The following is a 57,671-nucleotide window of genomic DNA, read 5'->3' on the forward strand; positions in this document are numbered from 1 at the left end:
TTTGTATTTACGCAGCGTCTGGCGTACCAGAATACGAAGTCGCGCACGCACGCTTTCACGAACCTGCCAGTCAACGGTGGTGGATTTCCGTAACTGTCGAGTGACCTCAATAGCCAGCTTTCTGAGCGTTTCATCACCCAGTTCACGCACCGCACTTTCGTTTTCTGCCAAGGCATCGTAGAAGGCGATTTCATCCGGGTTTAAGCCCAGCGCATCATCGCGCGCCATCGCTTCCTGGAACGCTTTCGCCATCTGAATCAGCTCTTCAATCACCTGCGCGGTTTCAATCGCCCGGTTATTGTATTTCAGCAGCACGGCTTTCAGGCGGTCAGAATATTTCTTCTGCTGCACGACGTTGTTTCCGGAGCGAGCATGGATACCGTCATTCAACAGTTTTTCCAGCAGTTCCACCGCCAGGTTGCGCTGCGGCATCTCCCGCACTTCTTCCAGGAATTCATCCGACAGTAGCCCGATATTGGGTTTATCCAACCCGGCCAGGGCAAAAACATCCTCAACCCCTGTAGCGACAACCGCGTTATCGAGAATCTTGCTCAAGAGAGAGTTTTTCTCAGACTGGCTAAATTTTGCCTTCGGATCAAGTTTGATAAGCCCCACTCTGACCGCCGAAAGAAACGCGAACTCTTCCTGCAGGGGTTTTGCTTCGTCCAGGGTGTTACAGAGTGACCAGGCTTTACTCATCGCCAGTGAAACGTCGAGGTAGCGTTTTTTACCGTCATCCAGACCCAAAATGTAGTTCACGGCATCACGTAAAAACGCTAATGGATCGCGAGAAAAGCCTTCGTAGCTAAAGCCGGGTTTTCCTGCTGACGGCGCGAACATCCCGTGAATGACGTCGATTTTTTCTAACAGAATGGCAAAGGCTTCCCGCGCATCCACCGTGGTCTGCCCTTTCCCTTTCGAATCCGTGTAAGTTTTTAGCGCCTGCTTCAGCTCGTTGGCGATACCGATGTAATCCACCACCAGCCCACCGGGCTTATCGCGGAACACGCGGTTAACACGTGCGATGGCCTGCATCAGGTTATGACCACGCATCGGTTTGTCGATATACATGGTATGGCAGCACGGCGCATCAAACCCGGTCAGCCACATATCACGGACGATCACCAGCTTCAGTGGGTCGTTCAAATCTTTAAAGCGAGCTTCAAGGCGCTTTTTAGTCTGCTTGTTGTAGATGTGGGGCTGGAGATCTTTATCGTCAGACGCAGAACCGGTCATGATGACTTTGATAGCACCTTGCTCGACATCCGTGCTGTGCCAGTCCGGACGGATCTCTACGATGGCGTTGTAGAGCTTCACGCAAATATCACGGCTCATAGCGACAATCATCGCTTTGCCGTTCATGGCCGCATTGCGCGTTTCAAAATGCTGAACCAGATCCGCGGCGACCTGTTTGATGCGAGGCTCTGAACCCACCAGCTTTTCCAGACGGCTCCAGTCACCTTTAGTTTTCTCCTGCTGACCTGTCTCTTCGTCTTCCACCAGCTCATCCACCTGATCGGAGAGCGTTTCCAGCTCCTCATGATTCAAGTCGAGTTTTGCCAGTCGGGATTCGTAGTAAATCGGCACCGTCGCGCCGTCATCCACCGCATCCTGAATGTCGTAGATAGAGACATAATCACCGAACACGGCACGGGTATCTTTATCTTCAGACGCAATCGGCGTTCCGGTAAAGCCCATAAACGACGCATTCGGCAGCGCATCGCGCATGTGTTTGGCGTAACCGTATTTATAGACCCCGGTTTCGCGGTCCAGCGTGGCGCTCAAGCCATACTGGCTGCGGTGGGCTTCATCGGAAATCACCACGATGTTGCTGCGTGAGTTAAGTGCCGGGTGGCTCTGTTCATTGTCCAGCGGCGCAAACTTTTGCACAGTGGTAAAGATAATACCACCGGATTCGCGGGCATTGAGCAGTTCACGCAACTCGTCGCGGTCGTTGGCCTGCAACGGCGTTTGCTTCAGTAAATCCTGCGCCTGGCAGAAGGTCGCGTAGAGCTGCCCGTCGAGATCGTTGCGGTCGGTCACCACCACGATGGTTGGATTGTTCATCTCCGCCTGTTGCAGCAGTTTCCCGGCATAACAGCACATGGAGATACTTTTGCCGGAACCCTGGGTATGCCATACCACGCCCGCTTTTTTACTGCCGGGGGTAATGTTGCTGCGAAGCGGCAAATGTTTGCCGGTAGACGCCACAATCGTTGCCGTGACGGCTTCACGCACGGCGTGGAACTGGTGATAGGCGGCAATCTTCTTGATCAGCCGTTTACCGTCGCTCTCAAACAGCACAAAGAAACGAATGTAATCAAGCAGAAGCGCACGGTTAAAGAAGCCCTGTACCACGGTTTTAAGCTGCCAGTCGAACTGCGGTTTATCGTCTTCGTTAGATACAGTTTTCCACGGCAGAAAACGCTCTTCGTCAGCGGTCAGTGAGCCAATACGGGCATTTTGCCCGTCGCTCACCACCAGCGCTTCGTTGCAGATAAACAGGTCGCTGAGTTCGTTTTTATAGGTCTGCAGCTGGTTAAACGCAGCCCAGATATCGGCATTGGCATCAATCGGGCTTTTCAGCTCAATCACCGCCACCGGCAGGCCGTTGATATAGCCAATGATATCGGGACGACGAACCTGTTTTATCCCCTGAATAGCTACCTGATTCACGACCATAAAGCGGTTATTGCCAGGATGGTTAAAATCCATCAGCAGCGCTTTATCGTGAACCGTTTTGTCTTCACGCTTGTACTCAACGGGTACGCCGTCGAGCAACAAGTGATGGAAGGCTTTATTGCTGACGACCAGATCCGGGCTTTCGGGGTGGGTAATACGCAGTACCACCTCTTCCAGCACAGAAACAGGGAGATGGGGATTGATGGTTTGCAACTGCTCCAGCATTACCGGGCGCAGAAACACATCATGGAATGAGGCTCGCAGCGGGTTGTCGCCATCCGGCGCGATATCTGGCCCATGCAGCACTTCCCAGTCCTGTTCAGCAAACCATTTCAGGCACTGCTGTTCTAAATCGTCTTCGCTCAGCATCAGGCTTCCTCTGTCTCAGGTTCTTCCGTTTCTTCCGGCGCGTTAGAAATATCTTTGAGCGCCATATTCAATGGGGCGATAAAGGGATCGAGCGCCTTTTCAAACGCCGTCAGGTTGATCAGCAGCCAGTCGATCATCGCAGGCCAGTTGCTCTCATCCAGGCTGGTTGCCGGTGTGGCGAAAGAGATTCGGCACGATTTTTTGCCTGGCAACGGCTCCCACTTCAGCGCATGGCCAAAGGTATTTTCAATCGCCTCTTTATGCTCATAGAGCCAGTTAAATGCAAAGGTATTGCTCTCCGCCGAGGATTTGGCAATCCAAAGCTCAACGCGGCTCTCTTTTTTGCTGAAAATCAGGTTCCATGAAACGGCGCTGATACCGGAACCCGCACTGATCCAATGGTCGGTAGAAGGACTGATATTGTTGTACAACGAGCAGGAACTGGCTTTAAGACGCTCAAGGGTTTTTGTCCAGAAAGCTTTGCGGATCATCAGAATAGCTTTAACTCCGCCGCTGGTAGATTGCTCTTCTGCTTCCTTCTGCGCCATGCCGATCATGAAGGATTCGGCTTCCGGCGTCGGGATCACCTGGCGAATATCAACGAACACATCGTCGTTGAATTTATACGGCTTAACCTTAAAACACTGCACCCGCAGGCCAAACTGCATCAGCCATAGCGCGGTGTTAGTCACTTCTTTGCGAAAGCTAGCCGCCACCATCATCACTCGCTGCGTGCGGCTCAGGTTGATTTGCACTTCATCCAGACTTTCGCACTCCAGAAACTCCGCCATCACTTCCGCCGCTGGACGGGTTTCTCCCGGCTCGTATTTATCAAGATAGAGCTGGAAGATATCGAGGATCTGATCTTTGCGCAGGTTGGCGCAATAACCGGCATATTTCAGCGCCTGCCACACCACATCGCGCCCGGAGTCATCGAGCTTGTTTTCGATGATCACCAGGTTGCGCTGTTTATCGATCGCCAGCAGGTCGAGGCGCTCTTTGGTGTCGTCAAAACCGGCGAACTCTTTCTGGATAATCAGCAGTTCGTCGTCATTATCGCGGGTCAGCGCCTGAGGGTTCTTCGCCAGCCACTCCTGCAGGTGATAGCGCTCGGTATAACCGAGGCTGCTGAACGACACCTCTTGCAGAGAATGCAGGCTGTTGGTTGGCGTATCGACTTTATACATTTTCCGCCTCGCTTACCGCCTGCTCGGCTTCCGGCAGGGTGATTTCGCCAGAGAGGAGTTTGGGGAGAAGGGTGTCGCGGAGTTGGGTTAACAACATGATACTTTTGGTAATTGATAACTTTTGTTCCCATATCGGGGTAATAACATTATTAAAAGCTATCAATACACAGTCCGAAGGAAGGACAACCTCAAGCTCGCCTAAGGCTGTCAAACTAAGATTAGCCTGAACACCTTGGACAACTTTTGATTCAACTTCTTGTTGGATTCTCGGTGACTGCAAATTAAGCCTAACCAAATTAAGATGTGACGCACAATTCTTTAACCTGATAAATGCAATCGCTTGGTTGCAATTGCAAGCTAGCATATCACTTGCAACCACAGCCACTCGGCCAATAGTACCTGCTATTGAGAAAAGAATATCATTAGATTGAAGCACCGAGCGTTTTAAAACCATCTCATGGACGCGTTTCGATATTTTATCCAGATTAGAAAAATTGATTCGGCCATCATCACCAATATCTTTGACCTTTAAAAAATTAATATTTTGATTTTCTTCTGAGCTTAAATCCTTCTTGGCTGGAGTAGTTCCTTTCGACAGAGCAACAGACATTGATTTAATGTTTTTAATATCCCAACCTTCTGGAATCTCCCCTAACTCACTCTCCTGCATCGCAGACGGAAACAGCTCTGCCGTGGCTTTTAACTCGGCATATTGCTCAGGGTGTTCACGCTCAAAAACCGCCAGCGCATCAGCATCTTTCCCGGAAATCACGGTCATGGCAGCAAGCGTTGCGTCTTCCTGCGAACCGCCCGCTTCCAGCACCGCCATTTTAGCTTTCACCGGTTCAAAATCGACAAACCAACTTTTGAACAGGGCTTGCGCCATTTGTTCCAGGGTTTGGTTGATGCGATTATTACTATCAATTTTTTTACTTAACGTAAAAATTAGTTTTGTACATCTTTTTTGATATTTTAAAGAAGGAAGCTTGATTTTGTAGCTCAGCATTGCCCCTTTGTCACCTCGGGGCATTTTTGCGCCCTTGGATGTAAGATGGCTATAATTAATAAAGTCATCACTACTTAAAATCAAATGTAAATATTCATTTGTGAGTTTTTCATGCGTAGCCCTAAATACTAGCACATCAGGAGAAACACCGCCGTAAAATGTGGCGAACCATACTTTTTTAAAGTACGTTCGAATATTAGAAAATAAAGTATCACCTATTTCAAAAGAATTAAATTTGTTGACGTCAGGGATACCTGATGAAATAGTTATACCCTGGCGGTCAGGCAACATATTTTCCGTGGAAATATAATTAGTAACATCTATAATAGATGCATCACATTTTTTTGTGACTATCTCTACAAAGTTACCTAACTCAGTTTCGATGAACTCAAAACTCATAACCAAGCCCCCCCAGATTCGCCTTAATCTGCGCTTCCAGCTTCGCGCTCTCTTCAAGCTGATCTTTCAACTGCGCCGTCAGTCGCGCCATCTTCTCGACAAAGGGTTCATCGTCTTCTTCCTGCTCGGCTGCACCGACATAGCGCCCTGGGGTCAACACAAAGTCGTTTTTCTGGATATCTTCCAGCGTTGCAGAGAAGCAGAACCCGGCTTCGTCTTCGTAGTTTTTATCCGCCTGCCAGTTATGGAAGGTGTCGGCAATTTTGGCGATATCCTCACGGCTGAAATCACGCAGCACGCGGTCTTTCATATAGCCAATTTGACGGGCGTCGATAAACAGCACCTGCCCTTTGCGATGGACTTTACCGTTGCCGCCGGATTTGTCTTTGGTGAGGAACCAGATGCAGGCCGGGATTTGGGTGTTGGTAAAAAGTTGTCCTGGCAGCGCGACCATGCACTCCACCAGATCGGCATCGATCAGGTTGCGGCGGATCTCGCCTTCGTTGTTGGTGTTAGAACTCATCGAGCCGTTAGCCAGCAACAGCGCCATCGAGCCTTTCGGCGCCAGGTGGTGGATCATGTGCTGCATCCACGCGAAGTTGGCGTTGCCCTGCGGTGGCGTGCCGTATTTCCAGCGCACATCGTTTTCCAGCTTCGCGTTCCACCACTCCTTCATGTTGAAAGGCGGGTTTGCCATCACGAAGTCGGCACGCAGATCCGGGTGCTGGTCGTCCAGCAGGGTATCTGCGTTTTTGCTGCCGAAGTTAAAGTCGATGCCACGGATTGCCATGTTCATCGCCGCCAGTTTCCATGTGGTCGGGTTGGATTCCTGGCCGTAGACGGAGATTTTATGTTTCTGCTCAGCGGCGTTGTACTGCTTCTCGCCCGCGTGCTCTTCAATAAAACGGTCGCTGGAGACAAAGAACCCGCCGGAGCCCATCGCCGGGTCATAGACGCGGCCGTTGTAGGGCTGTAAGCACTCGACAATCAGAGTTACGATGCTTTTTGGCGTGTAGTACTGGCCGCCCTGTTTGCCTTCCGCCAGCGCGAACTGCCCAAGGAAATATTCATACACGTGACCGAGAATATCTTTGCTCTTTAAGCTGAGTTTCTCGCCGTTATATTCCGGATTGCTGAAGTTGGCATCAGAGAAGGTATTAATCAGCCCGGTTAATACCTCGTTGCCCAGCTGATACTGGCTGATACGGTTCAAAATGCCTTTCAGCTTCGGGTTGGTTTTTTCGATTTCATCCAGCGCGTTATCCACCAGCCAGGAAACAGAACGCAGTTTGACGTCTTGTCCGGTTGTTTCATCTACCCACAGTACGGTGCCGGTCGGCAGCATGGCTTTGTTTTTCAGCGTTTCCCAGCGTGCGGCTTTCGGTACCCAGAAGATATTCTTTTCTGCGTAGTAATCTTCCACTTCCAGTTCATTGATAATTGCTTGCGCATACTCTTCATCAGAGTCGTAATCATCGCGCGACATAGCGTAGATGTTGTCGGGATTACCGACATCACGGAACAGGGTGATGAGTTCCTGCTGACGGGCCTCAAAGGCATCGGACACATATTTGAGGAAGATAAGCCCCAGTACCACATGCTTGTAATTGGCGGCATCCATATTGGATCGCAGCTTGTCGGCGGCCTTCCAGAATTTGTTATCCAGCTCATTCAGAAACTGTTGTTCGGCGTTGTTCATGAAAATCCTCGAGGTAGATCGCAGCGAAAGTGCAAAAATGCCTTATCGCAAATTCATTTTGGAATGCAGTTCGCAAAATGATACCCGGAACGTTAATGATTACAAACGAAACAACGTAAAGAAATTTGCTTTTGATCGCTAAATAATAGGAAACTAAACCGCCATTCCATTAAATCTCCTTGCTTGCACCGCTCATCCCCTGAACGGTCGGAGTTGTTTGCGGATCACGGCGCGGCGATGACTATCACAACACATGAATTTTGATTAAAGGTAATCAAAATGTTGTCGATGGTAATTTGAATGCTGATTAATATATTCAACGGGTAAAAATATGTCCTGGCTTAATTCCTTTTTAGTGACGCTTACATCTGTGGAGCCCCATAATGTGCCCTTCACTGTAATCAGCATCGTGGGCCTGGCCGTTGCCTGCTTTATTTTCTTTTATTTATTTCGGGCCATAAAAATTGTTAACAGCCTGAAAAAATATACACAGTCAATTAATAGCATTGAAAAGAATGAACCAGAGGCGCAACTTCAGCATTTGCAAAACCTGTTCAGACAGCCAGAACTCAAACACGCCTGGAGCGAGTTTGAGGAGTCGTTGCACCTGCAACGTGAGCTCGTGGGGAGCGAAGAAAAAATCGCGCAGATCCGCGCAACGGCACCCAGTGCCAGCTACTTCTCAGAGCAACAGCTGGTCGATATTCCGCTTAACACCGAATTCTTCAAACATCTGCCCGGCATTCTGACAGGGGTGGGGATCATCGGGACGTTTTATGGCCTGATGATCGGCCTGAACCACTTCGACCCCAGCACTCCAGAGCAGGTCACCAGCAGCGTCAATAATTTGCTGCACGATGTGTTGTACGCATTCCTTGGTTCTGCCGTGGCTATTTTCGCTTCCATTTTTGTCACCTGGCTTGAAAAACTGTCCATCGCCAAGTGCTATAAATATCTCGAAAAGTTTACCGCTGCTATCGACAAACTCTACGTTAGCGGCGTAGGTGAGGAGTATCTCGCCTCACTGGTTAAATCCAGCAATGAAAGTGCCACTCAGGCACGCCACCTGAAAGAGAGCCTGGTCACCGATCTTCGTGACATGCTGCTGCATCTCGCCGAAAGTCAGAAAGTTGAAAATGAACGCCTCGCGAATACATTAAGCAACACCTACCGCGAATCAGGCGCACAGTTCGCTGACCAGGTCAGCGGCGCAATCGAAAACAGCCTGAAGTCACCGCTGGATAAAATTGCGGGTGCGGTTCAGACCGCCAGCGGCGATCAGAGCGGCATGGTACAGAACATGCTGCAGGATGTGCTGACCGCATTTATGGCAAAACTCGATACTACCTTTGGCCAGCAATTTACCAACCTCAACGAAATGATGGGACAAACCGTCGGGGCTATCCAGACGATGCAAAGCGGGTTCTCCGCTCTGCTACAGGATATGCGTCAGGTCAGCGATGATTCCCGCCAGGGTAGTGCGCAGTTAATTGAACAACTGCTCTCTGAAATGAAATCGGGCCAACAGGCCATGCAGGCTGGCATGAATGACATGCTCACCAGCTTACAGTCCTCAGTCGCCAAAATTGGTGCTGAAGGCGAAGGTGCTGGGGAGCGTATGGCGCAACAGCTGGAGAAAATGTTTGCCGACAGCGAGGCGCGTGAAAAAGCTCAGGCAGAGCACATGTCTGCCTTTATTGAAGCTATACAGAATTCAGTGCAGCAGGGACAGAGCGCCACGATGGAAAAAATGGCCACCTCTGTTGAAGCGCTTGGTGAACAGTTGGGTAGCCTGTTTGGCCAGATCGATAAAGGCCAACAGCAGATCTCCTCAAACCAGCAGGCAAATCAGCAATCGCTGCATGAGCAGACGCAGCGCGTGATGAGTGAAGTGGACGATCAGATTAAACAGCTGATTGAAACCGTTGCAAACCAGCATCAGGGGACAACGGAAATACTGAACAAACTCGCAGAACAAACCAACCGACAGATTCAGGATATGCAAAACGGCGCGGACAAAATGCGCGTGGCGGCCGAACGCTTTGAACACGCAGGCGATCGGGTGTCGGAAGCCAATAACCTCACGGCTGATGTCCTGAACAAAGCACAATCGGCTGGATCATCCCTCTCACTTGCCACCAGCGAACTCACTTCTGTGGTGGCGGATTATCGTAATAATCGGGAAGCCGTTAGCAAATCCATCGCCATGCTGGAGTTGCTTGCTGCCAATACGCAGTCTGAACAAACTACGCGCAGCCAATTCATCACTGACCTTAAACAGCATGCCGAACGCCTGCAAAGTTATAACCGTGAAGCACAGACCTTTATGGAAAACGTCAGCGACGTGCTCGGCAAAGGGTTTGAAGACTTCTCTGAGGGCGTATCGCGCAGTCTGGATAAAACACTGGGCAAACTGGATGTCGAAATGGCAAAAGCCTCTACGCTGCTTGCTGGCTCCGTTGAACAAATCGGCGAAAGCGTCAGCGAGCTTGATGATGTTCTGTCACGAGTTCGTGCCTGAGGGGTGACCGCTGATGTTTGGTAATGCATTTGGCGTTAAAAAACGTCGCAGTGACGAGGCCGAAAAGCCTTTCTGGATCTCCTATGCCGACCTGATGACAGCCATGATGGTGTTATTTTTGGTCGTCATGGTGGCGTCATTAAGCTCCGTGACCCAGCGTATTCAGCGTGCAGAGCAAGGTGAAAAAACGAGGGGACAGGATATCTCCAGATTATGTGAACGTCTGGAGCTGCATGCCCGCAGTGTGAACAAAACCATCGTGGTTGATTGCCACGATAACCGCATCAGCTTTGGTGAAGCGGGCCGTTTCGACCACAACCGTTTTTTCCTGAATGCTGAAGGACAAAAAGCATTGCAGGATGTCGTTCCGCTGGTGCTCGAAGCATCCGACAGCGAAGAAGGTAAAAAGTGGTTCAAGCAAATCGTTATTGAAGGGTTCACCGATACTGACGGCTCTTACCTCTACAATTTACACCTCTCGCTGCAACGTTCCGAATGGGTGATGTGCAGTTTGCTCGATAGCCGTAGCCCTTTGCAAAAAAGCATTTCGGCAGAACAGCAGATCCAAATTCGAAAGCTATTCCTCGCAGGTGGAGTTTCGTTTAATAACGCGAAGGAAAGTAAAGAGGCCAGCCGCCGCGTCGAGTTGCGTATGCAGTTCTTCGGGCTGAAAGATAAGCACGATGCCGCAGACGAGGTGGATTTCCCGCCTGTTGTGAATAAAGAAGTTTGCCAGTTGGTGATGCCGCAATGACACCAGCCCTAAGCTCTCTTGCACAACGCATTGCCGCGAAGCTGTCATCAAGCCAGCAGAATGACAATTTCCTGCGTCATGATTTTCATGCTCTGGCCTCTGCGGGTCTCGACATGGAAAAGCGGTTTGATAAAGCAGAGAAAATTCCCCCTCCTCCTCATGAAATGCGGCTGGAGGCGCTGCGTCGTTTTCGTCTAGCAGAAGAATTGACCGAACGTGAGTGGCGAATGGTGTTTTATGGCCTTGTCGATAATGACCCTCTGCACCCCGACCAGCCAATATTGCTGGAAGATGAGCAACTTTTCCCCAAGGTGAACAGTGCGATCAAAAAGCGGATCGAAACCAAAACGCTGAAACGCCGGGATTGGGCTGCACTCTGTGCCAGCTATTTTGCTTACAGGAACGAGACCCCGGAATCAAATCCGCACTGGTGCGTGCTGCGTGGTCACATCGCTCAGGGCTACCTGGTGGTGAAGTCCGCTATCCGCAGAGAAAAATCGTGGATGAAAACTATTGAGTTTTACCACGATATCTTTACACCTCAGGCTGGCGGCGTGATCTCCCAACAGTTACTCGCCGGCGAAAGCAATTCACTCTCTTCATTAGAAAAGATCGCGCAAATCCCCGATAGTAGCTGGTTGTGGAAACATATTTTCACAGTATTGCTGGCGCAGCTTGATACTCTGGATGATCCTCATTATCTGGATAAAATCAGTTGGCTATTAAGCCTGGCTGCGCAGTGGGTACGTTTTCGCGATGACATCATGACGGCGACGCTAACCCGTTACTATCATTCAACCTACCGCGATCAGGCGCATTCAGCCCTGAAACAGGCCGCACTGGAATACTGGGATAACCCGCAGCTCAAGAGTCAGCAGAATAAGTGGCATCAGTATGTTTCTGAACCTGTCGCGGCGATGGTGCGTGGCTGGTTGGCAAAACAAGATCTGATGCACTTCTTTGAACTGCTTCGCGGCAATGGCGATGTCGATCAGGCCAGGCTGCACTATTGGCTGCGTTTTGCGAATCAGATGGGGTTTACCCGTATCGTGATGGGGCCGGATGCCTGGCACGATCGCGGTGGCGACTTCGTAAAATTCCGCGAGGAGAATCGCGGACGCCTGAGCCATCTGCGCGGTGGGCGTAGTTTCGATAACGCCATGATCATGCAGATTAACGATTACATTTTTGTTGAGTTTTCCGGAACGGGGAACGCGATGTATGCCTACCGAGTGGGTCAAGCTCCATTTAATCCAGAATCACACTCATTGGATATCAATATCCAATTAAAAGACAAATACCGTAATGTTCTTCGTCTTCCACATACTCCACGAGCAGAAGGGTATAACAAGACCCAGATCACCGGCTGGATGCTGAAATACGACGATGAACTGCGTCAGTTGGGTATCCGCTGGATGGCTGAGGAGCCCGTCAAATTTATTGATAAAAAAGCGCCCTCACCCACCCCGGTATCTGATATCAAAATCATCAATCCATTGCGGGATACAGCAATACAGCGCCTGGTTGAAAACACCGCATGTATCGTCAGCGATAACCGACAAAAAGGTGGCGTGCTGTCTGTACAGCTCAAAACACCGGATGACACAACGGAAAGAGAGTTACTCCGACTCGGCTTCGCTCCCATAACTAAAGAACCGCATCGCTACTGGATTAAATAATGCTGAAACGTCTGTTAAGTAAGCTGACGGGTGACCGTCAGCAGATAGAACGCCACCTGAAGAATCAGTACCTGGCTGAAGAAAACGGGCTCAGTTTTCCACAATCGTTGGTTGATGACCCGGGGCTTTGGGCGCTGGCATCCTGGCTGGAACAGTTAGCGGAAGAGGACTATCTGATATCGCTAACAGACCGCTGGCTGCTGAGCTGGGAGTCGCTGTATCGCCTGCTGGAAGATGAAGAACATGCCAGCAGTCTACCTTTGATTGGTGTGCCTGAGATTTTGCCCCTACGTGCAAGTTTGAGTTCGCAAGGAGCCCTAAGCGATAATGATTTCCGCGTCTGGATTGCAGAATGGGCCACGCTTCCCGCGCGTCAAACTATCCGTTTCAGCCGTACCGGGGCAATTTTTACTCATGAAAATCAGCAGTATCTGTTATCACGAGAAAACTGGGCTCTCTTGCAGGCAACCGAGCAGCTCAGCATGCTTCAAACTCAGACTCCCGGCGAAACCACTAACCAACTGGGATGGGCCAAAATTCGCAAATGCGCGAAACAGGCCGCTGCTAAATTTGATGATTATTTAGAAAAAACGCACGTCATCAAACCCACTTCATTGTCGTTACGCCTGCGTAAGACTACGGTTGCTGATACTGCCGTTATCGAGATTGAACCCCAATTCGAGGATCAGCCCGCAAACTGGCTGGGCAGTTTTGACAAGAACTCACAGGTCCACGATAGCTATCGTATTCCCGGAGAGAACGGCGAACTCAGCCACGTCATCATCCCACCTGAAGTAAAAGAAGTCCTGAATTCAATACACTCAATTCCCGGCCGCCGGGTGGCCGGAAGTGAAGCTCTCTCCTTTGTTCGCAATCCCTATACTTTCCTGGGCGAAGATGCCGCCAGTGTTATTGCTCCCGAGGAACACGAACAAGCACTATTTGATGCCCATATTTTCTTTCATCACTTTAGGCTTCAACCCCAAATCAATGATGAGAATAAGATAGAGAGCATTACGCTAGTGCTGGAGCCTGTCTCACCGGTGCCGCAACCTGAGGTATCATTCCTCTTTTCTGCTCCATGGGAGTTAGATAAATTTGTTCAGGCCGTAGGGATAAGTGTTGCCGCACAAATGCCAGCAGGTTCCTGGCAGGGTTACGAACTGGAGCTGAGCCAGTTCACTGAACAGCAATGGCATGATTGCCAGTCGCTGTTGTTACGTTGGCAACAGGAAGTTGAGGGTAAAGAATTTAGCGATGTTCTGGATCTTGGTAAATATGGCGATCGCGTCATTGGCATCGGTGAATTCGAAAAAATATCCTCACCCTGGCTGACCAAGGCACAAAGCGAAAACTGGCTCCCTGATGACATCGATTTCTCCGCATTTTCGGTCGAAACATTGACTGGCTGGCAACCTGATAACCAGCAACATTTCGATGAACTGCAGGAGAGAATCACCCAGGCAGAAGCAACTGGCGAAACGCATATCATCGCCCCCTGGAATGAGACTGAACTGCCACTGGATGCAGCGAAAACATTCAGTAAGAACTGGGAAAAACAGCAAAATTCAGCACACGAATCAGAGGGCAATGTTGTTGAAAAAGCAGCCCGGGCAGTGCTCAAAATTGAACAGAACATTGAAGAAGCTGCCTATATCAAACAACGCCGAGATTCACTCCTTAATGCACGCCATGCTGAACCTGAAATTCCACTGAGTCTGAAAGAGCATATCCGGCTCAAAGACCATCAGCGTGAAGGAGTGGCCTGGCTTCAGCAGCTTTTTCTTCGTTCACCTCAGGAAACCGCAGGTTGCCTGCTAGCAGATGATATGGGACTGGGGAAAACGCTGCAAATCCTGAGCTTCCTGGTCTGGTTCAATGAAAAATTCCCTGGCGAGCCACCCAGCCTCATTGTTGCCCCCGTTTCTCTTTTGGATAACTGGGAACGTGAACTGGATAATTTCTTCTATACCGCCGGGATTTCAGTGTTGAAATTATATGGCGATACCATCAAAGCGGTGAAATACCCGAAACAGGCTATTCCTGTTCATCTGCAGTCTCAGGGGATCAAAAATCTGCTTAAACCCGGCTGGCAGGGTGAGGCGAAAATCATTCTGACAACCTACGAAACGCTTCGCGATCAGGAGTTCTCACTGGCGCGCCAGCCATGGTCCATCATGGTCTGCGACGAGGCACAAAAAATAAAAAACCCGGCAGCATTAATCACTCATGCAGCCAATGCAATTCAAGCAAGATTCAAAGTAGCATGCACCGGTACGCCAGTCGAAAACACGCTTGTAGACCTGTGGAGCCTCTTTGATTTCGCTCAGCCGGGCCTGTTAGGCGCACTCAATGAATTTGGCAAACACTATGTTCGCCCGATAGAGAACGAAGCGGGCCGGGATACAGTGCAGCTTGAAAGTTTACGAGCGTTGATTGAACCACAAACATTACGCCGGACTAAAGAAGAGGTTGCGCGCGATTTGCCGCAAAAAATCGAAGTTGTCAGTTGTAAGCAACTGCCACTTTCTGGCCCTCAAAAGCAACTGTATCTTTCTTCGATAGCGAACTGGCAACAACAGCAGGCCCTTAGTGAAGGAATGCAGCAAGCAGGCTCGGGGATGTTGGGGTTGTTACATCGTCTTAAACTCATTTGCGCACACCCGGCAGTCGTTAACCCCGAGCCTCGTTATCGGGAAGGGTCACCCAAGCTTAATTGGATGTTGAAAACGCTGGATGAAATTAAGCACACCAGCAAAGACAAAGTAATCATCTTTACTGAACTGCGCGATCTCCAGCGCGAGATACAGCATGCTATTCAACAGCGATTCGGTTTCCGTCCGGTGATCATCAATGGCGACACCAGCACTAAAAGTCATAGCCAGAATAGCCGCCAGCGATTGATTGATGATTTCCAGTCCCAACCCGGTTTTGGCGTGATTATTCTCTCCACCGTCGCGGTTGGATTTGGAGTTAACGTGCAGAAAGCCAACCACGTTATTCATTTCACCCGCTGTTGGAATCCGGCAAAAGAAGATCAGGCAACTGACCGCGCTTACCGTATCGGCCAGACAAAGGATGTATATGTGTATTATCCGACGGTAATGGACTCTGAAATCACGACGTTTGAAGAAACGCTAGACGAACTCCTTCAGCGTCGCCGGGCATTGGCCAGAGATATGTTGTGCTCAACACCTGATCTAAGCAGCTCTGATTTTGAGAACATTTTAAAAGGGACGTAAGCACTCATTTTATGCACTAAAAAAGATGATTAGCTCCATTTCAAAACCAATACCTACTGCTAACCACTTTAATAAGAGGTGGTGTTAATCCAGGGATAAAAAACCCGCCGCAGCGGGTTTGAGATTCACCAGTAATATTCCAGGGGGCGATTATTCGGCAACCAAAGCAGACTATCAGGATCTGCGCCTGTCACTACAGCATGCGCCAGGGCGCGATCATCAGCTCGGCGTCGGCGAGTCGTATACAAGTTGTTCCAGTAACCTGGATTCTTGCTGTAGTTCAATCGGGGCGCATTGTCGCCATAACGGTCGGCATAGTGAATATGCTTTACACGACAGCGAGTGGCGTACTGCACGCGCCAATGTGGCAATGGTTTACCGTGGCGATCACGGTCTTTACGGGTATTAAATGTAGACATAAGTAAGCTCCAATTAAGGTACTTACAAATGTTCTCCGGTGGTGTCATGGTGCATTTCTCCTCCTGCTAATCGGTATATCGCAAGCGGTCGTTAATCTCCTGCCATCTCATACCGTGGTGCTCACGCTGATTTCCACAGATAGGGCAAGAGCAAGATGTTGGGGTGCGTGCAATGATTCCAACCATACGTGGCGACATGATGGCGAAAATTAATCATAATTGTTCTTCTCTCTTGGCAAACGTGCCACCAGCCTTCGCAATTGACTCAACCAGCGTAGCAATTGACGATTCATAGGCCATTCCGCCGCTTGGATGTGTGATTCCGCACCATACTACTGGGTATTCTGGCGGAAGATTTGGCACCTTATCCCATAGGCGGCTACCTAGCACCAGGATGACATCAGGTTTGAGCTCCTGGACAACGTCAAGAAACGGCGCTTGTGCAGCATTCCACGCTTCTGGGGTTGGCGCTATTCGCGAGCCTTCGCCAACAATCTCCTGCACGAAATTGTAAAAAGCGACATGCTGCCAGGTTTCAAACCGTTCTTCGTCCGTTGGATATGAGGTATCACCACGCAAAACGGCTGTGAGCTTAGAGAAAAACGGAATGCCAGCACAGTAAGCGTGCGTTTCAACAACGTGCTGCGTGTAATCGTTAGCGACATCGGACTCATCAGCATAATGCGACTCCCCCAATACCAGCACCCGAACGCCATAACGGCTATTGGCGTATTTTGAGCCAACGAATGGGCGGAAATTGATACTGCTTTGGCATTGCTGCTCCATATTTTCCCTCAATCAATTCTTCTATGTGTGCTGGCGGGAATAACTATCAATTCCCCGCAGCGGAGGACGTTTTTTCATACTGCTGAGAAGTTTTCACCCGCCAGCGCACATTCTCAAGCGACGTTCAGGCGCTGGAATGTCTCCCAACGGCCTACAAGGCACTGCGTGTTAATCGGCTGGCGCATGTCGGCAATACGCAGACCATGAAATGCAGCCAGATCCGCATCGGTTGACAAGGCATCACCCCGGATGCGAATTCCTAAACGTAATGCTGCAATCGGCGTGCTCAATGGGCTGAAAGAAAACGAGAGGTTATAGAATGCTAAACAAGTACGCGAGAAGAAAATCAGAGAGTTTTACTGAAGAGACTGGATTATAACTGCTTGATTGAATGGTGCGATAATAGGAGTCGAACCTACGACCTTCGCATTACGAATGCGATGTTATTATATTTTCACCCCTTTAAAAACCTACTATTAAAACAAGCAATTCATTATAAAACATTGTGTTATGAAAAACACCTGTTGATAAAAATTGACACGCGTTGATGTTTATTCCCCCATTTTACTTACACTAGCCGTTACATTATGGTGATGTAACATTTCTCATCTGGAGCCCCAAAATGGCACTTCCAAGACAAAAACTCACCTTCGAGCGCATTCGAAAATTTGCTTTATCTGAAGGAAAAACCCAGGCATTTCTTTGGGATGCGGACGTAACTTCCCTGGCATGTAGGGCAACTCGCGGAACAAAAGCTTTTGTGTTCCAAAGCGTATATGCGGGAAAAACCCTTCGCATGACCATTGGCAACATTAACGATTGGAGAATTGATGATGCCAGGGCCGAAGCCAGGCGGCTGCAAACATTAATCGATACAGGGATAGATCCGCGTATAGCTAAGGCAGAAAAAATTGCTGAAGCGGAATCACAGCAGGCTGAATCTCGTAAAACGAAGGTAACCTTCACAAGCGCTTGGGAAGATTACCTTGAAGAATTGAGAGCCGGAATCAGCGCAAAAACTAAACGCCCATATTCTACTCGATACATTGCCGATCACATTAACTTGTCCAGCCGTGGAGGCGAAAGTAAAAAAAGAGGCCGGGGCCCAACCTCGGCTGGACCATTGGCTAGCTTACTCGACCTACCGTTATCGGAACTAACACCAGAGAACATTGCCGCATGGCTAAGTACAGAGAGACAAAATCGGCCTACCGTCACTGCTCATGCCTACCGTCTGTTGCGTGCATTTATCAAATGGGCTAATTACCAGAAAAAATATCAGGGAATAATCCATGGCGATATTGCACAAGATCATAACGTGAGAAAAGTGGTTCCAGTATCAGCGAGTAAAGCGGGAGATTGCTTACAAAAAGAACAGTTAAAAATCTGGTTCAGTGCCGTACGTAGCCTCAATAATCCCATTGCATCGGCCTATCTCCAGGTACTTTTGCTCACCGGTGCACGGCGTGAAGAAATTGCGTCACTTCGGTGGTCTGACGTAGATTTCAAATGGTCAAGCATGAGGATTAAAGACAAGATCGAAGGCGAACGTATCATCCCTCTCACTCCTTATGTTTCTGAGCTGTTAAGTGCGCTAGCGCAATTCCCAAATTCTGACGTAAATAAGGAGGGTTGGGTTTTCAGAAGTAACAGTAAAAGTGGCAAAATTATTGAACCGCGTTCAGCACACAACAGAGCGTTAGCTCGAGCTGAGTTACCACATATCAGCCTTCACGGCTTACGCCGTAGTTTTGGCACTCTTGCTGAATGGGTTGAAGTGCCAACAGGTATTGTTGCTCAAATTATGGGACACAAACCAAGTGCACTGGCGGAAAAACACTACCGCCGTCGTCCGTTAGATCTGTTGCGCAAATGGCATGAAAAAATTGAGAGGTGGATCTTACAGCAAGCAAATATTGTAAAAAAATAACCGTTGATATGCGTTGATTTCATTTAATATCAATAGATTACAGAACAACATCCATCGTTGACATAAGTGTATTTTAAGGTTTAAATTCCATCGTCCACTTTTAAATCAGGAGATAAAGCATTATGTCTAATTCTTTGATGAGTTCTGCGCAAACCAGCTCAAAGGCTCGAATAGTACGGGTCGTGGGTAAGATCAAAGTTGTTCGTTCTAGTAAGCAGCGACAAACCTGTGCTGAGTCCATATTTCAGGAAAGACAGGTGAACATCAGGATTCGAGCTGCTCTTGGACACCTCAGTGAAAAAAACTCTTTATACAATAAAAACAATCGACATAAAACTTTGGGCGTTTTTTTTGCACGTATCATCTCGCACAAAAATCAGGCCGAAAACTCGCAAGGTAATGCGTCTAAATCAACTAAAAGTACCTCATCCGGCTCAAGCGAAGGTAGTGATCCTGACCCTGAAGCTTATTCAAGCTTGGCTTTTTTGTTTTCTTTTTGGTCCTTTCTTTCCCTTCTAATTTCATTACTTTTTGTATATGCCTGCATCTCAATCATTGAGGTGGTAGCATGAGCATATATGAGCAATCCAGAACATCTCTATCTGAACTTGTTTCCACAAGTGAGTTAGCACATCTATTAAACCTTAAAGCCCAAACAATTCGAAAATGGCTTTGCCAAGACAAGCTGCCTAATGGTTTACCACGCCCAAAGAAAATTAACAGCCGACATTATTGGTTACGCAAAGACATTGATAGGTTCCTATTAACCTTCTCAGTATATTGTAATTAACAGCAGCATCAAAATCATAACTCCCCAGCTATTCTAAAGAATAGCTGGGTTAATTAACAGAAACAATCCGTCGATAAAAGATACTAAATCACACCGTTTATCACATTTTACATTAACGAAAGTCAAGGATACATATGAAAAAACGCATCACTTTCAGCGCAAACAAAAAATCAACTATTGATGCAATTGACGACTATAGCAATGCAAAAGGATATTCTAGGTCAGAGGTGATATCATTTTTGTTAAACGCCACAGCCCCAGCATTGAATAAAATAACATCGCAATATCATATAGCTCAAACTTTGGAGTCAACATTAGGCTGTATTTTTGAAGAGAAGGCCCCCTCAATCGCACGGGGTGAGCCAAAATTAACTTACGAAGAGTTTTTTTATTCCGTCTGGAACACTCACATTCGACACCGGAACGAGGTTGTCGATCAAGATTTTTATGCGCACAAAATACCTCATGATAAGATGGGTAAGAGCGAAAAAAAATTAATTCATGAAAAGCTCTCATACATTATAAAAAGTTTCAATGTAAAAAAAGCAATTTTTATTTACACAGATCGGCGCGTGAACCACAAACATCTCATTGCAGGAGGGTTATCTAATATCATACTGATAAAGGAAACAGTCTACGATGGTTGTTTTTTTGATTTGAGCAGCATTGTGATTATGCCAATCTTTGAACTTATTACATTTGGAGTTGAAGCAGTATTGAAAAGAAATAAAACTCCCCCTAAACAATCATGCTATTGCTGGATACCAATTTATTACACAAATGATCTAGCGGTAATGGTCCCTGTGATTGCCGAAGGCGATACACCTCAAAAGGCGATGAAAGGAGGAGATGCCATCATTATTAACCCCTTTAACGGTGAAGTAAGCCATACTTTCTGATACCAATGTTAAGCATAACCACTTAGTTGTATACATCTCGACAGTATGGAGTTAGTACCTAATAGCTTGATGAGGGTAAAAGATGCCTACTAACAAAGCAAAATCAAAGAAAATTCTAGGAAGGCCTGAAGGAAGTAAATATTCCCATTTAATTCAGAGTGAGAAGGCTAAGCATTACTCTCAATCCAAGGTGGCAAAGATCTTAGGAATAAGTATTTCCACGGTAAAAAGACACTGGGATAACGGCATCTTTGGGTGATTATAATTGCAGAGTTGCTTTTTAATTATTTTACTGCATGGGTAATGGGTTGATAACAAGTTTTATTGTTGGAAAGGTATTATATAACAGTCATTACTATTAACAGTTAATTAATATAACTAACCACAGACATTCAGCTATGTCTGATCATATTACTATATACGGCTATCCAAAGCCGTAGGGCTAACGACAGGATCGAAACATGGAATTATATCATGGTTCCCATGGTGAGCATGTGCTCGCCTATAAAAAACATATTGAACGAGTCGTCAATGATGCTATCAGTGAATTCCCCAGAACAATGGCGTTACGTGTTGATGTTCATTATCCACCCATTTTAGACAGAGGTGACACTGTTTGCTGTTTTCCTAATCTAGAGCCTGGTGCCATATCCCGTTTCCGTAATGCATTAAATGCCATGTTGGAGGCCAATGAGAGAACCAGAGCAGCTAACGGCAAAAGAATATATCCAAACCGTGTTCGTCATGTTTGGGCACGGGAGTTTTCCGAAGAAGGAAAATGTCACTTTCACCTTGGTCTTTTTTTTAATAAAGATGCTTATTACCATTTAGGTGATTATGAGGCTGAAAGAAATTTAAGGATGATGATTGTAAGAGCATGGTATAGCGCACTGGGATTGGAACTGGATGATTATCCGGGATTGGTTCACTACCCTGAAAATTGTCGTTATATTTTAGACGTCAATGATTTTAACTTTGAAGGAGAATACAATAAATTACTGAATCGCTTCGACTACCTAGCTAAACTCGATACAAAAGCATATGGAGATGGCGACCGTAGCTTCGGCTGCAGTCGCGGGTAATTTATTTTTTACAGCAATGGCCTTTCTTATGGATGGAAAGGCCAGACCTTATATATCAAGAAGATGGTGAGCGATAAAGTATTGTTTTCAAGTAATCATCTGTTGCAGTAAACTCAGGGAGTTGGCCACTCATGGCCTGTGTTAGTGGAATAATCTTTGTCCTGACTCCCATCCCCCTGAAATCAACGTAACCATAATCACGTAAGACTTCCATAATAATCGTATTGCGTGGTGATCGCTGACCTGTAACCATCTTTTCAATCGACATCGAATTATTCAGCGCCCCTGGGCTAATAACTTCAAATCGATTGCTATACAAGCCAATCTCTATCTCAACAAAGCGTGTCCAGTCACGATGAGCCAGTGCATTTACAACAGTTTCGCGAATAGCTTCCAGTGGATAATACCAGGTTGTTTCCCGACGTAGATGCGTATCGGGTAGAGGGGCCTCTGAAGTGATAAAGGGCATGATAGTTGACATCAAACGCTCAATCAATCCACCATCGATCAAAGCCTTTCCGGCTTCCTCAGTATCAAAACGCCCAACCATTGGACCATCCAGAATATCATCGAGTAACGGTTGGTACTCCTTATCCTCGCTGGCAAACGCAAAGACTCGGATATCTGGTCGATGCGAGAGTTCAACCATTTTGATTTTGAACTCAACGGGATAATTAGGGCTTTTTTTACGCACTGTGGTTAATGATTTCATGGATAGTGTCCACCATATTTGGTGTCCACTATCCTCTCAGGAATTTCAGGATCTGCCAGACGGTGCTGAGACGACGCTTACGAATGTTATACCCCCTGCTGCAGTGGAAAGACGTGGTGACAGATACCCCTTCCCCACATTCAGGCAGCAACTCTTTCATCAGTAGCAGGCGGGAATCAATATGAGCAGGATCGGTGTGGTTAAAACGATGAAGGAGCGATTTTGTCCGCAAAGAATCCGCTTTTATGGCGGGTTCAGCAGGGAAAAAGTAATTGTAGATTCAATCTGTCAATGCAACACCCCTTTCAATTATCTCTTTCGGTGTTTTGAACTTCAGTGTCTTTCTCGGTCTGTTGTTTAGCTGAGCAGCAACCAGATCTAGTTCATGTTGAGTATATTGGGCAAGACATGTCTTTTTAGGAAAGTACTGCCGAATTAGCCCATTTGTGTTCTCATTTGTTCCCCGCTGCCAAGGACTCTGAGGATCGCAGAAGTAAACTTTAACGCCGGTGCTGACAGTAAATTCTAGATGTCTGGCCAGTTCCATTCCTCTGTCCCATGTCAGTGATTTTCTGAGTTCTGACGGTAAACTCAGGAATTTGTCGGTAAGAGCCTGATTTACTGAGACAGAATCTTTGCCCCTGAGTCTAAGGATGATCGTATAACGTGATTTTCGGTCTACAAGTGTGGCTATATGAGAGTTTTTTGTACCTGAGACTAAATCGCCCTCCCAATGCCCCAGAGAGCGTCTGTTATCGATATTTCGGGAACGTTCGTGAATTGGTGTTCCGTTCACTATGTTAATCGTACCTCTTTCGCCTTTGCGGGTATGACGCCTGCCATGGCGAAGGCTATGCGACCGTCGCAGATGCTGTATATTCAGGTGGTGTAGCGCTTCACGGCTACGAAAGTACAGCGTTTTATAAATTGTCTCAGGTGATATTCGCAGCGTTTTTTGACGTGGTTTTGTTCGCCTTAACCATCCTGATATTTGCTCTGGAGACCATTTCATCTCCAGCTTTTCCAGAACAAGCTTTCGCAATGGTAAATTTTGATCCAGTAAGCACGGTTTTGGCCTTTTCGCCATTCTGTTGGCTCGGTTATTAGCATCAACAGCTTTGTAATAGCGTCTGCCCCGATTACGCTGAACTTCACGTGAGATCGTCGAAGGACTGCGATTCAGCGCAGTAGCTATCGCACGAATGCTCATTTTGGCTGACAAACCAGCTCGTATCTCCTCGCGCTCAGACAGTGTCAGGTGAGCTACAGCCCGCTTACGCTCATGGGGTTTTATGCCGCCAGTATCCCTTAACATAGTGAAGATCGTTCCGGGTTTTGAACCCAGGATATTCGCTATTTCACTGAAGCCTGTTCCGTTCTTCCATAGTTCAAAAACAGAGGCTTTTTCCTCTGCTGTAAATGTTCGTCTCATTCAAAAAACCTCCGCAACCCCATGTTTTCACATAACTGTTGCGTTGACCAATTGAATCTACAACCGCGCTCTTGATGCCAGACTCCCTGAACAATTCTCGTTAATCGGGAAACTCAGAGCGCAGTATCCTGTGGTCACACTTTGCCACGTGTTCGGGGTTCATCGCAGCAGCTACAAATACTGGGGAAAAAGCCCCGAAAAGCCAGACGGCAGGCGAGCTGTGTTACGCAGTCAGGTTCTGGAACTGCATAACATCAGCCATGGCTCTGCTGGCGCAAGAAGTATCGCGATTATGGCAACCCTGAAAGGCTTCAGAATGGGACGCTGGCTTGCCGGAAGGCTCATGAAAGAACCGGGTCTGGTGAGTTGTCAGCAGCCAACTCACCGGTATAAACGTGGTGGTCATGAACACACCGCTATCCCGAATCGCCTTGAGCGACAGTTTGCAGTGACAGAACCGAATCAGGTGTGGTGCGGCGATGTGACGTATAGTGTGCCCGGAGTTCAGGGCGGGCATGGATGCTTAAATGAACCGCGAGTCTGTCTGGAATATTGAACCGGTAACTCACGATGAGAAACCCAACAATCCCACCGGGTGTGACGGTGGAGAACCTGAGCGGCAGTGACCTGCGGCATGCCCGCAGGGTGATGTAACCCGCTGACAACGGGGATTGAGGCGAGATCACTAAGCCGAGATGATCCTCAAGGTTAAGTACTGAAAGGCTGAAGAACATGAACCCGTTAATCCGCCTCTGTGGGTTGAAAACGTCACCACGGCCTACGTGATCTGACAGGCCGTGCAGGAGGAACTGGCAGTGATACGTAAGCACTGCCGGTCGAAGGTGTTTTGACATGTATGCGAAACACCGGGGCAGCAGCGTCTATCACGCTTGCGTTGCTGACTTCTGCCAACTTGCGGCAAGCAAGGATAAAGAGTGCGACGGGCAGCCTCCTCAGTATGCCTGAGTCCAGGCAGGTAAACCGGGGAAGGTCAGCGACGGATGTTAAGGGGGCATGGCTCCGATGACGCGCTGGCTGGCGGAGCTTCCGTAGTAGTCCGCGATGGGGAAAGCCCATTACATGGCGAAGGGAAGCAGTTTGAATGTGTTTGCGACGTGAATTAACTGACCTAACGAGGTGAAGACCTTTGATAATCAGCGAAATGCAACGCAAGCTTGCCACATGGGCAGCCACCGATCCGTCCCTACGGATTCAACGGCTGCTGCGTCTGATAACACAACCAGAATGGCTGGCTGAAGCGGCGCGGATCACGCTTTCATCAAAGGGGGCCCATACCCCCGGCGTTGATGGCGTGAACAAAACAATGCTACAGGCCAGACTGGCTGTTGAGCTGCAAATCCTCAGGGATGAATTACTCTCAGGCCACTACCAGCCCTTGCCCGCCAGACGGGTTTACATCCCTAAAAGCAACGGCAAACTGCGACCACTGGGTATCCCCGCGTTGCGGGATCGTATTGTTCAGCGGGCCATGCTGATGGCGATGGAGCCGATATGGGAGAGTGATTTTCATACGCTCTCATATGGCTTCCGGCCTGAGCGCAGTGTCCACCACGCGATCCGCACGGTGAAATTACAGCTCACAGACTGTGGTGAAACCCGGGGACGCTGGGTGATTGAAGGCGACCTGTCCAGTTACTTCGACACCGTACATCATCGACTGCTGATGAAGGCTGTACGCCGCAGGATCAGTGACGCACGTTTCATGACTCTGCTGTGGAAAACCATCAAGGCGGGACATATCGATGTCGGTCTCTTTCGGGCGGCCAGTGAAGGTGTACCACAGGGCGGTGTTATATCGCCGCTATTATCGAACATCATGCTGAATGAGTTCGATCAATACCTGCATGAGCGCTACCTGAGCGGGAAAGCCAGAAAAGATCGGTGGTACTGGAATAACAGTATCCAACGGGGCCGAAGTACGGCGGTCAGAGAAAACTGGCAGTGGAAACCCGCGGTGGCGTACTGCCGCTATGCCGATGATTTTGTCCTCATCGTCAAAGGCACCAAAGCACAGGCGGAAGCCATCAGGGAGGAGTGTCGGGGTGTGCTCGAAGGCAGTCTGAAACTCAGGCTGAACATGGATAAGACTAAAATCACCCATGTTAATGACGGCTTTATCTTTCTGGGGCACAGGATCATTCGCAAACGCAGTCGTTATGGCGAGATGCGAGTGGTCTCAACGATCCCGCAGGAGAAAGCCAGAAACTTCGCCGCATCGCTGACAGCACTGTTATCAGGCAACTACAGTGAAAGCAAAGTCGATATGGCTGAACAACTCAACCGAAAACTGAAAGGCTGGGCCATGTTCTATCAGTTCGTTGATTTTAAGGCCAAAGTCTTCAGTTATATCGACCGTGTCGTGTTCTGGAAGCTGGCTCACTGGCTGGCCCGCAAATACCGTACAGGTATCGCTTCCCTGATGAGGTGGTGGTGTAAATCACCGAAACCGGGTCAGAGCAAAACGTGGGTTTTATTTGGTAAAACCAATCACGGCAAGCTCAGCGGCGAAATACTGTACCGGTTGGTGGGGCAAGGCAAGAAGCTGTTCCGCTGGCGGCTACCCGAAGGTAATCCCTATCTGAGGACGGAGACCAGAAACACGTATACATCGCGCTTTACAGAAGTGGCAATGGCGTTCGCCAGCATTTAAATGGAGAGCCGGATGCGCTGAAAGGTGCACGTCCGGTTCGGGGAGGAGAGGCAGGGAAATAGTCCGACTACGCCCTGCCTCTTACTCTACTCTGGACAGGCAAGCGTTGGGCTTACCTTGCTGTTGTTCTCGATCTGTTCGCAAGGAAACCTGAGGGTTGGGCAATGTCATTCTCACCGGACAGCAAGCTGACATCAAAGCGCTGGAAATTGCGTGGGAAGCTTGCGGTAAACCCGCCGGAGTGATGTTCCACAGTGACAGTAATAATGCCGGTGTCAGTCTTTACCACCACTCAGTTTGCCGTTTAACCCGATTGGTGTGATTACTGATGCAGTGAAGACCTTTCCGCATCACATCACTACAAATATTGATTTTTGATTGTTGGATTCGCACCAGATTTCACCTCTGTAGGGTATTCAAAAATGCTCAGTTATTACTGATGCCTAAACTGCAGCGTTGCGGGCAGGTAGCGTTTTAGCGTTTCGGGCGTATCGCCCTCGATCAATTGGCTTATCAGATCATAGCAGTGCCAGGCCAACTGGCGGTTATCCTGCTGTACGGTATCGATACGCAGCGACAGCGAATCATAAAGATAGTGATCGTCAAAGCTCGTCAGATGGATATCTGAGTCGAGTAAATGGTGCTGGCTCATATAGCGCAGTACCCCTTCGAGCAGTCCACAGGCGGCAGTGAACAGCGCCTTAGGCGGCCGCCCAAGTCGCGCGCAGAGTGCGGCGAACATCTCATAGCCTGAGCTCGGGTGGTAGTTACCGTTAATCACCCATTCCGGGCGCAGTGCAATACCCGCCTGAGCCAAACCCTGCGTGAAGCCGGTCAGACGATCGCGTGAAGGCGACAGACGCGACTGACCGCCTAAAAACCAGAACTCATCGCTATGCTTAGGTGCAATGCGGGAAATCAGTTCCGCCGTTGGGGTAATCGAATCAGTCATCACCAGCGGCAGCAGGCTTTCATTAGGACAACGGTCAAACAGCACTACTGGCAGTTGTTGGCTGAGCTTAAGATAGTCGGCATCGTTGTGCATACATGAAGCGACGATCAGACCGTCAACCTGGCGGGAAATCATGTTATTGACCACCACGCTCTCCTGACCGGGGTTTTCATCAGTACAAGAGATCAATAGCTGGACGCCTGCTTCGCGGCACAGCATTTCCAGCTCATGTGAAAAGACCGCAAAGCCGTGGTTGGTGATCTCCGGCACCACCAGTCCGATGGTGTGGCTGCGGTTGTCGCGCAGCGAGCGGGCGTGAATGCTTGGCTGATAGTGCTGCTCACGGGCAATCGCCAGTACTCGCTCACGCGTTTCCTGCGCCACACGCAGCTCCTTACCACGACCGTTCAGTACTAGGCTGGCGGTCGCTTTTGAGACGCCAGCCTGTTCGGCGATATCTTTAATGGTTACGCGTTTAGTTTTCATTACGACGCCATGAGCTTGAGGCAAAACGCTTATTCTACCATGCAAGTTCGCAGCGGCCAGTAGCAGAATGCGTCCGGTGTGATGCCAGAGAACATTAGCTGCCCTGAACAGGCCGGGAAGTAGCGGCAGCTCATCACTCCTTCGCCGCCGTTGATGAAAATCTCCACGCTAGACTGGTCGATGAAAATATGCAGCGAGCGGACGTCTCCGCGCCAGTAACGATAATGCTTCTCGTCGCTGGCCAGACTGGGTCGGGCCAGGCGGATCCCGCTGGCATCGCGTTCAAGGATTAATGCGCCGTCAAAATCGAGGCTCAAAATATCGTCCCCAGTGGTTTGTAGAACGATTTCCATCGGTGCCAGCGGCAGGGAGTTCCCTGCCCAGCCGTGCGCTTCGCCGCGCAGGGCGCTCAGCTCTCGTAGAGGACGTTGGTATAGCTGACCATCGATAAACTCCAGCTCACGCAGGCAGGTCATCTGATGGATCCAGCCGTTGGTGAGGGTCGGTTGAAGCATCTCTTCGCCCTCCGGCACGCCCATCCAGCCGACCAGCAGACGGCGGCCATCACTGGTAAGCATGGTTTGCGGGGCGTAGAACTCAAACCCTGCGTCCAATTCGTGCAGTTCGCCATGCTCGAAGGCCGCGCGGTGGTAGTCGAAATCGCCGCTCATCCACACTGCCGGGTAGGTGTTGAGATAGCGCTCTTTCTCACGAGGCACGCCCTGCGGGCAGCAAATCAGGACATGCTGGTCGCCGAGGGCAAACAGGTCCGGGCATTCCCACATATAGCCCGCGTCGTCCAGGCCATTGATGCCATAACCGGCGATTTCGCCCTGACTCGTCCACTCATGAAGGTCCGCTGAGCTGAATAACAACACCTTGCCACGCTTTTGCAAATCCTGTGCGCCCAGCACCATGTACCAGCGACCTTCGTGCTGCCAGACTTTCGGGTCACGCACGTGGCCGGTATAGCCCTCCGGCAGCGGTAATACCGGACCGAGTTTGGTAAACGTGCCGTCGGCATTTTCCGTCGCCAGGCACTGCCACGCGGTTCGGCTGCCGTCGTCAAATTTTACGTTGCCGGTATAGCACAGGGTGAGCGTGCCCTGACTATCCACGGCGCTTCCGGAGTAGCAGCCGTTGCGGTCATACTCTTCATCCGGCATGAGCGCGATCGGCTCATGTTGCCAGTGCAGCAGGTCGGCAGAGCTCCAGTGCCCCCAGCACTTGAACTTATGATCGCAGGCGAGCGGGTTCCACTGATAAAACAGGTGATAACGTCCGGCAAATTCAATAAAGCCGTTGGGATCGTTCATCAGCCCGGTCACCGGCGCATGGTGCCAGCGGGGATAGTGGCTGTCGGCCAGCGCGCGCGGCTGGCCCTGCATAACAGCCTGCAAAATCGCAGGCAGGCGTGATGGATGTGACATTATTCAGCGTCCGTTTTGTATTTCAGTACCAGGGAGACGACAAAGGCGACGCCAAAGGCGATAACCATCCCGATAATGTAGTTCAGCAGCGAGCTGGCCTGCACGATAGCCATGCCAGGGATAGCCGTCAGGCCCACCGCGGTCATGTAAACATGCATGGATACCACCCACGCGCCGCCCACCGCGCCGCCAATCAGGGCTGCGATAAACGGTTTTACAAAGCGTAAGTTAATACCAAAAATCGCCGCTTCGGTGATGCCGAGCATGGCAGAAAACGCCGAGGGCAGGGTAATGGCTTTGATTTTGGCATCTTTCGTTTTGAACCACACCGCCAGACAAGCACCGCCCTGAGCGACGTTGGCCATCGCCCAAATCGGCAGCAGGAAGTTGACGCCGATGGATGGGTTGCCCAGCAGTCCCGCTTCGATGGCGTGGAAGCTGTGGTGAATACCGGTAATGACGATAACCGAATAGAGACCGCCAAACAGCAGTCCGGCCAGCCAACCGGCGTGGGTAATCAGGGTGCTAAGGACAAACGAAATACCGTCGCCAAGCGCGCGACCAGCCGGGCCGATAATCAGCAGGGCGATAAAACCGGAAATGATCACCGTCAGGAACGGCGTCAGGATCAGATCCAGTGCATCGGGGATCACGCGACGCAGCTGTTTCTCAACGATGCTCATAAACCACACCGCCAGCAGCACCGGGAACACCGTGCCCTGATAGCCGATCATGGCAATCTCAAGGCCGAAGAAGTTCATGGTGTGGAAACCGGCGGCCACACCCCAGGCGTTGGTGAGCGCCGGGTGAGTCAGGATGCCGCCAAGCGTCGCGCCAAGATAAGGATTACCACCGAACTCGCGGGCGGCGGTGAAGCCAATCAGGATCGGCAGAATAATAAACGCCGCTGAGCTGCACATATCCAGCATGATGTAGATGGCGTTACCCGGGTCGACCCAGCCGTACGTTTTAACCATCCCCAGAAGGCCCATCAACAGGCCGGAGGCGACGATAGCCGGGATGATCGGCACAAAGATGTTCGACAACAGGCGGGCAATGCGCTGGAAAGGATTCAGTTTTTTCGCCGCAATGTCGGCAGCTTCCGATTTGCTGGATTCGCCAATCCCTGCCGCCTGGATAAAGGCGGCGTAGACTTTGTTCACCACCCCGGTGCCGAAGATAATCTGCATCTGTCCGGCGTTACGGAAACAGCCCTTCACCCCATCAATTTTGCCGATGGCCTGCTGATCGGCCAGTGAGTCATCGACCAGCACCAGGCGCAGGCGTGTGGCACAGTGCGCGGCGCTGGCGATATTTTCCTTGCCTCCCAGAAGCGGAAGTAGCGAGCGGGAAATCTGTTCAAAATCCATAGTACCCTCTGAATGCGTATTGATTTTCGAGTTGTCGTCCCGTGGTAGCCGGAGCGCATTCTCTTCGTTGTTATTGTGTCCGGGGCGACGAAACGTATTTTGTCGCCCCGGCGGTTACTGTCGCCAGGTGTTAACCATCAAAACCAGGTTTCCATCTGCATCCCGAACGACCATTCGCCGCCCGATTTAAAACCACTGCTGCCCAGCGCGTCATCGCTGGCGTAATTATTGAGTTTTTTGCTCCAGTCCATCCACGAGGTGTAAAGACGGATTTCAGGACGGCTGAAGAAATCGCCGATGTCGCCAACCTTAAAGGTCGGGGCGAAGGTGAGCTTGTAGAAGCTGCCGTTTACCGCATGGCGATCGTTATAACCTTCAGGTTTGAGATCCATATACTGGTAACTGCCTTCATAAGCGAGGGCGAAGTTTTGATTGATCTCCTGGATCAGACGCATGTTGAGGGTTGCCCACTGGTAGCTGTCGCCATCGACATAACGGTCTTTACTGGTTTGTGCCAGTATCGCCGGGGCGATAAACCAGTTCTTGCTCAGTGGCGTGGTGCCGTAGCTGGCGAAGCGCCAGGTGTTAGCCCCCGAGCGTAACGCGCCGTCAGAGCCGACACCTTTAACTTCGGCACCCAGTCCGTGACCGTAGAGCAGGGCGGTTTTGCTGGCACCTTCACGCAGGCCGTAAAAACTGTCGTTGTGCAACCCGAGCAGCGCATGTACACCGGTATTTGCCGCATCGCCTTTGACCGGATTACCGTTGGTATCCTGGCGTTCGTCGTTGTCTTTTGCCCGCATCCCGCTGACCATCATCTGCACCGGCCCGATGAAATTGTTCATGCTGACGATGTAGTTCTGCACACTGTTGCTGGTATCAGCAATATCGCCGAAGTTACGCCCGTAAAGAGAGAAGTTGCTGCGAACGCTGTCGTTCCACCTGACATCGTAAATACCGCCGCCGGTACCGGCGAGGAACACGACATCCGAGTCGATCCAGTGAATGTCAAAGTTATCCCGGTCAAAGCGTTTCCCGGCCCACAGGGTGGAGCCTTTAAACGGCCCGTCGAAGGTGGGCAAGTTGCCCAGTTCAACAAAGGCCTGACGCACGTTCAAATCACTGGTGCTCGCCGTCCAGTCGTTATAAGTGGTTTGACCGTCGGCGACCATGACTTTGAAGCGGGTCGTTGCCCCGTTATCCAGGGTCTGCTTATGTTCAAGATTCATTTCAACATAGGTATCGGCCTGGTTTCCCAGGCGGCCAATAGCCCCACCGGTTTCCCCTGCTGGCGTCATGTAGGCTCCGGATTTGGTGCTGGCGCCGGAGTCATTCATTATCACGCCGGAGCGGGCGTAGCCGTGGAACTCAAACCCGCTTTTCTCATCGGCTTTTTTCTCCAGTTTGGCGGTACGCTGAGCCACTTCCTGAGTGCTGTCCTGGGTTTTTTGTTGCTGTGTCGTGAGCTGCTGTACTTTCTTCTCTGCCGACTCTGCGCGGGTTTCTGCCGTTTGCGCTCTGTTTTCGGCATCCTGTAAGCGTTTTTCCAGCGCAATTAAACGGGCTTCGATACTGCTGAGATCCGTTTGTGCATGGGCTGAGGCGGCGCCGGTTAGCAAAGCGATAAGAACCGCGAGTGTGCTTTTTCTGAACATATTGATTGCATCCCAAAAGGAAAATAAAAAATTGTGTGTTTTTGCTAAACCGGTTTAGTTGCAATGTTAAGCACGACATTTAACATTTTGAAATTGATTTTGCTAAACCGGTTTAATAAGTGTGATGGATGCAACAAAGTGGACCGCGTACGACGGTATTTAGGATCAAATCTGGCGGTGTAGATCGCGCTGGTATGGCAGGGCAGTCATCGCGCCTTTCGCCAGGGTTGCCAGGGCACCGCAGGTTTGCGCCAGAGCGAGCGTTGGCTCCAGGGCATTGATATCCGCCGGCATCCCGTTGGCAGCAAGGCTGGCAAGCAGTCCGGCGACAAACGCATCGCCCGCACCGGTGGTATCCACGCTGACAACCGGTTTAGCGCTGAAATGGATAAACTGCTGCTGGAATGCGGCGATGACGCCCGCTTTACCCTGAGTCACCAGCAGTAATTCAGGCTGATAACGCTCAGTGATGCTGGCGATCCCCTGCGCGATATCATTACTCCCGCTGATGAGTATCAGCTCTTCTTCGGACAGTTTCACCACGTTCGCCAGACGCAGGGCGCGGTCGAGACAGGCGTGCAACAGGTTCTGATCTTGCCAGAGATCCAGGCGGATATTAGGGTCAAAGCTCACCCGGCCACCGGCACGTTTGATGTTCTCCATAGCCGCGAAGGTAGCACTGCGGCTGGGCTCGGCGCTGAGCGCGATGGAGCAGATGTGCAACCACTGTCCGGCGGCAAACTGTGGCAGGTCTTCTTCAGCCAGGAACAGGTCAGCGCTGGGGCGTACCATAAAGGTAAAGGTGCGTTCACCTTGGTCATCAAGGTCGACCACCACAGTGGACGTGCGGTGATGATCGTCAAGATACATATGGCTGACGTCGACCTGCTCCTGTTGCAGGGTATGACGCATGTAGCGGCCAAACGGGTCACCGCCGACGCGGCCGATAAATCCGCTGTTGCCGCCAAGGCGGGCAACCCCTACCGCCACGTTAGCCGGCGCGCCTCCAGGGCACTGTAGCAAGCGCCCTTCACTCTCCGGTAGCAGGTCCACCACTGCGTCGCCCAGAACCCAAACTTTTGCTTTCATGCTAAAACCCTCCAAGGCTAAACTTAATTAAACCGGTTTAGCATATTAAATCACAGTGAATGAGTGGGGGAAAGTTCCAGCCGGAAAAGCACTGCTCAGGGCATAAAAACGTGAGCCGCCTTACGAAATAGAATTGATTCGACAGCTGTGAAGACTTACGTCCTGGACACAAATGGATCCTGGATAAATTACCATGCAACTTGATGAAATTATCATGTTTTATCTTATTTACAGATAAATCAAAGGGCTTTTAACACCACACTTCTTGGCATAATGGTTAAGTGTAGTAATGCTCGCTCTGGATGGGTTTGCTTCTATGCTGCGCAGGTATTTGTAAGAAATACCCATTCTACTGGCGAGTTGTTGTCGCATCAGGCCAGCGAAACTGCGCAATTTCATCAGCGTTTCTGGAGGGTTTCCTTTAAAACTTCATCGACAAAACCGCTTTTTACCGTAGATACAGTAAGTGCCTCTTCTCTGCCATTATCCCAGCATCCAAGGTTACCGGGTTCTGATGTAGTCTGCCGATATGCAAGAAATGCAACGGCATCATGCTGGTTATGATGCTGTTTAATCTTCATTGTCACATGGACTATTCAGGGAGCGACAAGCGCTCCCACATGAAAACAGAACCACTCGTTTCATTTACGTGCTTCCTCAAAAGTAATCTCATACCCAATACTTCTGATTTAGTAGGGTTCTGATCATATCATGCAGCTCGATTGCGCTCAATTTGACGGTTTTCATCTTTACACAATGCTCGGTTATGATACTTTGTGATAGGCATGACAAGATCTGGCCGTAATTTTTTAGAAGTGAGTTTGCCCGCCACTTCACGGGACAGCATACATCCGGATAAAACCGGTAACAGGAAAGGCTCCACGCTGCATACGGAGGAAACAGAATTAATGAATGATAAATTGCCGCCCTGCGCTGATACCAGGGTGGAACGTGTCCGTCTTAAAGATGGGGGTTGTGAGTTCAACTGATGGACGCAACACACTTATTGAACCGTTCTGCGGGTGATTCATAGTCTAGCGTTTTTCTCGGTCTTTCGTTGAGCTGTCTCGCAACGCTGTTTAGTCTCTGCTGACTGTGAACCGATAAGTCAGTTCCCTTTGGAAAATATTGTCTGAGCAATCTGTTCGTATTTTCATTTGAGCCACGTTGCCAGGGAGATTGAGGATCACAGAAGTAAATCTGGATGTCTGTTGCTACAGTAAACCGGGTGTGGCTGGTCATTTCAGCGCCCCGATCCCAGGTTAATGTTTTATAAAGCTCAACAGGTAATTCCCGGGCTTGTCTGATGAGTGCAGATATAACCGTTATGGTCTTATTGTCCCTGATTTTGGCCAACATAACAAAGCGGGAATGGCGTTCTACAAGGGTGACGATATAGGAGTTTTTCGAGCCCTGGATCAGATCACCTTCCCAGTGACCAGGTATGGCTCTGTCTGCGGCTTCCGGTGGCCTTTCGCTGATAGATAGCGCATTCGGGATTTTCCCTAATCCTTTCCCTTTAAGTGATGACGTTCGGGATCTACGAACCGCTCTTCCGCTTCTGAGGCATTGTTGCAGCTCTTTTTTTAATGCGCCCCGGGTTTGTATAAAAAGCGTTTTATAAATCGTTTCGTGTGACACATGCATTTCCTGATTATCCGGATAACAGCGTTTCAGCCAACCGGCGATCTGCTCCGGCGACCAGTCCTGATGCATCTTCTCTGCAATGATTTTACACAATGTGGGGCTTTCAATTAGCTTGCAAGGTTTTGGTCTCAGAGCATTTTCCCACGCAGAAGTATCGGCTTTTGCTGCACGGTATTGCCTGGCACCTCCGTGCCTCCTGACCTCGCGGCTAATCGTTGAGGGCGCTCTTGATAATTTGGCAGCGATGTCCCTGATACTGAGTTTTGCTACCAATCCTCTGGATATCTCCTCTCTTTCATCAAGCGTAAGCGCTAATCGGTGCCGCTTTCTCACAGGAGGACGGTATCCACCAGTCTGGTGGATAGTGGGCATAATAGAAGAATGATATCTGTCGAACATTCTGGCGATATCATGCAGGGAATCACCTTGCTTATATCTGTCCCAGATAATCGCCTTCTGCTCTGGCGTGTAGTAAATCCGAGTTCTTCGTTTCATGGCAACGTCCCCCTTGATTAAGGATAGCGTTGCATCGACCCGTTGAACTCACAGCGAAAAGCGGACGCCCGCATAGCGTAAACAGGCGTCTGATATTTTGATATGGATTGATGACTTAACCCCTTCCCCGCTTCGTCAATGACTTTCTCGTCATTATCTTTGGTAAATGATCCTTTTGCCTTTCCGGTAGAATACTCAGCATTATTTCTGAAGAGCGGCAAAGACGAGTGCCTTGCCATGAGTTCACCATAATTTCATCTGCGCCCGTGCGGCGAACCAGATCCCTGAGCCCGTCACGGACGACCTCCGGTTTGCCCCATACGGATTCACGCAGCTGATAATATTTTGCGGTCAGTTCATCAGCGGTATCACTAGTCATTGCCCGTGAGCGGGTCATGGGGGCCATAACGACGCGGTTTACCAGGTCAGTATCACCGGTCTGAAACGGGGTAAATAATTTTTCCATTTTTATCTCCTTTGCTGGAGGAAATATGATGGTCTCAGCTACGGAATAAAAAAACAGTAGTCTGTTCCGAACTGAGTAGACATAATTTCTACATTTAGTGTTCTCCTGGTATTAAACCGAAATATTTGATTGTAGGCGATGTCTTACGTAGAGATAAAGCCTGCTGCAAAAGTGATGAAGACTCAGTATGTTCTCTTCTAATACAAAGCAGACGCCCATTCTCATGCAGACGCTTTGTTCTTGTCTCGCTAGCAACCAAATCGCTTGCTCCACAACTATGATTGCTTATTAGCGTTTTCATCAAAAAACAAATCAAAATAAATTGATTTTATGAATTCTCTATCGGAGTCTATATGGTCAGCGCGATTTGCATGCTCTAATGTTTCAATTGCCAGAGTGTGCGCGGCATCAGCAAACATCTCAGGCCAACCCGTACTCAGCATAGATAGCCCTTTGAGCACTCTTATCTGAATCTCTCTCATACTGGCACCATCGCGTGCGACAGGTGAGAAAAAGTCTTCCAGGAGATCGTTGTTCTGAAGTGGCGCAACGTGTACTGAAGGATAGGTCACTTCAATTTCATGAGACTTATTCTGCGCGTAAGCAGAAAGTATACGAACACCTCTGCCAATGACATCGATTGCGGTTCCAGGATCGTTCACTGCGGGTGAAAGGGCTCTGCAGGCTATTTCGGCCATGACGCTAAGACAAAATCGGGGATCCTGAGCAAATGAACGCACATCCGAGACAATGATCGTCTCAAGTAAATCGGCGCAGATTGATGACTCCTGGCCCTGACTCAGGTACAAAGCTGGCATGGACGGATGAATGAAACTGCCTGGTTGCGCCACAAGGTATACATGACGAGGATCATTGGCCAGCAGCTTGCTGAGTTTCTCCATATCAATATATTCAACATAGCCAATCTTCTTCGGATAAACTGCAACCGTTCCTTTCGGCTGTTCATAGCTCTCAAGCCATGGATATCCGCCGAGACAGGGATTTCTGGCTCTCGCAATAAATGTTTCGATGGCAGCCTGTTCTACTTTTGCTGTTGTCTCACCGACCCTCCCCAGAGAGGTCAAATGCTGTATCCAACGAAGCAATGTGATGAGGATGAGGGCAATGACAACGAGTGTGACAATGAATAAAATGACTCTTCCCCTTTCTCCGTAGGCTCCCATATTGAGGGCAATAATTCCTACCAGACTGAAGAGAAAGGAACCAATGAAGGTGGCCAGTACATTTTGTGTGGTTACGTCTTCCACAACTAAACGCGTTGCTCTGGGAGTAACATTAGTAGTGGCTGAACCGTAGGCTGTGACCATGATACTCAGCGAAAATGTGGTCACTGCCAGCATACTCGATGCCAGTATGTTCAGAATGTTATCAACTGCTTCCGCACCAACCTTCACTGAAACCGACTCAGGAATCATTGATTTAAAAAGAATAGATAAAAGAGCCGTTATTATCGCGACAATTGCGAATAACGTAGCTCTGAACCAGAGTTTCTTAAATGTTTGCTTCAGAATCCATTGCCAGCGTGAAATCATTCTGCATTCCCTCGTATTGCGGTCGGGATAAATAATTGCCGCCCCCTAGGACGGCATTTTGCTATCAACGAACCAGGTGCAGGAAGTGCAGGTGTTTTTCGTACTGGTCCAGTATGTCATTAATCAACTGTTCCTGATTCCAGCCCATCACATCATAATTTTGACCGCCTTCTTTGAGATAAACCTCAGCGCGATAATATCGATGTTGGTCAGTCTGCTGCTCATCATTATCCATTGCGGCGAGCGCGAAGGTGGGTGAGCTATACCCGCGAAGCCTCACTTCATATATAAAATTCAGCTCGTTGCCCAAATCCACTTCAAGACGAATACGATCGTCGGCTGCGTCACTAATGTGGCTTATCGTCCCCTGCTTGTTCAGTTCTTCCTGAACCAGCGTCATGGCAGGCTGGATAATGTCGTCCATAAAACGTTTCACAAGAGATCGTTTCGGCAGATACGCGATATTGCGTAACCTTCTCTGCCAGGGAATTGGGTTACGTGCAGCCGTAGGAGCAATAGTCGCCATGCTCAGGCTTTCACGCTTAGTCAAATCTCGACGCAGGGCTTTTAACAGCCCGTATATGGATATCAGCAAGATCACGGAGAAGGGTAATGCACTTGCTATTGTCACCGTTTGCAGCGCGCTCAGCCCTCCCGCAAGGAGAAGCGCAATTGCAACAACTCCCATGAGCGATGCCCAGAAGATTCGCTGCCAGACGGGTGTGTTTGCCACCCCACCTGATGCCAGAGTATCTACAACCATTGCCCCCGAGTCAGCAGATGTGACAAAGAAGACGATGACCATAGCCATTGCAATAAATGACAGCACGGAGGAGAACGGGAAATGCTCCAGGAAATTGAACAAGGCCAGCGAGACATCCTGTTGGACGGTATTGGCGAGATCGGTCGCCCCCTGGTTCATAATGAGATAGATTGCGCTGTTACCAAACACCGTCATCCACATGAGCGTAAAGCCGGCCGGAACAAACAGCACGCCGGTGACAAATTCGCGAATGGTTCGGCCGCGTGAGACCCGTGCGATAAACATCCCCACAAATGGCGACCATGAAAGCCACCATCCCCAGTACAGTAATGTCCAGCCCCCCAGCCAGTTGCTCGACTTAGGTTCATATGCGTAAAGATTGAACGTTTTACTCACCAGTTCCGAAAGATAACCGCCGGTATTTTCCACAAATGACTTCAGCAGAAGCACAGTTGGCCCCAGACACAGGACCAGCGCCAGGAGCAACAACGCGAGGCCCAAATTGAGCTCAGACAGGATACGTATTCCCTTGTCTAGGCCGGTCACCACAGAAATCGTCGCTAACCCCGTGATGGCCACGATCAGAATGACCTGCACCGTTTCATTAATGGGCACCCCGAATAGGTGGTTCAAACCGGCATTCACCTGCAAAACACCGTAACCCAGCGATGTTGCAACGCCAAAGACCGTACCTATAACGGCAAAAATATCAACCGCATGGCCTATAGGTCCGTATATGCGATCGCCAATAATGGGATAGAGTGCAGAACGCAGCGTTAAAGGTAGACCGTGGCGGTAACTGAAAAAGGCCAGAATCAGCGCTACAATGGCATAGATTGCCCAGGCATGCAGACCCCAGTGGAAGAAGGTCAGCCGCATTGCTTCCTTCGCTGCCGCAACAGTCTCTGGGGCGCCAACGGGAGGTGAGAGATAATGCATCACCGGTTCAGCAACGCCAAAGAACATCAGGCCGATCCCCATCCCTGCCGAAAAAAGCATCGCAAACCAGGAGTGATAGCTGAAATCAGGTTGCGCATGGTCCGGACCCAGCTTGATATCACCGTAGCGTGAGAGTCCCAGAAACGTGACACTCAATAAAATCAGGGCCACAGCAAGGATGTAGAACCAGCTTGCATTCGTGAAGATTTGTTGCTGAAGTAGTTTGAAATTTTTGTCAGCAACATCCGGGAATGCAGCGGCAAAAGCGACAAGAAGAAAAATTAACAAAGCAGATGTAAAGAATACAGCTTTGTTAATCTGGCTGTGACACTTCTTTGGGATTGTTTCATTTTCACTCATAATCATTTATTCCATTGATTTAAATCCGTATTGGATAATGCTTACCACCTCTTACAGAGTAGCAAAATTCAACTGACTATGCGGCGTGAATCGAGCACATGGTGTGATGAGTGCCGATACAAATCATCCTATAATCGAAGGAGTTCTTTGTTAATCAGCCTGCCACTTCTTGGGTATTTAATTTGCATATTCTGTACCAGAGCTGGGATATACGTTAAGTGAAGTATATTAGACACGAATTACCAGCTTCTGCTTTTGGCACAAAACGGCCTATCAGCATTATAAAAATATTCAGATATATATCATTCCTCTGATGACCTGCTCCCCGTTGATTAGTACACCCCGATGTTAGTAATGTCTTCATAAGCCACATGAGGACATCCCCATGAAGAAGCGTTTTTCCGACGAACAGATCATCAGTATTCTCCGCGAAGCCGAAGCCGAAGCTGGGGTACCCGCCCGTGAACTCTGCCGCAAGCATGCCATTTCCGATGCCACGTTTTACACCTGGCGTAAGAAGTATGGCGGTATGGAGGTGCCTGAAGTTAAGCGCCTGAAGTCGCTTGAGGAAGAGAACGCCAGACTCAAGAAGCTGCTTGCCGAAGCCATGCTGGATAAAGAGGCGCTTCAGGTGGCTCTTGGGCGAAAGTACTGACGACAGACCAGAAGCGGGAAGCCGTGATGTTGATGTGTGATGCGACCGGTCTGTCGCAACGTCGTGCCTGCAGGCTTACAGGTTTATCCCTGTCGACCTGCCGCTATGAGGCTCACCGTCCGGCTGCTGATGCGCATTTATCAGGGCGCATCACTGAGCTGGCACTGGAGCGCAGGCGTTTTGGCTACCGTCGTATTTGGCAGTTGCTGCGCCGTGAAGGGCTTCATGTTAATCATAAGCGCGTGTACCGGCTTTATCACCTCAGTGGCCTGAGCGTAAAACGCAGAAGACGTCGTAAAGGGCTGGCAACAGAACGTCTGCCGCTGCTCCGTCCGGCGGCGCCCAATCTGACCTGGTCGATGGATTTCGTCATGGACGCACTTTCCACCGGTCGCAGGATCAAGTGTCTTACCTGCGTCGATGATTTCACAAAGGAATGCCTGACGGTCACTGTTGCCTTTGGGATTTCAGGCGTTCAGGTCACGCGTATTCTGGACAGCATTGCACTGTTTCGAGGCTATCCGGCGACGATAAGAACTGACCAGGGGCCGGAGTTCACTTGCCGTGCACTGGATCAATGGGCCTTTGAGCATGGTGTTGAGTTGCGCTTAATCCAGCCGGGCAAGCCAACGCAGAACGGATTTATTGAGAGCTTTAACGGACGATTTCGCGATGAATGTTTGAATGAGCACTGGTTCAGCGATATCGTTCATGCCAGGAAAATTATTAATGACTGGCGGCAGGATTATAACGAATGCCGCCCGCACTCCACGCTGAATTATCAGACACCGTCTGAATTTGCAGCGGGCTGGAGAAAGGGTCATTCTGAGAATGAAGATTCCGACGTTACTAACTGAGTGTTGTATCTAATCGTGGGGGCAGGTCACTGAACATACACAACTAACGGCAGAATCTCACGATTCTGCCGCTTTTTTATTATTTTTCAGGGGGGGAGTAATGAATAATTCTGAAGGTTTGAAGTCGTTTCACTAATCGCTTTATGACCTACCGTAGTGGGTATCGGCTGATTGCGCAGCAGGGCCATTAGTTCCTGCCAGTATCACCGGCGTTAACATTGAAGACGACTAGGGCAGGCATGGAACTTTGAACCGGATGCCGGTGAAGGTCTTAACCGCTATACCCGCAAGCCAGGCATCTGTACGGACGTATCCATCTGCTGGCTCCGCATGATTTACCAGCAACATTTAATCTTCCCGAACACTCATTATTACCGCATACGCCAGCCGTCGCCGCTGGCGTTTTTTTATTGACGGAGACATACCCATGACAACAGCGACAAAAAACAACCTCGCATCTGCTGCTAACGAATCCGAATTTGAACTGACCGTAACGCAGATACCCGACGAACAGCGTATCTGCTTCTGGCCGCAGTACTTTGGCTCTATCCCACAATGGATAACGCTGGAACCCCGCATTTTCGCCTGGATGGACCGCTTCTGTGACGAGTACAACAGTGGTATCTGGTCCTTTTACACGCTCAGCAATGGCGGCGCGTTTATGGCCCCTGATGCTGACGTTGACGATAAATGGCATCTGTTCAACGGTATGAACGGCAATGGCGCGGACATGAGTGCTGAAGCCGCAGGCATTGCTGTCTGCCTGATTGAATACAGCCATCACGCCTGCCGTACAGAGTGTGACGCAATGACCGCGCACTATTACCGCCTGCGGGACTATGCCCTGCAGCATTCTGAAGCCCACGCCATTTTGCGTATCATTGACTGACCGGAGGAGCAACGAATGAAACAGCTTTCCTTTTTACCCGGCGAGATAACGCCACAGGACCGGCGTCTCATTCAGCGGGCGCTCAGGGCTCTGGAGCGGCACCTGCATGAGCCTGGGGTAGCCTTCACCTCCACTCATGCCGTCCGGGAGTGGTTGCGGCTGCATATGGCCGCGCTTGAACGGGAAGAGTTCCGGGTGCTGTATCTGAACCAGCAGAACCAGTTGATTGCCCACGAAACCCTGTTTGCCGGTTCTATTAGCAGTACCGAGGTACATCCCCGCGAGGTGGTCAAGCGCGCTCTGTACTTCAACGCGGCAGCGGTAATACTGGCGCATAACCATCCTTCCGGCGAGACGACGCCCAGCCAGGCTGACAAAGCCCTCACGCAGCGACTGGTTCAGGTACTTCAACTGGTGGATATCCGTGTCCCTGACCATCTGATTGTCGGCGGCAGGCAAATCTATTCGTTCGCAGAACACGGTCTGCTGTGAGGTATTACATGAAAATTATCAGTAAACGCCGGGCAATGACGATATACCGCCAGCATCCTGAGTCCCGAATCTTTCGTTTCTGCACCGGCAAATACCAGTGGCACGGTAGCGTCTGCCATTACACCGGCAGGGACGTTCCGGATATCACAGGAGTCCTGGCGGTATACGCCGAACGCCGCCAGGACCGCGAGGGGCCTTATGCCTGCCTGATGAGCATCACCCTGAACTGACAATAAAGAGGTTATCAATGAGCAAAATCACATGGGGTCTGCAGCGTGATATCACGCCACGTCTGGGAGCCCGTCTGGTGCAGGAAGGCAACCGACTGCATTATCTGGCTGACCGGGCCAGCATGACCGGCAAGTTCAGTGACATCGAATACCGGAAGCTGGATGAAACATTCCCGCACTTTATCCGCCAGATGGAATCGATGCTGACCACTGGTGAACTCAGCACCCACCATGCCCACTGCGTTACCCTGTACCACAACGATTTAACCTGCGAAGCCGACACCCTTGGCAGTTGCGGCTACGTATACATCGCCATTTACCCCACTCAGCGTTAATTACCTTCACGAGAGCAAACATGAAAACTTTACCTGCAACAACTCAGCGGGCGGTGAAGCCCTGCCTGTCACCCGTGGCTGTCTGGCAAATGTTACTGACACGTCTGCTGGAACAGCACTATGGTCTGACAATAAACGACACGCCATTCTGCAATGAGGCTGTGATTAAGGAACACATCGATGCCGGTATCACCCTAGCCGATGCCGTGAATTTTCTGGTAGAAAAATACGAGCTGGTTCGTATAGACAGGAAGGGATTTAGCTGGCAGGAACAATCTCCTTATCTCCGGGCTGTAGACATTCTGCGAGCGCGGCAGGCAACTGGCTTGTTGCGGCAAAGCCGTAACAACGTAGTACGATGAACATTGCGTACAACCTTCCCGATTTACATTTCTGAACTTCCTCCCTTGTTTACCTATTGCGTAATGCGCCTGCTACTACCCGGCGGGCGCGTTATCTTTTTACGGACAAACAATCATGCAACCAGAAGTTGAAGTATTAACCGATCATAATGAGCTAATTTGTTCGAGCTTTATTGAACACATTGCCAACACATTAAATTTAGGAGTGGTGTAGACATGGACAACTAAACCTGCAGCCACGGATGTATAGTGAGCGAAGCCCTATCAGGCCTTTTTGGTCAGTAGATAAGATTGATCTTCGTTGATAGAATTTACTTACACCAGCTGTTACATGAAAATAATTTTTTGGTGGGAGAATGATAAGATCTTACGTAAGAATTTGATTTTAATGGTGCCGATAATAGGAGTCGAACCTACGACCTTCGCATTACGAATCAGAAGCACCATCCGTAACTGTATGTTTTAACAAGCATTGACCGCATTCACACAGCCAATGCTGATGGCACATAAAGAAAGATGATGTGTAGTAATTTCTGGTGTATGTCACATTCATGGCACAACCAGTCACATCACCGGGCAGTCGTCGAATTCTCCAGTTCGGGCGTCGTTGATGATGAAAGTGATAACGCCTTTTACAACCACCCTTTCCTCGCAGTCATCGTCAGTAATGAAAACTTTGTTATCCGGCCTGTCCAGTTCTTCCAGGTGAGGCCTTGGAAATAACCGCAAGCGTAATAAACGAATCTGTTCATTGAGGTGGCATATCACAAGGCTGCCATCTACCGGACTCAACGAAGTATCCATGACCAGTAAGGCGCCTTTTTTGATGCCCTCACGCCAGGATGTTTCTGTGTATCGAACAAAAAACGTAGCCGATGGCTTTCTTATCAGTTCATGATCCAGACAGATACGATTTTCCATATAGTCTTCTGCCGGGCTTGGAAATTGAGAGGTGGTCATTACAGGCCTCCATTCGAGTTGTAAAGCATGAATGTGCGCTGCTCGCCTTCCACACTGGAAATGTCCTTGAACGTATTGATGTGGATTTCTATCCACTTGTTGGCCTGTCCTGGTGTCCAGTGCCAGTTGTTCTTTGCCAGTTCACGGATAAAACCGCCAGTCGTCACAATACGTCTGCCGTTGGGCTCAACCTCAACTGCTTTTCTGAATGACCATTCGATATCGTCTCTACGTGGCATGATCCACCCCCTCATCAAATTACTGTTTATGCATACAGTAGTTTTAAATATTGGGCGGATCAATGTCATTTCTGACTATCAATTTTCAGCACTGAATAACCCATTGATTGTGCTGTGTGGCAGCCAGAAATTTTTTCAGCTCTATTCATGCGTATTCCCAGATGATGACCAGGCCGTCGCCACCTTTACCGCCAGCCTGTACCGCCGTCAGACCTGTAGCATTCGCACCACTGCCACCAGAACCTAAATTACCCGGATTGCCTGGACCAGAAGAACCACCAACGGGTAATCCACCACCAGAAAAAATAGATCCGCCGCCCGCGCCAGAAACGCTGTTGCCAAAAAAAGTGAAAATGGCATTTTCACCATGATAGCCATTAGCATTAAAGATATTACCGCCACTCGCACTGCCAGCAGCACCGCCACGAGACAATGTAACTGTTCCTGACCAGTTGGAGTTAAGATTATTTCCACCAGCAGCGCCACCATTAGCAATGATTGAACCGAATGAAGATAGGCCGCCATCTACACCGCCCGCGCCACCGATACCAACAACAACAGCCTGCGAAGCTGGAACGGTGGTGATAATTGACTTGGAATAACCGCCCGCACCACCACCACTACCGAGCCCTATAGTAGATCCACTTACTGCTGATGCATTTCCACCGCCGCCGCCCGCACCGAGAACCTCTACGATAATTTTCGTCGTTCCTGGTGTCGGCGTATATGTCCCGTTGCTTGTGAATACTTTTGGCGATCCAAGAAGTCTACCAGTGGTGGCATTCAGAAAATCAACAGTGCCGTATTGCGCAAATATAGCCAGCGATCCGGCCGTCATCATATTGGCTGCAATGTCGTTAGCCGACCATGCGCGCGCCGTCGTTCCCTCCTGCTCTCGAACAATCGTCAGTGAGTCGCCAGATCGCGCAGTAACGTGAACAATCTCGTTGAGTTGTTCTGTTGCAGCATCAATGAGCGTCAGTTTGAAATAGTTTTCACCCGATGCCGGAGATGGAAACAGAGAGCCCGTACCGGTTGATAATGCCAGGCTGGTTGCGGATGCGTTGATGCCTGCGGCCAGTACGCTTTGAGCGTTGTTTGCCGCGATAAGGGACAGAGTCACAATTTAATCCTCGTTAATGATGGTGACTGATACGCAGCATTGGTGCAAAATACACATTTTGCTCACAATGTCAGATAAAATATGAAGTTTGGTAAAAATGATTTATAGAAATCTGTTTAGAAAATTGAACGGCCTATTCAGAATTTTACTGGTACAGGAAAGACAGAGGTAACAATGCACAAAAATAACTGCTTTGATGTGCTACGGCATTTAGCAGCACTTATGGTTATATTTAGCCATCATCATGCATTCATGCTGGTTCATGAAGATTTATTTAGAGGATTCTTGTCATGGGGTGGCGTGTGTGTTGCCGTTTTCTTCTCGATATCTGGATTCCTTGTTACCCAGTCAGCACAGCGATCACCTGATTACATTTCATTCATGACAAAACGAGTTAAAAGGATTTTCCCGGCGCTTATTGTCTGTTCATTTGCTATGATTTATATTCTCGCGCCATTTTATCAACAAAATGTCACTGCATTTTTATTTAGCGAAGATACTTTTGAAAACTTCTTAAAAATCATAATGCTTTTACCTGCTAATGTTTCTGATGTTTTCGCTGGTTATAAATATGCAGGGTCAATCAACGGATCACTCTGGACGCTTACACTTGAGTTCACCTGTTATATAGTTGTTGGTTTTCTGCTATTTGTTAATAAAACATGGAAAACACCAGCTTTTATCTTAGCAATTCTTGTTGCTACAAATATATTTGCAAGCGCAGAAACAAATAATATCACATGGTACAGTATGAATTTAGGGTGGCTCATAAGGTTTGGAATTTGTTTCGCACTAGGATCTCTGCTTTCCATGACCTTAGAACAATGGAATAAACCCAGAGTTAAATGGTTTTTGTCTATAACGTCTGTATTGGTGCTTTTTTTATTAAAAGGTCAAATAGAAATACTTACGCTTGGTTATTTTGCTATCACCTTCCTTACTCTTTGTATCGGAATGAGCTTTAAAGATATTATTGTTAAAGGTCGTTTTGATATCTCCTATGGTCTGTATATTTATGCGTGGCCCGTACAGCAAGTCATGGCTAATAAAACTGATTTGCCATTTTATGTCAGCATAGCGGCATCTATGGCCTGTACCGCCGTTCTTGCGTACCTGTCATGGACATTCATAGAAAAACCGTTTTTGCGAAGGAAAAAGCTTTCTATTGCAGTGACAACTGCTGAACAGGCGGCATAAAAGAAAGGGCGCAATGCGCCCTTTTAAATTATGTTAATGGGTATTGCACAAACGTTCTGAATACTTTTGCACCTGCCGGTATTGATGTCGCTCTGACACGAATCCTGATCCTACTGACCGTACTACCATCAAAATCGTAATACGCCTGAGCTGATGGCGCATCGCTGTATGCAAGCCCGACATAAACCTCAGACGGAACCTCGCTCAACGTGCTGATCGGCGTAATATCAAAATAATTTTCAGCAGCACCCCCACCCGCTGGCCCAGTTAACGTAATTGTGTCAGTTCTGCTAACAGTTTCATAATTGAATGAATTGTTGTATCTGTCAGTGATGTTGAATCGAGCAGTGCCAAATCCAGGAGCTACTCTACCGAAGTTATTGTTGGGTGTACTACCTATCCCAGTAATGCCATACTTAGTGTTAGTTAATATTTCATCGAATGAGCATCTGGTAGTTCCACCTGATATAGTTATTGCGTTTCCTCTGTTTGATACTCCGCCTACGTTAATGTTATTTACCTGGCAACCAACCATATTCCCAAGAAAAATACCGCTATTGCTATCTAAATATGCCGTATTCGCCGCCCTGTCCATTAATACATAAATGTTGCTAATCTGAGCGCCAGCACCATATGATAGTGAAATGGCGCTTCTCCCTTGCGTATCAGTTGATAATGGGCTGCAAAAAAGATGCAGGTCATGAAATTTAGCAAGATTACAGTTTGCTGGCATCAAAATTGATTCATTAGTACAATTCATATGCCCGTTATGAACCCACGGAGATAAAACACCTGGACTGGTAATTTGTCCTGTTAGTGAAGGAACAACAGTTTCCGGCTGAACAATACCGCCGACCATTCCGTTATTGATATTCATCATTTCAAAATCATATACATGAACACCTTCTACATAATCTGGGAAATTTAATGCAGTGTTGCAATAAAATATCCAAACTCTTGATATTGAAAAATCAACAACATATCCGTCACCACCTACGGTAATGGCTTCCCCAAGAAAAACTCCAGATGATTGAACATATCCGCAATATGCAAACCCTTGTATGCGAAAGTTCATCACGCTGATCAAATTTATCCCACGAAACCATCCACCGGTTGTCACGTCATTACCAGCTATTCTGATGTTCTCAATGGCACCACGGAATTCAGTTCGATATCCTAATTGCGCGAGTGATGTCGAAGTTCCAGGGATTAATATTTGTGCACGCCCATCAATTTTAAGGGCGGTTTCCTTCGTTGTTGAGCTTGGTGTCCCTGTCCGCAGAATCCCAAAATCACGCAACCAGAATTTGCTATCTTTATCATTTTGCAGGGTAATAACAATACCATCACCTGTGCCAGTAAAGATAAAATCGCTCAACCCATCACCAAGCCCCTGAATACTGGTTTTACCAGTTATATTCAATGTTTGAGATAAGGAGTATTTCTTACCAAGCATTGAAAAACCGCCAGCGTTTCCCGCCGCAGTAGCTGCTGCCCAGTCAATAGATTGCGTCAACGAGGTAACGAATGAATATACCATCTGCGCTGCGGTCAGCGTTGAAAACCGCTCCGATAGCGGATGATTGATGCCATCCCCGATAGCGCCAAAATCTTCTAATGTGCGAAAATCTGAGTTTTTATCGTGCTGAGAGCGCGCCACTGCGCCAGCCAGCGGAGATTTATTAAAGACCAGATCGGTCCCTTTTCCGGCAGCGGTGCTAGCGAAGTCGGTATAAACCTGGTCAATATCCATTTGCTGTGCCAGATCATTAAACGTTCCGGCAGTAAACAGGTTCGCAACGCTGGCCCCTGAATCCCAGCTTGCCTCCGTCGTCCCTTCCTGACATCTGGTAATGGTGAGCGTGTCGCCAGAGCGTGCTGTGACGTGCACGATTTCTTTCGTTTTCCCGGCGGCAAGCGATGTGAGCGTGACCTTAAAATAGCTCGTTCCTGGCACAGGTGACGGGAACAAGTCGCCCGTCCCGGTGCTTACCTGTAATGTCGTTGATGCGGCGCTGATACCGGAAACGAGCAGGGTTGATGCATTGTTTGCCGCAAGAAGCTGGAGAGCCATTTATCCTCCGGATTTAGGCAATAAAAAACCCGCTCAATGGCGGGTTCGGGAATTTCTCTGGAGACTGGTTTAGCCGATGATTACGACTTCACCGTTCAGGTAAAAAGGGATGTGCAGCAGCCCGCTGTCAAACGCCTGCTTGAAGAGATCGGCATATTCATAGCCGTTACTTTTTATCAACACACCATCGTTTTGATCGTACTGCCTGTCGTTGAATTCCATATCGTTGTAAAGGGCCGCGTCGGTAAGCTGCGTGTACCCTTTCGTGATGGTAATTACCATCCCGGCATCCGAGAAAACAACGGAGACAATCCAGTGCTGGTCATTTGGGATATCTGTGCCATCAACACCTGTCAGGAAGCGCATAATCCGGCGTTTCAGCCAGGGGATCGTAAAATAGAACCCGTCACCCTTATAAAAATTCCAGGTCATGATTCGCTTGAACAGGTCATCAGAAACGACAACCTGATCTGACTTTGCAACGACTTTTCGGGTATTGAACGGCAGTCTGTTGAAGGTGAAAGTGTTGAACGGGCCGTAAATCTGGCGTTTACCGCTGGTCAGTACCGGCGGCTTTACCCCGTAGATGCCGTATGCAATCCACCTTAGCTGATCACCAGCCTGATAGCCGCCTGCAAAAATAGGCAGGTTGGCACTCGTCATCCAGGTGTAAATCTGCTGGGCCATTGAGTTATACGCGGTGACAAATGCGCGCAGGTCGTCGTCATCGTTGTACTGCGTGTACAGATACGAATTGATGATTGAATCAAGCATCCTATACCCCGCTAACTGTCACGCCATCATCCGATATATACCAGTAGCTGTAAGGGTCTCCGCTGATAATATTGGTGTTTTCGTCAGGGTCCGTAATCGTTCCGTTGACGGTCACAATGATGGAAAGCGAGCTGATCAGGCTCATATCCAGAACGGTATTAATGGCCTGGAGAAAAATGTCTTTCAGGTTATTGATGTTAAGAGGTTTACCCGCAAATATCTGGTTGATATAGGAAATGGTCGGCGAGGCCACCAGACTTGATACCGTGGCATCCGTCAGATAGTTAACAGATGCGGTTCGCCATTCATATCTGATTGTCACTCGCTGCATCAGCGGGATAACAAAGGGGATCAGATAATCATCAGGCCAGTCGTTGATCGTGACGACATTGTTCCGAAGGTTAGGTGTAACCACACCGGCACCCGTCCAGCTTCCTGATGCGGTAGTGTTGATCCCGGTTGAAAATGTATGCGGTGACAGCACGGTCACGGTTAACGGCACATTATTGATGCCCGTCATTCCGGTAACGCCAGAAATCTCGATAATCTGGCCGTCGCTGTAGCCGTGCGTAATGTCGGTAGTGACAACACCAGGATTTGCGTTGCTGATCCCTGTAACGTTCAATGTGCAACCGCTCAGCCGGCTGATATCCCCCGCTGATTTATAGATGGCTCCGGCCATTTCATAAATGTCACCACCACCGCACATAATGACCCAGCCATTAGCGCTCTGAACGACCGATACAAGACGCGCCTGCACATTCGCAACATCTGTCAGCTTCTGGCGAATAAATCCCGGATAACCCTGCACAGTGGACATTTGCCCCTGCCATACCCGGTCCCTGAACTGGTAATTAGTTTCCGGGTCACCTCCTGGCGTTCCGGCGACAGGGTTAGTGCAGGTCAGTACAATATCCGAAGGAAGACTGGTAATAATCTGGTTAACGGTATTTTCAGGAACCGCCCATGATCCGGTTACGGTTGCCTCGCAGGTCACCGACGACGTTACTCCTCCAGTCGGAATTATTGTGGCATCCGCCAGCGCATAGCTGTTTGTTCCATCAGAGACCAGAAAACCCTGCGGAATAGCGAAACCGGCAGGACCGGAAAACTGGACACCTACGGTCGTTAGTCCCTGCGTCTTTTGCGGTGCTATGCCGCTTTGCTGGGCCAGCAGGTTCAGCATCGTCAAGTTAGCTTTCAGTGGGCCCACCGAGTTAATCAGATCAACTCTCGCCTGGTCACAAACCAGCAGCGCGCCTACGTCCGTGCTGACAATGTCCTCAATCAGAGAACCGGGTAAATCAGTTGTCAGTCCGGGGGACAGGGCCACAGCCTGAGCAATGAGTTGCTCGCGCAAACTCTCTGCGGTTTGCGGTACCGGGCCAGCCGCGGTATAGCTGACAGACAAATCACTCATACATTCACCTGTGCAATAATTTTTGAGCCTGCATTCGTTATGGCTGAAATGTTGTAAACGGGAGGGTCATCACTGACCATGGCAATCTGTAACGAGGAAAAATACTGACTGAATTGTTGCTGCAGGCGGTTAACGTAATAGGTTGGTAAGATTTGCTGAATAACGGATGCCTGCGCCGGTATGCCGTTATTGGCGAAGAATGGCGACTCCTGGGGAGCTAATTTCAGGTTCTGCACCAACGTTGTCAGGTAAATGGCATCGTTAAATCCGTACTCATCGGTTTCAACCAGGACCCATTTACCCTCTGAATTTCTGCCATAGGTTCTCATTCGGTAATGTTCCCGCTGAATGAACTGGTTGGCGACCCGGTATTACCTCCGCCATTACCGTTCGTGTGCTGATGACTGTTCAGCCATGACACCAGCGCTTCCCACCCGGCCTGCATAACAGCCGGACTTGTACTGGCAGATGCATCCTGTAATTTACCGGCCTGTCCTGTCAGTTGCCACATGCCCTGGGTAAGTGACAGGACAGTACCGCCCACCGTCACCGTAAAGCTTTCAGGCGTCGCTATGGCTACGCTCTGGGGAGTTAACAGAAATGTACTGTTGCTCGCCCTGTCACGAATGGTGACTCCCTCCGGCCCGTACATCGTCAGCACTTCGCCGTCGACGTCACCCCACTCGGTATTGCTGATCGGCAAATAGGTCAGGGCGCTCAAGTTTGGCGGCTGCGTCAGATCTGCGGTGCCCCCACCCTGGCCGCTCATGCCGCCGATATAAGCATCGGCCGGGATGACAATGCCCTTATCACCAGGCTGCATCGGGTAGCGGATATACTCCGGACCGAAAAGGGGAATGGTCACTTGCGGAAGAGTAAAAGGGATATTCGTCAGGCTGAACGAAACGGTAACCATTTTCCCGGATCGTGAAACAACCGTTGCCGGGAGCGTTTTTCCGGCCAGTTCCATGGCCTGCAGTATTTTTTCTTCGGAAAAGTTATTCATGCTCTTTCCGAAGTTCAGGCGCTGGCTGATCGTCATTGTGCTGGCCCCGTGGTTGTGAACGCCTCGATGATGGTCACCCAGCTATTAGCATCTGCCTGGCGGCTGTTTCCCACCAGACGTACAGCGCTGACCTGGAACACGCCTGTAAAGGCTGCCTGGTTGCGATACTGTGAATAGGATGAGGCCTGAATGATTGTGCTGGCGCCCGCCGGTAGTTTCAGGAAGTCGCCCACCTGAATATCAGCGCGCATGACAGTCCGGATCATGACCTTGTTAAATTCAATCCACGTCGGCTGACCAACCAGATCAGTAAATTCAAGCTGAATGGGAGAGTTTTTTTTCGTAGTGGTCAGGCTGTCCCAGGCGCGAATTTCTTTGCCAGGGAAAATGCATAATTCAACGCCTGAGTAATTCTGATCTCTGATGATGCTTTTGCTGATGGATTTAATATTCGCTGCCAGTTGCTGCACGCTTGAACAGAATATTGGCGCGTCATAGTTCATCACCAGGTTATCGCTGATTTCGATCTTGATTTTGTAATCCGGGTAAGCGCGTTGCAGGGCAAAATATAACGCTATAGATAGTTTCTGCCCCTTTCCCCACGGCATCGTAATATTGACAGGGGAATTGACTGACCCGGCACCAGCCGTGATTATCATGTCCAGAGATAATTCAGTCCCCTGCCAGTTCCCGAAAGGCTGCTGAATTTCGCCTTCGAGTACTAACCCGCTTTGCTTCTGTTTGGCTAACGGTAGCCCCTTTGACATTCCGGCAAAGCCTTTAATGGTCATTCCGAACATGTTTTGCTGGGCCTGCTGCATCTCTTTAATGCTGACCCCGTAAACCCTGACAAGGCTGGAGCCCATGGGGGTGGACATGCCGTACTTCTGGATATCAAACTCCACCATCAGGCAGCCGGGATTAAAATTTCCGTAGTCATCCAGACTCTTATAGCGCCTGTACAACTTCCCATTTTTGTCGAAAATCTGAAAGTCATAGAAGCGCATCAGGTTGTAACCTCTATTTTCCCATTTTTCTCACGCCAGATCAGGGTTGTTGAGGAAAACACGCTATAGATAAGGTTGATACCGCCAGTGGACACAGAGCCGACCATTGGCGTATTCAGAATGGTGTTGCCTGAATTATCAGTGATCAGCAGGTACCAGCGCTGGGAGGCGATATTCCACTTTATCTGGCAGTTGTAGACCGTCCCGTCCAGTACCGGCGTAAACAGCATGCTTTCGCGCTCATTGCCGGTAAACGTATAGAGTTCTGTGCTCATAGGCCGAATGTTCCACTTAGTTTACCCACCAGCCCGACGATACTGGATGCCACACCAGACACAGCGCCACCCAGCGAGGTGTTGCCCAGAGCGGCAACGGTGTTGGTCCATGACGCATCAGTCATCTTCGTACCACCGTCAATCTTGCTGAGAAAGCTGTTAACAGCCTGCTCCGCTCCGGTTTCCGTAACCAGGGGTTGCTCAAAATCCCACATCCATGAGCGCTGAGGCACGGGTTCGCTTGAACTGGTCACATCCTTGACGGTGCGCAGGATGCAGCCGCTGTAAATCAGCGCCGGGGTTGCGATAATGAATGTGCCCCCCAGATTCGCATGCGCCTGTAATACAGCCTGCAGCGCGCTGATCGTTACCAGCTTTGTCATCGCCCCGGTATTTTCATTGACCGGGGCATCCATCAACAGGCTGATGCGCAACGGTTGGGCCAGCAGCGCGTTAGCCGCCACGGTCTGGTTAGCGAACGGATAGCGGGCAATGTCATAATCAACCAGCGTGCCGCCCTGCACAGGCCGCCAGTGGCAGAAATACTTATCCAGATCGGTCAGGTTTATCGCGCCACCGATCAGCCCCGTAACAAAGCTGGCGCTTTGCGTAAGGGCCACAATCGGCAGCATGCCGCCAGGTATACTTTGCGCGATACCGTCACAGAGAATAACCGGCGATATTTCAAAACCGAGTTTGTAGAGCTCGCGGGTGAATGCCATTATCCGGTAACCCCAAGTTGCGCGCCGGAAACAACTGCGTTGCCTCCGGTGTTGTTGAATATCTGGATCACCGCCCCTTCACTGACCCGGTAGCCAGCGCCCTCTTTTTGCGACATGGCAGAAATGAGTTTTGCCAGTACCGCCGGATTGTTCAGATCGAGCTTCTCGTTTTCACCAAACCGGGTTGCTTTTACAACGTGACGGATGTATTCGGCGGTGTCGTTTTCGTTCGATGGCGCCCATTTTTTGGCGATATCACTAACCGTATTTACCCCGCGGGTGCCATAAATCTGCAACTGCTTGGCCGCAGCCAGTACACCTTCATCGAGGGTGGGGAACACCGCAAAATCACCACTTCTGGTGTTATGCGTGCCGTATCCCTCAGCCCATCTCAGGTTTGTGGGGTTATTGAACCGGTCGGCAATGGTTCTGCCGGACGCGTTAACGTTGGCCGGCTGTGAATCAACAGGCGTTACGGCACCGCTGGAAAAGAAGCGTTTAACACCTTTCAGCCAGCCCCACACATGCGGGTCATCGTCGCTGCCTGGTACATACTTCTTCCCGGTCTGCGGATCAACGACAGTGTCGTTTCCTAGAATCGATGACCCCGAGGTTACGTCAGCCGCCGACAGGTTGGTTTTTCCGACAATCCAGTCGACGACTTTTCCGATCACGTTCCCCAGTTTCTCAACCTTCGTCATAAAGTCTTCGACGTCTTTGGAGAACTCCGGCGAGGCCAGATAATTGCCAAAGCGCTGAATACCACCCGACAGGTTGTCAATCCATTTGCCCAGTTCAGGCGATTTCAGGACGGTATCAATCGCCACTGAAAGCGAGTCGGATAATTTAGTCAGTGCCGGGGTGAGCGGGGCCAGACCACGAATAAACGTGTTACGGATGCTCTGGATACTGAAATCCAGTTGTACGTTAAAGTCCTGCCACTGTTTCGCTTGCTGGTCGGTGATCTGCAACAATCTGGCGTCGCGCTGCGCGCGCTTATCCATGGCATCCAGTTCCGCTTCGCTCATGTTTTTGAAGCGGTTCAGGTCGTCCAGAGTAAAGAAATTGGTTAAGCCGTGGGCCTGCGCACCCTGTAACGTGCTGCCGTTCTGCACGAAAATATCACGCGCATTGCGGATCATTTGCGGCAGTAACTGGTCAGGTGAGCGATCAGGGTTGTTAATACCCATCGCGCTGAACTGCCAGCGCTTTGACAGGTCCATCTGGGCATCACGGATAGCCCCTAACGTCCCCGTCGGGTTGCTCAGCGCACGCTGGTAGTTGATCGCCGTGGAATCAAGAGCGCCAATCGACGTACCGAGGCCGAGAGAGGTAAACCTCTGCGCACTGGCCACAGACGCCAGGCGGTTAATACCAAACAGACCGCCAGCACCCAATACGCCAGTAAACACACCTACGATGCCGCTCCACGTCAACAGGCTGGTAGTGGCGTCTTTGATATGTCCGGCCAGCGATTTGGCATCCTTTGTCGCCGCGTTCAGGAAGCCTTTGGCATTACCGGCATTGCGGCTAAAGTCGCCCTGGTGCTTCCCTGCCTTTTCCAGATTGGTATTCAGGCGATCAATGCCGCTGTTAATCGACAGAATGGCCGCCGCGCCATCGTTAAATGCCTTTGTCAGCGCCTCGGTTTCGGTCCTGGCCTTTGCCGTTTCCTTCCCGGTATCAGCGATGCCCTGAGCGCTGCCGCGCCATTCCTCCGGCAATCCCTTTAACGCAGCCTGATACTCGTTGAACTTTTCAATAAATGCCTGAAACTTCTCATCATTTACATCAATTTCAACTATTGTCTTAGCTGCCATTGAAGCTTCCCCTGTCTTTTAGCGCTGAAATGATGAATCTCTGGCGGTACTGCGCGGGGCTGGAAAACTCCGCGTCGCTGATTTCACGGATCACCCGCCAGAAACCCTCATTAGATGCCCAGTCTAGGAGGGTATGAATGATGTTTCCGGCTGGGCATTCTGGGTCGGGGTATCGGTATCCTGATTCGATATCAGCAAGGAATCGCGGAATTCCGTAACGCTCGATACAGTGAGTTGCCCACCGTACATGCCGATCACCGCCCCCACCGTCGGTGCTATCAGTTCCCGTTTCTGAATGGCAGAGGAAACCATAAAAAAAACGATTTCCCCTTCAACTTCCCGGTACTCGTCCAGCAGGACGATTTGTTGTTTCAGTGCGGTATCAAGCGGAATGACTTTCCATGCGCTGCCGTCGTTGTAGACGACAGACGCCAGCCTTTGCATTTCATCAAGAAGCCCCGGACCCTCCGATGCCCCCTGCTCTTTCAGCTTTTTGCGCAGCATCATCGCGGCCACGCGCGCTGCGCCAATGCCGCCGATTTGAGTGATGAAGTTGTTGAACAGATTACCCAGCAGGAAGCAATGCTCCTCTACCACTTCATACGGGAACGGGAGAACATGCAGATAGACGGGTAACGCACCATCACGATTGATAGTGCTGACCAGGTTTAATTTTTTGTCGATTTTCACGGATTAGATCCACATGTTGTCATTGGTGGTCAGGTAGCCGCCGATGGTGACCACATACCCGGCATCCATACCGTTGAATGGCAGTTCGTTGAAGTTCAGCAGGTAGCAGTTCAGCAGCGTGAAGTTGCCAAACGTCGTGGCGTCCGGGGTGATTACAACCTCACCCAGTGCGGTATCAGTGGCGAAGCGCTGCTGATAGCTGGCCCCGAGTCCTTGCGTTTTCAGTAGGTGAACCGTCACGGTCACCTGCTGGTACGGCGTCTGGCTGCCTACAGTACCGGTCATGGTCGGAATAATGTCAGTAGCGGCGTTATCCGGCCGCATGCTGATCCCGTCTTTACCCAGGTACGATGCGGTGACGTTAAGCGCCGGGACGTCTGTAACAGACAAGGCGCCACGGACGCGATTAAGAAATCCCTGCGGCACTAATGGGTTGCCCATTTTTTACGCCCCTACAAAGTTGGTTACGTTGAGGTTAAAGGTGATGGATTCGAAGCCACGACGCGGGGTCATGATGGCGCTGAGCCCATTGTATTTGCCATCCTGATAATCGGACGGGTTCAGACTGGTGTAGTTGCTGAACGGCACCGCATTGATTACCGCATTCCCGGCATACGTGCCTTTTTCATACTCGGCGTTGAAATCGGACTGGGTCAGTTTGGCGTTGATCACCTGTCCCAGAATCAGACCGTAACTGATGCCAGTACGCAGAGTTTTGAGCGCACGGTTTTGCAGGCGGTCAATGCCAGCCTGCTCGTAGTACAGTGGGTTCACGGTGGTGTTCGAACCGTTGATGATTTCGTTAGCCAGGTCCAGCTCAAGGTTGATCGCGCACCAGGCCACCGAGTACCAGTAGTTAAACGGGTTGCCATCAAGCATATGGCCTGCCACCAGCATTTTATTGCTAAGGCCTCCCTCGGCCGCCGTTCCAACGTAGTTGATATCGTTGTCCTGGAGGTTTTTCAACAGGGTGCTGTTGCCCTCAATCGGGTATTCAGTGACGCCGTACAGGAAGCGGTACGCCATCGGTGGGACCATATTAGAAGAACCGGGGTCGTTCGCCAGAGAGGACTGGAACGC

General features: G+C 49.7%; 50 protein-coding genes and 6 pseudogenes (2 of these 56 only partly in view). 20 read left to right on the forward strand and 36 right to left on the reverse strand.

Going from position 1 to position 57,671, the window contains the following annotated elements; genetic code table 11:
• The 4 genes in view from HV311_RS19410 to HV311_RS19425 are tightly spaced (each overlapping or abutting the next) and all read right to left on the reverse strand, a layout consistent with a single transcriptional unit that may run on beyond the window.
• Positions 1–3,051: the 5' portion of a type I restriction endonuclease subunit R gene (locus HV311_RS19410; protein WP_191220329.1), read on the reverse strand. The gene continues 81 nt to the left of window position 1, outside the view; 3,051 of the gene's 3,132 nt are visible here — the first part of the coding sequence; the start codon lies at positions 3,049–3,051; its stop codon lies off the left edge, out of view.
• Positions 3,051–4,238: a DUF4268 domain-containing protein gene (locus tag HV311_RS19415; protein ID WP_191220330.1), complete on the reverse strand. Its 1,188-nt coding sequence runs from the start codon at positions 4,236–4,238 to the stop codon at positions 3,051–3,053. The genes HV311_RS19410 and HV311_RS19415 overlap by 1 nt, the downstream gene beginning before the upstream one ends.
• Entirely contained in the window at positions 4,231–5,643 is a 1,413-nt protein-coding gene (locus HV311_RS19420; RefSeq protein WP_191220331.1) for a restriction endonuclease subunit S, read from the reverse strand. The genes HV311_RS19415 and HV311_RS19420 overlap by 8 nt, the downstream gene beginning before the upstream one ends.
• Positions 5,633–7,342, reverse strand: coding sequence for a class I SAM-dependent DNA methyltransferase (locus tag HV311_RS19425; RefSeq protein WP_191220332.1), 1,710 nt, complete (start codon positions 7,340–7,342; stop codon positions 5,633–5,635). Before HV311_RS19425 ends, HV311_RS19420 begins: the two co-directional genes overlap by 11 nt.
• A 331-nt stretch (positions 7,343–7,673) precedes the next feature.
• Here HV311_RS19425 and zorA1 point away from each other — a divergent pair, with 331 nt between their 5' ends.
• From zorA1 to zorD, 4 genes are read left to right on the forward strand one after another with little or no spacing between them, the layout of a single operon-like run.
• Positions 7,674–9,863 carry a type I Zorya anti-phage system protein ZorA1 gene (gene zorA1 / locus HV311_RS19430; protein WP_191220333.1) on the forward strand — a complete coding sequence of 730 codons (2,190 nt, stop codon included), beginning with the start codon at positions 7,674–7,676 and terminating at the stop codon, positions 9,861–9,863.
• Positions 9,864–9,876: 13 nt separating this feature from the next.
• Positions 9,877–10,617: a type I Zorya anti-phage system protein ZorB1 gene (gene zorB1 / locus HV311_RS19435; RefSeq protein ID WP_115191222.1), complete on the forward strand. Its 741-nt coding sequence runs from the start codon at positions 9,877–9,879 to the stop codon at positions 10,615–10,617.
• Complete coding sequence (gene zorC, locus HV311_RS19440; RefSeq protein ID WP_191220334.1) at positions 10,614–12,296, forward strand: type I Zorya anti-phage system protein ZorC; 1,683 nt, start codon at positions 10,614–10,616, stop codon at positions 12,294–12,296. The genes zorB1 and zorC overlap by 4 nt, the downstream gene beginning before the upstream one ends.
• Positions 12,296–15,538, forward strand: coding sequence for a type I Zorya anti-phage system protein ZorD (gene zorD, locus HV311_RS19445; protein WP_191220335.1), 3,243 nt, complete (start codon positions 12,296–12,298; stop codon positions 15,536–15,538). The genes zorC and zorD overlap by 1 nt, the downstream gene beginning before the upstream one ends.
• A gap of 125 nt (positions 15,539–15,663) precedes the next feature.
• On the opposite strand, the gene HV311_RS19450 is transcribed toward zorD, so the two are convergent.
• The 3 genes from HV311_RS19450 to HV311_RS28065 form a co-directional block, all read right to left on the reverse strand.
• A complete protein-coding gene (locus HV311_RS19450) occupies positions 15,664–15,957 on the reverse strand; it encodes a hypothetical protein (RefSeq protein WP_191220336.1) in 294 nt (97 codons plus the stop codon).
• Between the two features lie 213 nt (positions 15,958–16,170).
• Positions 16,171–16,743 carry a hypothetical protein gene (locus HV311_RS19455; protein ID WP_191220337.1) on the reverse strand — a complete coding sequence of 191 codons (573 nt, stop codon included), beginning with the start codon at positions 16,741–16,743 and terminating at the stop codon, positions 16,171–16,173.
• 113 nt (positions 16,744–16,856) lie between these two features.
• Positions 16,857–16,979 carry a hypothetical protein gene (locus HV311_RS28065; protein WP_265096094.1) on the reverse strand — a complete coding sequence of 41 codons (123 nt, stop codon included), beginning with the start codon at positions 16,977–16,979 and terminating at the stop codon, positions 16,857–16,859.
• A 371-nt stretch (positions 16,980–17,350) separates the two neighbouring features.
• On the opposite strand from HV311_RS28065, the pseudogene HV311_RS19460 reads away from it, so the two are divergent.
• The 5 genes and pseudogenes from HV311_RS19460 to HV311_RS19480 all read left to right on the forward strand — a co-directional run bounded on the left by HV311_RS19460 (position 17,351) and on the right by HV311_RS19480 (position 21,444).
• Positions 17,351–18,690 (forward strand): annotated as a pseudogene (locus HV311_RS19460) (tyrosine-type recombinase/integrase).
• A 105-nt stretch (positions 18,691–18,795) separates the two neighbouring features.
• Positions 18,796–19,245, forward strand: coding sequence for a hypothetical protein (locus HV311_RS19465; protein WP_032296090.1), 450 nt, complete (start codon positions 18,796–18,798; stop codon positions 19,243–19,245).
• Positions 19,242–19,463: a helix-turn-helix domain-containing protein gene (locus HV311_RS19470; RefSeq protein WP_003847740.1), complete on the forward strand. Its 222-nt coding sequence runs from the start codon at positions 19,242–19,244 to the stop codon at positions 19,461–19,463. The genes HV311_RS19465 and HV311_RS19470 overlap by 4 nt, the downstream gene beginning before the upstream one ends.
• A gap of 134 nt (positions 19,464–19,597) precedes the next feature.
• Positions 19,598–20,362 (forward strand): hypothetical protein, encoded by a 765-nt coding sequence (locus HV311_RS19475; RefSeq protein WP_003029576.1) that lies wholly within the window; start codon positions 19,598–19,600, stop codon positions 20,360–20,362.
• 461 nt (positions 20,363–20,823) lie between these two features.
• Positions 20,824–21,444 (forward strand): inovirus Gp2 family protein, encoded by a 621-nt coding sequence (locus HV311_RS19480; protein WP_003029579.1) that lies wholly within the window; start codon positions 20,824–20,826, stop codon positions 21,442–21,444.
• 55 nt (positions 21,445–21,499) lie between these two features.
• Here HV311_RS19480 and HV311_RS19485 read toward each other — a convergent pair whose 3' ends face one another.
• The 4 genes and pseudogenes from HV311_RS19485 to HV311_RS28315 form a co-directional block, all read right to left on the reverse strand.
• A complete protein-coding gene (locus HV311_RS19485; RefSeq protein ID WP_003029581.1) occupies positions 21,500–22,156 on the reverse strand; it encodes an ATP-binding protein in 657 nt (218 codons plus the stop codon).
• A gap of 28 nt (positions 22,157–22,184) precedes the next feature.
• The gene (locus HV311_RS28310) at positions 22,185–22,388 is read right to left on the reverse strand and encodes a maltose acetyltransferase domain-containing protein (RefSeq protein WP_191220338.1); all 204 of its coding nucleotides are present in this window, start codon (positions 22,386–22,388) and stop codon (positions 22,185–22,187) included.
• Between the two features lie 48 nt (positions 22,389–22,436).
• A complete protein-coding gene (locus HV311_RS19495) occupies positions 22,437–23,588 on the reverse strand; it encodes an IS30-like element IS30 family transposase (RefSeq protein ID WP_001254932.1) in 1,152 nt (383 codons plus the stop codon).
• Positions 23,585–23,668, reverse strand: a pseudogene (locus HV311_RS28315) (hypothetical protein); the annotation flags it as partial. The pseudogene HV311_RS28315 and the gene HV311_RS19495, both read right to left, overlap by 4 nt.
• Between HV311_RS28315 and HV311_RS19500 the strand changes: the two are divergent.
• From HV311_RS19500 to HV311_RS28070, 3 genes and pseudogenes are all read left to right on the forward strand, one after another.
• Positions 23,653–24,078 (forward strand): annotated as a pseudogene (locus tag HV311_RS19500) (IS3 family transposase); the annotation flags it as partial. The pseudogenes HV311_RS28315 and HV311_RS19500 sit on opposite strands and share 16 nt — an antisense overlap.
• Positions 24,079–24,750: 672 nt before the next feature.
• Positions 24,751–26,259 (forward strand): group II intron reverse transcriptase/maturase, encoded by a 1,509-nt coding sequence (gene ltrA / locus HV311_RS19505; RefSeq protein ID WP_001189111.1) that lies wholly within the window; start codon positions 24,751–24,753, stop codon positions 26,257–26,259.
• Between the two features lie 80 nt (positions 26,260–26,339).
• Positions 26,340–26,527, forward strand: a pseudogene (locus HV311_RS28070) (DDE-type integrase/transposase/recombinase); the annotation flags it as partial.
• A gap of 165 nt (positions 26,528–26,692) precedes the next feature.
• Here HV311_RS28070 and HV311_RS19515 read toward each other — a convergent pair.
• The 10 genes and pseudogenes from HV311_RS19515 to HV311_RS19560 form a co-directional block, all read right to left on the reverse strand.
• Positions 26,693–27,697, reverse strand: coding sequence for a LacI family DNA-binding transcriptional regulator (locus tag HV311_RS19515; protein WP_086538758.1), 1,005 nt, complete (start codon positions 27,695–27,697; stop codon positions 26,693–26,695).
• A 29-nt stretch (positions 27,698–27,726) separates the two neighbouring features.
• On the reverse strand, positions 27,727–29,127 hold the full coding sequence (locus tag HV311_RS19520; protein ID WP_003029589.1) for a sucrose-6-phosphate hydrolase: 1,401 nt from the start codon (positions 29,125–29,127) through the stop codon (positions 27,727–27,729).
• Positions 29,127–30,497 carry a sucrose-specific PTS transporter subunit IIBC gene (locus tag HV311_RS19525; protein WP_000345204.1) on the reverse strand — a complete coding sequence of 457 codons (1,371 nt, stop codon included), beginning with the start codon at positions 30,495–30,497 and terminating at the stop codon, positions 29,127–29,129. The genes HV311_RS19520 and HV311_RS19525 overlap by 1 nt, the downstream gene beginning before the upstream one ends.
• A gap of 137 nt (positions 30,498–30,634) precedes the next feature.
• Positions 30,635–32,152, reverse strand: a complete 1,518-nt coding sequence (locus HV311_RS19530) for a carbohydrate porin (RefSeq protein WP_003029587.1) — start codon at positions 32,150–32,152, stop codon at positions 30,635–30,637.
• 165 nt (positions 32,153–32,317) lie between these two features.
• On the reverse strand, positions 32,318–33,241 hold the full coding sequence (locus tag HV311_RS19535) for an aminoimidazole riboside kinase (protein ID WP_003029584.1): 924 nt from the start codon (positions 33,239–33,241) through the stop codon (positions 32,318–32,320).
• Between the two features lie 228 nt (positions 33,242–33,469).
• Positions 33,470–33,640 carry a helix-turn-helix domain-containing protein gene (locus HV311_RS28320; RefSeq protein WP_077258089.1) on the reverse strand — a complete coding sequence of 57 codons (171 nt, stop codon included), beginning with the start codon at positions 33,638–33,640 and terminating at the stop codon, positions 33,470–33,472.
• Positions 33,641–34,222: 582 nt separating this feature from the next.
• A complete protein-coding gene (locus HV311_RS19545; RefSeq protein WP_049015173.1) occupies positions 34,223–35,383 on the reverse strand; it encodes an IS30 family transposase in 1,161 nt (386 codons plus the stop codon).
• A 322-nt stretch (positions 35,384–35,705) separates the two neighbouring features.
• A pseudogene (locus HV311_RS28075) lies at positions 35,706–35,849 on the reverse strand (oxidoreductase); the annotation flags it as partial.
• Between the two features lie 275 nt (positions 35,850–36,124).
• The gene (locus HV311_RS19555; protein WP_003036928.1) at positions 36,125–37,402 is read right to left on the reverse strand and encodes a DUF2254 domain-containing protein; all 1,278 of its coding nucleotides are present in this window, start codon (positions 37,400–37,402) and stop codon (positions 36,125–36,127) included.
• A gap of 64 nt (positions 37,403–37,466) precedes the next feature.
• On the reverse strand, positions 37,467–39,464 hold the full coding sequence (locus HV311_RS19560) for a BCCT family transporter (protein ID WP_032939120.1): 1,998 nt from the start codon (positions 39,462–39,464) through the stop codon (positions 37,467–37,469).
• A gap of 385 nt (positions 39,465–39,849) precedes the next feature.
• On the opposite strand from HV311_RS19560, the gene HV311_RS19565 reads away from it, so the two are divergent.
• The 7 genes and pseudogenes from HV311_RS19565 to ykfI all read left to right on the forward strand — a co-directional run bounded on the left by HV311_RS19565 (position 39,850) and on the right by ykfI (position 43,284).
• A protein-coding gene (locus tag HV311_RS19565) for an IS3-like element ISSen4 family transposase (RefSeq protein WP_085954994.1) occupies positions 39,850–40,976 on the forward strand; the annotation gives its coding sequence in 2 pieces (ribosomal slippage) (positions 39,850–40,114 and positions 40,114–40,976; 1,128 coding nt in all).
• A gap of 222 nt (positions 40,977–41,198) precedes the next feature.
• A pseudogene (locus HV311_RS28080) lies at positions 41,199–41,291 on the forward strand (DUF905 family protein); the annotation flags it as partial.
• A 112-nt stretch (positions 41,292–41,403) separates the two neighbouring features.
• Positions 41,404–41,865, forward strand: coding sequence for an antirestriction protein (locus tag HV311_RS19575; protein WP_003031344.1), 462 nt, complete (start codon positions 41,404–41,406; stop codon positions 41,863–41,865).
• A 15-nt stretch (positions 41,866–41,880) separates the two neighbouring features.
• Complete coding sequence (locus HV311_RS19580) at positions 41,881–42,357, forward strand: JAB domain-containing protein (protein WP_003031345.1); 477 nt, start codon at positions 41,881–41,883, stop codon at positions 42,355–42,357.
• 8 nt (positions 42,358–42,365) lie between these two features.
• Positions 42,366–42,587 (forward strand): DUF987 domain-containing protein, encoded by a 222-nt coding sequence (locus HV311_RS19585; RefSeq protein WP_003031346.1) that lies wholly within the window; start codon positions 42,366–42,368, stop codon positions 42,585–42,587.
• Positions 42,588–42,604: 17 nt separating this feature from the next.
• The gene (locus HV311_RS19590) at positions 42,605–42,922 is read left to right on the forward strand and encodes a type IV toxin-antitoxin system YeeU family antitoxin (RefSeq protein ID WP_003031347.1); all 318 of its coding nucleotides are present in this window, start codon (positions 42,605–42,607) and stop codon (positions 42,920–42,922) included.
• Positions 42,923–42,942: 20 nt separating this feature from the next.
• Complete coding sequence (gene ykfI / locus HV311_RS19595) at positions 42,943–43,284, forward strand: type IV toxin-antitoxin system toxin YkfI (RefSeq protein WP_003031349.1); 342 nt, start codon at positions 42,943–42,945, stop codon at positions 43,282–43,284.
• A 564-nt stretch (positions 43,285–43,848) separates the two neighbouring features.
• On the opposite strand, the gene HV311_RS19600 is transcribed toward ykfI, so the two are convergent.
• The 3 genes from HV311_RS19600 to HV311_RS19610 all read right to left on the reverse strand — a co-directional run bounded on the left by HV311_RS19600 (position 43,849) and on the right by HV311_RS19610 (position 45,606).
• Positions 43,849–44,244 (reverse strand): HumD family translesion DNA polymerase, encoded by a 396-nt coding sequence (locus HV311_RS19600; protein WP_110294633.1) that lies wholly within the window; start codon positions 44,242–44,244, stop codon positions 43,849–43,851.
• Positions 44,244–44,483 (reverse strand): DNA polymerase V, encoded by a 240-nt coding sequence (locus HV311_RS19605; RefSeq protein ID WP_191220339.1) that lies wholly within the window; start codon positions 44,481–44,483, stop codon positions 44,244–44,246. The genes HV311_RS19600 and HV311_RS19605 overlap by 1 nt, the downstream gene beginning before the upstream one ends.
• Positions 44,484–44,628: 145 nt before the next feature.
• Positions 44,629–45,606 (reverse strand): glycine-rich domain-containing protein, encoded by a 978-nt coding sequence (locus HV311_RS19610; protein ID WP_191220340.1) that lies wholly within the window; start codon positions 45,604–45,606, stop codon positions 44,629–44,631.
• A gap of 174 nt (positions 45,607–45,780) precedes the next feature.
• On the opposite strand from HV311_RS19610, the gene HV311_RS19615 reads away from it, so the two are divergent.
• Entirely contained in the window at positions 45,781–46,803 is a 1,023-nt protein-coding gene (locus HV311_RS19615) for an acyltransferase family protein (protein WP_191220341.1), read from the forward strand.
• A 28-nt stretch (positions 46,804–46,831) separates the two neighbouring features.
• Here the strand turns inward: HV311_RS19615 and HV311_RS19620 are convergent, their stop codons facing one another.
• From HV311_RS19620 to HV311_RS19675, 12 genes are all read right to left on the reverse strand, one after another.
• Positions 46,832–48,877 (reverse strand): hypothetical protein, encoded by a 2,046-nt coding sequence (locus HV311_RS19620; RefSeq protein WP_191221223.1) that lies wholly within the window; start codon positions 48,875–48,877, stop codon positions 46,832–46,834.
• A 69-nt stretch (positions 48,878–48,946) separates the two neighbouring features.
• Positions 48,947–49,651: a hypothetical protein gene (locus HV311_RS19625; protein WP_110294637.1), complete on the reverse strand. Its 705-nt coding sequence runs from the start codon at positions 49,649–49,651 to the stop codon at positions 48,947–48,949.
• A 1-nt stretch (position 49,652) separates the two neighbouring features.
• The gene (locus HV311_RS19630; protein ID WP_191220342.1) at positions 49,653–51,071 is read right to left on the reverse strand and encodes a ubiquitin-activating E1 FCCH domain-containing protein; all 1,419 of its coding nucleotides are present in this window, start codon (positions 51,069–51,071) and stop codon (positions 49,653–49,655) included.
• Positions 51,068–51,400 (reverse strand): hypothetical protein, encoded by a 333-nt coding sequence (locus HV311_RS19635; RefSeq protein ID WP_107224179.1) that lies wholly within the window; start codon positions 51,398–51,400, stop codon positions 51,068–51,070. Before HV311_RS19635 ends, HV311_RS19630 begins: the two co-directional genes overlap by 4 nt.
• On the reverse strand, positions 51,397–52,113 hold the full coding sequence (locus tag HV311_RS19640) for a hypothetical protein (RefSeq protein WP_191220343.1): 717 nt from the start codon (positions 52,111–52,113) through the stop codon (positions 51,397–51,399). The genes HV311_RS19635 and HV311_RS19640 overlap by 4 nt, the downstream gene beginning before the upstream one ends.
• A complete protein-coding gene (locus HV311_RS19645; protein WP_191220344.1) occupies positions 52,110–53,084 on the reverse strand; it encodes a hypothetical protein in 975 nt (324 codons plus the stop codon). The genes HV311_RS19640 and HV311_RS19645 overlap by 4 nt, the downstream gene beginning before the upstream one ends.
• Positions 53,084–53,359, reverse strand: a complete 276-nt coding sequence (locus tag HV311_RS19650; RefSeq protein ID WP_191220345.1) for a hypothetical protein — start codon at positions 53,357–53,359, stop codon at positions 53,084–53,086. Before HV311_RS19650 ends, HV311_RS19645 begins: the two co-directional genes overlap by 1 nt.
• Positions 53,356–54,081, reverse strand: coding sequence for a hypothetical protein (locus HV311_RS19655; protein WP_107224183.1), 726 nt, complete (start codon positions 54,079–54,081; stop codon positions 53,356–53,358). The genes HV311_RS19650 and HV311_RS19655 overlap by 4 nt, the downstream gene beginning before the upstream one ends.
• Positions 54,081–55,901 carry a hypothetical protein gene (locus HV311_RS19660; RefSeq protein ID WP_191220346.1) on the reverse strand — a complete coding sequence of 607 codons (1,821 nt, stop codon included), beginning with the start codon at positions 55,899–55,901 and terminating at the stop codon, positions 54,081–54,083. The genes HV311_RS19655 and HV311_RS19660 overlap by 1 nt, the downstream gene beginning before the upstream one ends.
• A gap of 123 nt (positions 55,902–56,024) precedes the next feature.
• Positions 56,025–56,591 carry a hypothetical protein gene (locus tag HV311_RS19665; RefSeq protein WP_191220347.1) on the reverse strand — a complete coding sequence of 189 codons (567 nt, stop codon included), beginning with the start codon at positions 56,589–56,591 and terminating at the stop codon, positions 56,025–56,027.
• 3 nt (positions 56,592–56,594) lie between these two features.
• The gene (locus tag HV311_RS19670) at positions 56,595–57,032 is read right to left on the reverse strand and encodes a hypothetical protein (RefSeq protein ID WP_125124050.1); all 438 of its coding nucleotides are present in this window, start codon (positions 57,030–57,032) and stop codon (positions 56,595–56,597) included.
• Between the two features lie 3 nt (positions 57,033–57,035).
• Positions 57,036–57,671, reverse strand: partial view of a hypothetical protein gene (locus HV311_RS19675; RefSeq protein WP_191220348.1) — the final stretch only. 759 nt of this gene lie beyond the right edge of the window; 636 of the gene's 1,395 nt are visible here — the last part of the coding sequence; its start codon lies off the right edge, out of view; it ends in the stop codon at positions 57,036–57,038.

The organism is Citrobacter sp. RHBSTW-00881, assembly GCF_013728515.1.
Taxonomy (GTDB): domain Bacteria; phylum Pseudomonadota; class Gammaproteobacteria; order Enterobacterales; family Enterobacteriaceae; genus Citrobacter; species Citrobacter braakii.

Bases quoted from the DNA above. Each gene is read 5' to 3' on its own strand.
- zorD (WP_191220335.1), top strand. From the start codon at position 12,296: ATGCTGAAACGTCTGTTAAGTAAGCTGACGGGTGACCGTCAGCAGATA.
- HV311_RS19670 (WP_125124050.1), bottom strand. From the start codon at position 57,032: ATGGGCAACCCATTAGTGCCGCAGGGATTTCTTAATCGCGTCCGTGGC.
- HV311_RS19480 (WP_003029579.1), top strand. From the start codon at position 20,824: ATGGAATTATATCATGGTTCCCATGGTGAGCATGTGCTCGCCTATAAA.
- HV311_RS19605 (WP_191220339.1), bottom strand. From the start codon at position 44,483: ATGCCACGTAGAGACGATATCGAATGGTCATTCAGAAAAGCAGTTGAG.
- HV311_RS19535 (WP_003029584.1), bottom strand. From the start codon at position 33,241: ATGAAAGCAAAAGTTTGGGTTCTGGGCGACGCAGTGGTGGACCTGCTA.
- HV311_RS19450 (WP_191220336.1), bottom strand. From the start codon at position 15,957: ATGTCTACATTTAATACCCGTAAAGACCGTGATCGCCACGGTAAACCA.
- HV311_RS19630 (WP_191220342.1), bottom strand. From the start codon at position 51,071: ATGAGTGATTTGTCTGTCAGCTATACCGCGGCTGGCCCGGTACCGCAA.
- HV311_RS19635 (WP_107224179.1), bottom strand. From the start codon at position 51,400: ATGAGAACCTATGGCAGAAATTCAGAGGGTAAATGGGTCCTGGTTGAA.
- zorA1 (WP_191220333.1), top strand. From the start codon at position 7,674: ATGTCCTGGCTTAATTCCTTTTTAGTGACGCTTACATCTGTGGAGCCC.
- HV311_RS19640 (WP_191220343.1), bottom strand. From the start codon at position 52,113: ATGACGATCAGCCAGCGCCTGAACTTCGGAAAGAGCATGAATAACTTT.
- HV311_RS19520 (WP_003029589.1), bottom strand. From the start codon at position 29,127: ATGTCACATCCATCACGCCTGCCTGCGATTTTGCAGGCTGTTATGCAG.
- HV311_RS19600 (WP_110294633.1), bottom strand. From the start codon at position 44,244: ATGACCACCTCTCAATTTCCAAGCCCGGCAGAAGACTATATGGAAAAT.
- HV311_RS19485 (WP_003029581.1), bottom strand. From the start codon at position 22,156: ATGAAATCATTAACCACAGTGCGTAAAAAAAGCCCTAATTATCCCGTT.
- HV311_RS19530 (WP_003029587.1), bottom strand. From the start codon at position 32,152: ATGTTCAGAAAAAGCACACTCGCGGTTCTTATCGCTTTGCTAACCGGC.
- HV311_RS19625 (WP_110294637.1), bottom strand. From the start codon at position 49,651: ATGCTTGATTCAATCATCAATTCGTATCTGTACACGCAGTACAACGAT.
- HV311_RS19560 (WP_032939120.1), bottom strand. From the start codon at position 39,464: ATGAGTGAAAATGAAACAATCCCAAAGAAGTGTCACAGCCAGATTAAC.
- HV311_RS19515 (WP_086538758.1), bottom strand. From the start codon at position 27,697: ATGAAAACTAAACGCGTAACCATTAAAGATATCGCCGAACAGGCTGGC.
- HV311_RS19525 (WP_000345204.1), bottom strand. From the start codon at position 30,497: ATGGATTTTGAACAGATTTCCCGCTCGCTACTTCCGCTTCTGGGAGGC.
- HV311_RS19415 (WP_191220330.1), bottom strand. From the start codon at position 4,238: ATGTATAAAGTCGATACGCCAACCAACAGCCTGCATTCTCTGCAAGAG.
- HV311_RS19645 (WP_191220344.1), bottom strand. From the start codon at position 53,084: ATGCGCTTCTATGACTTTCAGATTTTCGACAAAAATGGGAAGTTGTAC.
- HV311_RS19555 (WP_003036928.1), bottom strand. From the start codon at position 37,402: ATGATTTCACGCTGGCAATGGATTCTGAAGCAAACATTTAAGAAACTC.
- HV311_RS19465 (WP_032296090.1), top strand. From the start codon at position 18,796: ATGTCTAATTCTTTGATGAGTTCTGCGCAAACCAGCTCAAAGGCTCGA.
- HV311_RS19660 (WP_191220346.1), bottom strand. From the start codon at position 55,901: ATGGCAGCTAAGACAATAGTTGAAATTGATGTAAATGATGAGAAGTTT.
- HV311_RS19495 (WP_001254932.1), bottom strand. From the start codon at position 23,588: ATGAGACGAACATTTACAGCAGAGGAAAAAGCCTCTGTTTTTGAACTA.
- HV311_RS19585 (WP_003031346.1), top strand. From the start codon at position 42,366: ATGAAAATTATCAGTAAACGCCGGGCAATGACGATATACCGCCAGCAT.
- HV311_RS19425 (WP_191220332.1), bottom strand. From the start codon at position 7,342: ATGAACAACGCCGAACAACAGTTTCTGAATGAGCTGGATAACAAATTC.
- zorB1 (WP_115191222.1), top strand. From the start codon at position 9,877: ATGTTTGGTAATGCATTTGGCGTTAAAAAACGTCGCAGTGACGAGGCC.
- ykfI (WP_003031349.1), top strand. From the start codon at position 42,943: ATGAAAACTTTACCTGCAACAACTCAGCGGGCGGTGAAGCCCTGCCTG.
- ltrA (WP_001189111.1), top strand. From the start codon at position 24,751: ATGCAACGCAAGCTTGCCACATGGGCAGCCACCGATCCGTCCCTACGG.
- HV311_RS19620 (WP_191221223.1), bottom strand. From the start codon at position 48,877: ATGGCTCTCCAGCTTCTTGCGGCAAACAATGCATCAACCCTGCTCGTT.
- HV311_RS19455 (WP_191220337.1), bottom strand. From the start codon at position 16,743: ATGGAGCAGCAATGCCAAAGCAGTATCAATTTCCGCCCATTCGTTGGC.
- HV311_RS19575 (WP_003031344.1), top strand. From the start codon at position 41,404: ATGACAACAGCGACAAAAAACAACCTCGCATCTGCTGCTAACGAATCC.
- HV311_RS19475 (WP_003029576.1), top strand. From the start codon at position 19,598: ATGAAAAAACGCATCACTTTCAGCGCAAACAAAAAATCAACTATTGAT.
- HV311_RS19420 (WP_191220331.1), bottom strand. From the start codon at position 5,643: ATGAGTTTTGAGTTCATCGAAACTGAGTTAGGTAACTTTGTAGAGATA.
- HV311_RS19655 (WP_107224183.1), bottom strand. From the start codon at position 54,081: ATGGCATTCACCCGCGAGCTCTACAAACTCGGTTTTGAAATATCGCCG.
- HV311_RS19615 (WP_191220341.1), top strand. From the start codon at position 45,781: ATGCACAAAAATAACTGCTTTGATGTGCTACGGCATTTAGCAGCACTT.
- HV311_RS28320 (WP_077258089.1), bottom strand. From the start codon at position 33,640: ATGAAATTGCGCAGTTTCGCTGGCCTGATGCGACAACAACTCGCCAGT.
- HV311_RS19590 (WP_003031347.1), top strand. From the start codon at position 42,605: ATGAGCAAAATCACATGGGGTCTGCAGCGTGATATCACGCCACGTCTG.
- HV311_RS19650 (WP_191220345.1), bottom strand. From the start codon at position 53,359: ATGAGCACAGAACTCTATACGTTTACCGGCAATGAGCGCGAAAGCATG.
- HV311_RS19580 (WP_003031345.1), top strand. From the start codon at position 41,881: ATGAAACAGCTTTCCTTTTTACCCGGCGAGATAACGCCACAGGACCGG.
- HV311_RS19470 (WP_003847740.1), top strand. From the start codon at position 19,242: ATGAGCATATATGAGCAATCCAGAACATCTCTATCTGAACTTGTTTCC.
- zorC (WP_191220334.1), top strand. From the start codon at position 10,614: ATGACACCAGCCCTAAGCTCTCTTGCACAACGCATTGCCGCGAAGCTG.
- HV311_RS19545 (WP_049015173.1), bottom strand. From the start codon at position 35,383: ATGAAACGAAGAACTCGGATTTACTACACGCCAGAGCAGAAGGCGATT.